Here is a 57,175-nt window from a genome sequence, read left to right as displayed (position 1 = left end):
ACATATTTTAAGCTAAAAATTATTTATCAATCATACATAACAGACAAAATACGGAGACCGCTAGACTCCGTATTAATCTTTTCAATATTATCTTCTATTCCAAAACCGCTGCTCGGCAATTGCGGAGACAAATTCCTTTGTGAAGTTTGGATTATTTGCAGCAAAAACGACACCTTCTAAGTTATTTTTTTCTGATGTTTGAATATAAGACCGGCCACTTGTGGCAACACCAATTGGTTTATAATGTTGATATGCTACACGGACGTAATACATCATGTCCTGATTGAATTTATCTTGATTTTTAGAACGTCCACCAACGACATAAATCGAGTCTAACAAATATGGACTAGATGTAAGAAAGGTTTCATCCACTTTGATTTTCGTGCCATCTACCCCTGTAACAGTACCGAGCGTTTCGCTAATAATATAAATGAAAACCCCATATTCTCGCAACAACTGAAGTACACTTGTTATCTCTTGACCATTAAAACCATTCCCAATCAATACACCTACTCTTTGTGTGTACGCGTAATGAGGTGTATTCATTTGACTAAGCGAAGGGTATTTTGTAGATACTGATACTTGAGATCCTCTTGGACGATCTACACCGATATTGTCCGCAACAATCCATGCCATTTCCTTATCCACTTTGACTAGCATATCAACAACTTGTTGACGAACAGACCTTCTTTTTACACTCCCAACCTGATAGCTAAGTGCTTTTATAGTGTGTTGCTTTTCAATAGGTGTCAAGCTATTCCAAAATATCCTCGGTTGTGTAAAGAAGTCGTTAAATGACTTACTCCTGCCTCTTATGACATGCCCTTCGACTTTTTTAGGATAATGAACATAGCCGCCTTCTTCTGGAGGCGTTGTATATGGGGTGTTATCTGCTATTGAATTTTTATGATAATTAACCTGGTCAACATCGATTCGATACCGCATATACCCTTTTCGCTGATTATTATGGAACGGGCAAAGTGGTCGATTAATTGGTAAATCTTGAAAGTTAGCGCTGCCAAGTCGATGGTATTGTGCACTTTGATAAGTAATTAATCTTCCTTGTAGGACAGGATCATTAGAAAAATCAATTCCCGGTACGACATTTGCAGGGTTAAATGCGACTTGTTCTAATTCCGCAAATTCATTATCAACATTTTTATTTAAAGTCATCTTACCGATTATGTGAACAGGAACAAGTTCTTCTGGCCAAAACTTTGCCGGATCGAGAACATCAAAGTCGAATTTGAATTCATCCTCCATCGCAATCAACTGAACACCTAATTCATATTCAGGATAAGCCCCTCTATCAATCGCCTCTCTTAGATCTCTTCGATGATAATCAGGGTCTATTCCCCCTATTTTCTGTGCCTCATCTTGAAGCAGGGAGTGTACGCCGAGAACAGGCTTCCAAACAAATCTAACAAAAGTAGCTACACCTTCGTCATTAACAAATAAATACGTATTAATCGACCATGATTCCATCATTCGGTAATTTTTTACAATACCTCTATCGGACATAATCCACAACACCATATGAAGTGCTTCTTGATTATTTGCGACATAATCCCAGAAATTATCATGGGCTCCTGAAGCTGTCGGCATACCACTCCGCGGCTCTGGCTGATATGCATGCATTACATCGGGAAATTTCATTGGATCTTGATTAATTAAGACCGGCATTGAAATCGTTGTCAAATCGTAATTACCTTCTTCTGTATAAAACTTAACTCCCTTGCAACGTAAATCTCTCGCTGTATCTTTAGAACCTCTATCACCTTGAACGGTAGAAAATCGAACAAACACAGACGTCTTTTTGCCAGCTTCTTGCAAAAATCCAGCTTTTGTAAATTGTTTCATCGACTGATAACATTCAAATTCTCCATGTGCTCCATAACCTCGCGCATGAACCACTCGTGACGGTATTCTTTCACGTACAAAGTGTGTCATTTTTTCAAAATAATGCCAATCCTCATGTAATGACGGCCCGCGTTCACCAGCTTTTAATGTTTCTTGGTCATTTGATATTTTTCTCGATTGATTCGTTGTCATTGGCTTCCCTGTATTTCTTACACGAAACTCTTCCAACTGTTCATTTTTACTATTCATGGGTTTCTGATTTCTTGAAGCTGACTTATCATTATCCATATAAACACCCACCCATTAAAAATATTTCAATCCACTTAAATACTTATGCTTCGTTTGTATATAATAGAACACTACTCCATCTTTATTTTTTATTTTGGCTATACAAAAAAATGTAATATTAATTTGGATTTTCTATGTAAAAGAGAAGTCGCTTGGATGATAGAATTTGTGGTTTTTCCCTGAAGGAATCTTACGACGTATTCATCAGATATTATTCATTTTCTTTTTTTTTCAAAAAACCCTTGACTTTTATTACCATCGTCAATATAATAGTAAATGTTGACGCAATAAATGATTCCGTAGCTCAGCTGGGAGAGCGCTACCTTGACAGGGTAGAGGTCGTTGGTTCGAGCCCAATCGGAATCACTAATAAAGCGCTTGTTCCTGTAAAGGTTCAAGCGCTTTTGTTTTGCTAACTTATATAAAAATATCTAATATTAGTTTTATATTAATTATTTTCCTAGCTCGTCGAAATTCTATAATAGTCTCCGGAGTTCTTTAATCTGTATTTATAATCAATATTATAGAAGTGCGGTATGAAAGAATTTCATTATAAATACATTATTCACCAAATGCGTGATTTGTTTTATCAATAATTTTCCCATTTTTAGCGTTAATTTGATATAAAATTTTTGGAAAACTTTTATCACTATTTGGTTCACGTGAACTAATAATAACGACCCAAGAATCATAGAGCTTTATAGAACCACGATAACTCATTTTTGTTCTTTCTATGCTATAAATTTCAAAATTACTATTATTAGGTTTAAAAGAAGGAGCGTCATTTAAAGCAATTTCCTGGGCCCTCTCTTTATCTATTTGTTCATTTGCTGTGGTTCCATTTTCATTGTTAGTATGTTTCGAACAACTAACCGCCAATATTATGATGAAAACGAGTATAACAACAATAAAGTTTTTCCTTTGTACCAAATCTGCTCCCCCTATTAGTTAAGAACGTTTTCTAATATCTTCCTATTTATTTCATCTTTGGGGTTCCAGGAACTTTGGAAATTATATTATGGATATGACTGAATGTTCCACCTGACGCGGTGTGAGATCCTCTTAATTCGTTACCCCAATAAATATCCTTACTCTATAATGTCTTGTCTTTTTATTGATTAGTTATATTAATATAACATAAATAAAATGAATATTTCGTCTTATTTGGTCGACATAATAAATATTTCTAAAAAATACGATAATAGAAACATAGAGGAACCTCAATTCCCCTGCTTCACTTAATATCGCCTTATGGACTGAGGAATGACTCACGACACGCCTTAATGCTGGACCCGACATTTTTTCATCACTCCGATTCAAAAAATTATTATTATCCAATATGCCCCGAAATTTATATAAAATAACTATCAAAGCTGTATAAAAACATTTCAGAGTGGTGTTAATTTATCAATAATTTACACATTTATGTTATTTGTATTATCCATATAGTAAGATAGGGTATGGGCAAAAGTGTTTTATCAAAGAAAAATCTGAACGAGGTGCATATTCACACTTCAGAAATATTCTTCGTTAAAAAAGTAGATTGTTCGTCTTTGGGTTAAACATATTATTTTTTGTCCAAACCTCGTTCGATATGGATATGATTCAAATAACTTCTTATTGGAGGATAAAAATATGTTCATAGTAAATGTTGAGGGCGCGATTGTTAAAAATGATCAATGGCTAATTATTGAACGAAGTAAAAAAGAGGAGCATGCGGCAGGTTTACTCTCTCTCGTAGGTGGTAAAGTGGAACAAGAAGGTAACACGACCGATATTTTAGAAAGAACTGTAAAGCGTGAGATTTTTGAAGAAGTCGGAATAAAAGTAAAAGATACCATTAAGTACATTCATAATACTTCTTTTGTAACAGATTCTGGTGAAGACGTTATTAATATTGTATTTCTTTGCGAATATAAATCTGGTCAAGCAAGCGCTAAAAGTAAAGATGAAGTCGAATCGGTCCATTGGATGACTTCTCAACAAATAGAAAATCATCCTTATGCCCCATCATACTTAAAAGAAAGCATCTTACTAGCTAATAAAATCATCACTACAATGAATAATTGTTAAGGAGTTCAGATGACTAAAAACATATATATTATTAGACATTGTGAAGCAACTGGACAATCTCCTGATTCACCATTAACGGAAAAAGGATTTATTCAAGCAAACGAACTGTCTGATTTTCTATCTGATCTAAAGACCGATAAAATTATTTCTAGTCCTTTCTTACGAGCGATTCAAACAATAGAGCCATTTGCAAAGAAGAAAGATATAGAGATTGAACAAGATAGCCGCCTATCCGAACGCGTCCTTAGTTCCGTCTTTTTTCCAGATTGGATGGATAAACTAGAAGCGACATTCCTAGATTGGGATTTGAAATATGAAGGTGGAGAATCCAGTAACGAAGCTATGAATCGGATTGTAGAGGTCGTAAATGATGTCGTGGCAAGTCATGCTGAAAATACGATGATCGTCGCACATGGCGGGATAATATCTATATTATTAAATCACTATGATAAGAATTATGGCTTTGAAGAATGGAAGCGTTTAAGCAACCCAGATGTGTATCTTTTGGAATTTCTTCAAAATAGTCGTCATATTAAACGTTTATGGCAAGATTAATCGGGCTGACCTTCGATAACTTACGAAGGTCTTTTTTTGTGTCATCAATTTATAATACCTTTTCCATGCCATCCTTATTTAACCAATCATACCTTTCCGTAATTTACAAACAATAATTATAGTGTATGAATAAGGAGTGACACTTTTTATGAAGTATTTTTTACCAATCTTTAGTTTTGTCATATTTCTTATAACTGGGTGTTCTCCAGAAAAAAGTGAATTCGGTGAAGAAACAGTTGAAAATATGGCCATGAGCGATAAAGTTCAAGTCTTGTTTTCAGAAGGGAGAAAACAAGTTGTCCTGCAATCCGAAGAAGCCAAACAACAAATCCTGCAAAATAACCTTATTGAACAAGAGTCCATTTTAAATGACCCTACTTTACGTGAGGAATACTTAAATATAATGATGTCAGCTAATGACATGATTGCCCAAGACGAGAAAGGCATGGAAAAATTAAAACAACAAATGATTACTGTTATGGATGATATCCAGCAAGATAAAAAACAAAATATTAAGTTAGTTGAAGGTTCCCTTGCTTCACGAAAAAGAGCAATTGAGGCAGGTGACAAATTAAAAACGAACATATTAAAACAAAATGTAGCTGAAGAGGAATTAAGATTGCATCATCCCGCTACAAATCAAAAAGTGAAGGAACTATCACTCACTCTCAATAAACTTCTTTTAGATGACCCCAAATTCAGCAAAAAAATGATGGAACAAAATGTGATTCTCTTACAACAAATTGCCCAAAGTCCGTCATCACGTTCGAAAATGGCCGACGCCATGCTTCTCATTATGAAAGACCCGAAAATTCAAGCTGAAATGAAATTAATGATTACACAGGCAGTTGCTCAAGCAGGTCAAAAACTAAAACGAGAAATGACCCAGGAAATGAAAAAACTAAAACAAGAAATGATGGCGCTGAAGCAACAACTCGAACGTACAGAGATAAATGATATCATTAAAGAAAAACCAAAACCTTAATCATATGTGAGAATGATTGAACAGATAGCATCATGTGCTGTTAGAAGTAAAAGGAGTGAATTAGAAGCAAATCCAAGTATAGTATTGATCCTCTCTCTACGAGTTGCCCAGCGTATTTGTATTCACTCCGCCTGTTCCAGCATCTAATTGAAACTAGCCCACCTCATTATCTGATGTGGGTGATTTTTTCTATTTTTTATAATTATTTCTATTTCCGAAGTATATATATGGAATATGTAATCAATATTCGATATAATATAATGAAAATTATTCTCATTTATAGTATATAGGTGGCGGTTATGGATGAAAAAAGTTTTATCATATTTAAAACCATATAAAATTTCAATGATTGTTGCATTTAGCTTGACGATTTTTGAACTGATTGTTGAACTTCTACTCCCCTTCTTTCTAGGTAAAATGATTAATTCAGGAGTTATGAATAAAGACATGGAGGCTATTGTTATGTGGGGATCAATTATGCTCGGCTTAACACTCCTTTCATTTATAGCAGGAATTGTGAACTCGTTTTACGCCTCTCATGCCAGTCTTGGCTTTGCATATGATATTCGAAAAGTACTATATGACAAAATACAAGCCTTTTCCTTTACAAACTTACAGCGTTTTCCAACCTCGGGACTAGTAACTCGTTTCACGAATGATGTTCGCCAGATTCAGAATACTATTTTCATGGGCTTAAGAATTATGTCACGAGCACCACTAATGGTCATTGGCGGTATCATAATGTCATTTGTCGTTAATGCTAAATTGGCTCTTATTTTTCTAATAACGGTGCCATTACTTGTTGGTTTCTTATTATGGGTTCTGAAAAAAGCATCACATTTATTTAAAAAATTACAACAAAATGTTGATATTTTAAATCGCGTGATGCAAGAAAACTTAGCTGGCATGCGTTTAATAAAGGCCTTCTTCCGCAGAAATTATGAAGAAAAACGTTTTCACAATGCGAATAAAGATTTAGCAGATGTGACACGATTTACGTTTCGCTTTGTCGAATCATCAATGCCTGTCCTATTATTTATTATGAATATGAGTCTTCTCTTTATATTATGGTTTGGTAATCAACAAGTCCTAGGAGGATCAACAAATGTCGGTGATGTCGTCGCCATTGTTAACTATGCGATGCGCGTATCCATGGCGATATCCATGTTCGCCTTTATTATCATGGCTTTCTCAAGAGCAAAGGCATCAATTGAACGAATCGGTGATGTCCTCGAAGAAGATGTTGATTTAGTCGATCATCCGCTTTCTGATTCAAAACACGAAATAACAGAAGGAAATATTGCTTTTCACGAAGTTTCCTTTCGTTATCCTAATTCGGACGATTTTGTTTTAAAAAGCATATCCTTTACGATACACCCTAAAGAAAAAATCGCTATCCTTGGTGCAACTGGTTCTGGAAAAACATCGCTCTTTCAATTAATACCAAGGCTCCATGATGCAACAGATGGAGAAATATTCATTGATAATCTGCCGATTACACATTATAAATTAAATCATTTGCGCAAAAGTATCGGTTACGCTCCGCAGAGTCCCCTATTGTTTAGTGGAACTCTAGCAGATAATATCGCTTGGGGTAAAGAAAATGCCACGAAGGAGGATATTATTCAAGCAGCTAAAGATGCGCAAATTCATGATACAATCATGAGTTTCCCTGACGGTTATGAAACAGTCGTTGGGCAACGTGGTGTTAATTTATCAGGTGGTCAAAAACAACGCATCTCTATTGCGCGCGCACTTATTCGCCAACCTAAAATCCTGTTGTTCGATGATAGTACGAGTGCCCTTGACTTATCAACTGAAGCTAGATTATTAGACAGAATCCAAGATTATCATTGTACAACACTTATCGTTACGCAAAAAATTTCAACCGCACGAAACATGGATCGAATTATTTTAATGGATTGCGGCAACATTTTAGATATTGGGACACATGATGAATTATTAGCACAATCACAGCTATATCGTGATATAACTGTGTCACAGCACGGGGAGGCGTCTATTCATGCTCATTAAAGAATTGAAACGCCCTTTTAAATATCAAAAAGTAGAATTAAATCAAGTTATGACAAAAAGGAAAAAAAGGGCAAAAGATACAAGTGGAACAATCAAGCGTATTTGGGCTTATATAGCAGCTGAAAAAGTCAAGCTCACATTCGTTATTTTAATGGTTTTATTGAGTACAGTTCTTGGCCTTTTAGGGCCCTATTTGATCGGCCAAGCGATTGATTTATATATTGTTACAGAGGCACATGATGGTTTAAGAGCTTTATTAGTTTGGTTAGTTTTTATTTTTCTCGGTCATTCATTAAGTATTTTCTTACAAAATTTCTGGATGGTAGGTATCGCCCAAAAAATTGTCTATCAATTAAGGAAAGAGATTTTTCATCAATTTCATCGTTTACCGATTGCGTATTTTGATAAACGCCAGCACGGGGAATTGATGAGCCGGGTCACAAACGATATTGATAATATTAATAACACATTAAACCAATCAGTCATTCAAATTTTTTCTAGTGTATTAACGCTTGTCGGAACCATTGTTGTTATGCTTTCTTTAAGTCCAATCTTAACGGTTGTGACGATGACCATTATTCCACTAATGATAATAGCGATGCGCTGGATTACAAAACGCACAGGTCCATTATATAAATTGCAGCAAGAAGATTTAGGTCAGTTAAATGGGTTTGTTGAAGAGTCTGTTTCTGGTCAACATGTTATCAAAACGTATTCACAAGAGGAACGTGTTATTCAAGAATTCAAAGAAAATAATGCGCGTCTTCAGATGTCTGGCTTTTGGGCATTAACAATCGCCGGTTTTATTCCAAAGGTTATGAATATGCTTAACTACTTAAGCTTTAGCTTAATCGCTCTCGTTGGTGGAATTCTTTATATTTATGATTTTGGTGTTACAGTAGGTGTCATCGTTATTTTCACTGAATATGCACGTCAATTTACTCGACCACTTAATGAACTATCGAACCAGTTTAATATATTACTATCGGCTGTTGCTGGTGCAGAGCGTGTCTTCTCTGTCTTAGATGAGACAGGAGAAGAGAGTGATGAACAAGAAGCTAAGGTACTAAAAACTGTAAACGGGCATGTCGCATTTGAACACGTTAATTTTGGTTATGAAGATGAACGTATTTTAAAGGACATATCGTTTGAAGCACAACCTGGTGAATCAGTTGCTTTTGTCGGTCATACTGGTGCAGGAAAGACAACAATTATAAACTTAATTGCGCGTTTCTACAACTATAACGAAGGTAAAATTACAATAGACGGTCATGAATTAAATAAAGTAACGAGAGAGAGTTTACGCTCACATATGGGCTTTGTTCTTCAGGATTCCTTCCTATTTCACAATACGATCCGGGAAAATATCCGTTACGGTCGATTATCAGCGTCTGATGATGAAGTCATACAAGCAGCGAAAGAAGCTAATGCCCATGATTTTATCACGCAACTTCCAAATGGGTATGATACACTGATTGATCAAGCTGGTAGTAGGATTAGTCAAGGTCAGAAACAATTGTTGGCGATTGCAAGGGCGTTTATTGCTAAACCACGAATCCTTATTCTTGATGAAGCAACGAGTAATATAGATACAATGACAGAATTAAAGATTCAGCAAGCTTTGGAACGTCTTATGAAGGGACGAACAAGTTTTATTATTGCTCACCGATTAAATACCATTCAAAAAGCTGATCGGATTATTCTTCTAGAACAAGGAGAAATTAAAGAACAAGGGAACCATAAGGAGCTTTTAGAATTAAAGGGTAAATATTATGCTTTATATCAAGAACAATTACATGACTAATTCTCTTGTTACCCTGTCTTTTAATATAAATGGATAGCCCATTCATTCAGTTCGTGTTACCATTTAGTTATAGAAGGAATAATATCAGCCCACTTGGGGTAAATATTTACAGAGGTGTCATTCATTGAGTAGAAAAAGAAAAGGTAAAATGCTAGAACAGACGATTGAAAGTGACTTTTTAAAGGAAAAGATGAATGTTTTAATCTATTTGCCGGAAGCATTTTCACCCATGAACACGTTTCATGTTTGCATCATGCAAGATGGAGATGATTACTTTCAACTCGGACGTGTCGCTACTGTTAGTGACAAACTTCATGATGAAGCAGATATTGAGGATACAGTTTTTGTCGGTATTCACTATAGAGATAAGTATGACCGTCGTAAAAAATATCATCCGAATGGAGAACAGCAGGAAAATTATTTTCGCTTTTTAACCGAAGAAGTTGTTCCTAAATTAGATCCTTTACTGCCCCACCAATTAACACAATCACGGGCACTTATGGGGGACTCACTTGCCGGGACGTTAGCCTTAATGACCGCTATGAGACGTTCAGATTTATTTTCTAAAGTCATCATCCAATCACCATATGTGAATGATTTAGTCATGCATACAGTCAAACAAGCAAATACCATTCATACGTTAGAGATATATCACACTATCGGAACAGCTGAAACAAATGTACAAACGCTCGTTGAGTCGGACGTTGACTTTTTAACACCGAATCGCGAACTTTATTCCCTTTTAAAAGATAAAGGACCTGTATATCATTATAAGGAAATTGAGGCTGGCAAGCATACTTGGAAATATTGGCAAGAAGACATGCCCCACGCATTACAGACAATGTTTGAATAACAAGAGGACACCCTCTTGTTTATTCAGTTAAATGTTAATTATTTATGTAAAAATGAAAAAACTTGCTATATATATTAAATAATTTGTTATAATGGGAAATAAACTATTTCTTAATAGTTATTTTTAGAATAATCCAAAAGGAGGTTTTACACATATGAATTACGGAATCGCCTTATTTCCTAATAAAGCCATTCAAGATGAAGCAAACTCATATCGTAAACGGTATGATACGCATTATGCTTTAATTCCACCGCATATTACAGTTAAAGCACCATTTAAAATGGAAGACTCGGAAAGAGATGAATTGATATTAGAACTTAAAAAAATTGCAAATGAAACAAAGCCGTTCCCTATATCAATTCAAAAAGTCAGCTCGTTCCAACCTTTATCTAACACCATCTACTTAAAAGTTGATCCAATCGATGAATTAATTACACTACATGAAAAATTGCACACAGGAAAATTCCCAAAAAATCATGAACACCCTTTCGTCCCTCACATTACAATTGGACAAAACATGAATGATGTGGAATTTTCCGACGTCTTTGGTACTTGCAGAATGAAAAAATTTGATCTTAAAGATACAATTGATCGCTTCCAACTCCTTTACCAATTAGAAAACGGTTCTTGGACTGTCTATGAAACATTCGTTTTCGGTGAAGAAAAAATATGAATATTAAAGTAGCTGAAACTGACATTGAAATAAAAGATGCACTTAACATTCGAAAAACTGTTTTTGTAAATGAACAACAGGTTCCATTATCAATCGAAATGGATGACCATGACGAAGAAGCCATCCATTTCATCGGCTATTTGAATGAGGTACCTATACTTGCGAGCCGTTTAAGATTTGTCGATGATTATGGTAAATTAGAACGCATTTGCGTGTTAAAAGAGCATCGTGGTAAATCATTTGGTCAGCATGTTATTCATACAATGGAATCAACTATCAAAGATCACGGCTACACTAGAGCCTTATTAAATGCCCAAGAACACGCCATTGGCTTTTATGAAAAATTGGGGTATCGTGTTAAATCTAAACCATTTATCGATGCAGGCATATCTCATGTCACAATGGAAAAATCTATATCCTCGAGGCAATCATTTAAAAAGCAACAAAGCTACAATCAATAGCTTTGTTGCTTTTTTGTTGAATATTTACCGCTGTAATGGAAAAGGTAAAATTACCTTCTCCATAAGGAATGATAATAATGAAATACATGTTCATGTTTATCGATACTATTTTTAGTTTCATCGCTTTATTTATTTTAACGAAATTACTCGGAAAGACCCAAATGTCACAATTAACCCCGTTTGATTTTATCGCGGCAGTTGTTCTTGGTGAACTTGTCGGTAATGCTCTATTTGATAAGAATGCTGGTATTACTGAAATTGGATTTTTAATTATCCTCTGGGGACTTCTTCTCTATTCTGTTGAAATGCTGACTCAAAAATATCGAAAATCACGTTTTCTTTTAGAAGGAAAACCTTCACTTGTCATTCATAAAGGGCAGATTATGTTTGAAGAAATGAAGAAAAATAAAATAGATATTGATGAACTCAAACAATTACTTCGATCAAAGGATGTTTTTTCCGTGCGTGAAGTAGAATACGCCATCATGGAATCGAATGGAGATTTGTCGGTTCTAAAGAAAGCAGTTTTTCAAAATCCTGTTAAAAAGGATTTTAGTCTTTATGGGGATGCAACATACCTCCCCTTTACAATTATTAGTGATGGAGAAATCATTGAAGACAATTTTAGAGAAGCGAATTTAACGAAAGAATGGCTCGTACAAGAATTAACCAAACAAAAAGTTGATCGTATAGAAGACGTGTTATACGCCGAATACACAGAAAACGAACCACTTTTTATTCAGACTTATACCGAAAGAAGCAACGAGAATAACAATAATTAATTACACACAACGATCTAAAAACAATCCCTTACCAGTCATCGCTGCATCTTTCTTTCTCCTCTGATGGTCTGGAATATACAGTTTTCTTTTCTTGTTAGCAGCTTTTCCTTTTGGAGGGAAAGCTTTTTTTAATTGCTCTTCCTGAGGACGTAAAATGACTTTATAAGGATGGTCAATATATATGTGATTTTGCTTAGTATGAATAACACGTTTCTGATAATCATTTGCTACATAATCAACAATCGGTAATCGATACCCCATGATTCTCCCTCCTCTCACTTTTATTATATCACAATTGCACCACACATCAGAATTATTGCCCATTTTAATAAATTAGCTTCTTACAAACATTTGCCCACACAATCCCTTGGCAGGTTCATATCCTAATAGGGAATAATCAATAGAAGGGAGCATTTATTTATGGGTTGTGGATGCGTTAAAAAGGATAGAAGAAATTGTGTATGTGATATTGTTAAGGAGATTATCGATGCCCAAAACGATATTACGGAGAACTGCTGTATAACGAGCTGTGAACAGTCAATTAATGATCTTTTAGGTGAGGAGGCGCCAGGAACCGGATTAGATACGGTACCAATTATTTTATATTGTGAAGGAACTTGTAAACCATTCCAAGGATTTGGTGCTTTACCGAAAAATGACATTGACAGTGTCGGTAAATTAAAAGGAAGCTTTATCTTCCGGCCGAAAAAAATCCTCGATGACTGTTGTGCTGTACTTGAATTAGTTCGTTCAAGAGATGAAGCACCAGATAAATGTGAATTCAAGAGCCCATGTGAGCAAAAAACAAGAAATTTACAAGCAACTGGAATTTGTATCACTGTTGACTTAAAGTGTTTTTGCCACATCACATGCTTACCAGCCGTTTCATTGTTTAACAATTAATAACAAGATGCCATTGAAAAGTGGGAATCCCCCGCTTTTCAATGGTTTTTTTATAGTCTCCCCAACCCTAACATTTCGACATGCATAATATCTGCAACAGATAAACTGACTCGCCTTCTCTGAACAATCATAACGACCGTATCATCTTCAAATGATTGAATGATCCCACGATACTTCTTCTCATTAGCTATAATTTCACAACGAAGTTTAGGTGTATATTTTGGGTTACGGGATAGATAAGTTAACCTTTCGTTTATTGTCATATCCTGAAATGATTTGGATTCTTCTGTATTAATAGGTGACATTTCAATGTCATTGTCCGTCATTTCTGGTCTAGTTAACCTTCTTCGATAAGGTATTGCTTTTCTTGTTTGTCTTTTTTTCATTGTAGAAGACTCCCTTCTCGTAATTGAATGATTTTGCATATGTGCTTCTGGAGTTTTCATATTAGGCTGATGGACATAAAGGATTGGATTATGTGATGTTTGGCGTTTGGACATTTGATTTGACTCCTTTCTGAACGTTTAATCATTTTATTATATGAGCCTAATCTAAAAATGTGTGCAAAAGAAAAAGAGCACCAAATGTGCTCCTACTCAAGAAGTAAATTCATAAAGGCGGTCGCAATCCCAAAATAAATGACGATGGAGATGATGTCATTTATTGTTGTGATAAATGGTCCTGATGCAACAGCGGGGTCAATTTTTAAGCGTTCCATTATTAACGGGACTAAAGAACCGGCTAAAGTCGCTACTGTCAATGTAATCATGAGTGTTACACCGACGAGTATTCCTAAGTAAAACTGACCCTTCCATAATGCAATAATACCAAAGATAACTGTTCCACAAACAATCCCGATAATTAGACCAGTACCCGCTTCTTTAAGAATCAATTTAAATTTGTCACCTTTTCCATATTCTCCTGTTGCTAGCCCGCGCACAGCTACAGCTAATGCTTGTGTCCCAGTATTTCCAGCTGTACCAGCAATAACTGGTATAAAAGCCGCGAGTAAAGCAACCTGAGCGATTGTATCTTCAAACATACCAATTAGACTTGCTGTCAGCATTCCTAAGAAGAGTAAAATAATCAACCAAGGTAGACGCTTTCTAGCCGCAGCGAATGGATTGTCATCCGGACGGTCAACATCAACTGCTGCTAACTTTGAATAATCATCACTTGCTTCTTCATCCATAACATCCAGTATGTCATCTACAGTAATAATTCCTAAAAGATGTTTTCTAAAATCTACGACAGGTAAAGCTAAAAAGTCATAATCTCGTATCATTTGCGCAACTTCTTCTTGGTCTTTACCTACTGAAACATAGACAACATTTTCTCCCATTATATCTTCAATTTTTGTATCCTCGTCAGAGATAATTAAATCACGTAAGGATAAAACGCCGACTAAATGTTTATCTTCATCAATAACATAAAGGTAATAAATCGTTTCCGCCTCAGGTGCATCTCGTTTTAGTTGTTGTAATGTATCTTTAACAGTCTGTGACTTATTGATGGCAACATATTCTGTTGTCATTATACTTCCAGCTGTTTTTTCCTCATAATGGAGAAGCTTCTTTATTTCATTAGCAGCTTCCTCGTCCATAATTGTTAAAAAGCTCGCGACCTTGTCTTTCTCCATTTCATTTAAAACGTCGACTGCATCATCTGTCGCCATTTCCGCTAAAACGACAGAAGAAAAGCGGGGATCCATTTCAGAGATAAATTCCTCTGTATCATATAAGTCAATATGTTCCATTAAGTTAGCAACTTCGAATGGTGATAAGTAACTATATATTTTCATTCGTTCTTCTTTAGCTAATTCCATATAAAACACGGCTTGATCATATGGATGCAACTCTAAAAAATAGGTGCGAAATTGTTCAATCGCTTCTTGCTCTAATGCTATCTTTATTTTATGAAAATGTTCTATATCCTGTTTTCCCATGCGAATGACCCCATTTCTTGAACAAGGAAATATATATTAGGTAATAGATTATAATAATGGTAACACGCTTTTTCAAGTATTATTTAGTATCTACTCTATGGTATACGATGGTAAACTTTTCTTCAAGAATCCAATAAAACGAATAAAAAATGTAGGTGTTTAGTATGAAAATTGATGTTATTGGTGATATTCACGGTTGCTACGAAGAACTCCAACAATTATTGGTAAAGTTAGGTTATGCATTAACCAGTGATGGATGGACTCATCCTGATCAGAGACAGTTAGTCTTCCTCGGAGATCTCACAGATAGAGGGCCAGATTCATTATCAGTTATTCGTCTTGTTTATCAATTAGTCATAGAAAAAGGTCTTGCTAAATACACACCTGGCAATCATTGCAATAAATTATATCGTTATTTTTTAGGTAATCCAGTTAAAATACAACATGGACTGGAAACGACGGTTAGAGAGTATGTAACATTAAACGATCGAGAACGTCAAAAAATAAAACAACAGTTCATCACCCTTTATGAAACGGCTGATTTATATTTAGAATTACCTCAAGTGAATGCAATTATTGCCCATGCTGGCATAAAACAATCACTCATTGGCAAAAAAACAAAGGAAACTAAATCTTTTGTACTCTATGGTGATACTACTGGAGAAGTTGATGAAAATGGTAGGCCTATTCGTAAAGACTGGGCTCAACATTATAAAGGAAATAGGTGGATTGTTTATGGACATACACCTGTTTTAGCACCAAGAATTGTCAATCAAACGATTAACATCGATACTGGCTGTGTATTTGGTAATACCTTAACCGCGTTTAGACTACCTGAAGAAGAAACCGTTTCTGTCCCCTCTAAACAACCATATGAAGCTGACCGCTTTCGTTCTTTTGATTAAAGATTTCCCAGTTGTTCAATCATTCCTCAATAGTATAAAATGATGCGACCTCATGCTAACGTGAGTCATCAGATTTGGTCGCATTATTCCCCATCTTAATTAATCGGAGCATATCAGTTGGAATAGGTGATTGGAACACTAAATACTTGTTCGTAATGGGATGCAGAAAAGATAGCTCTGAACAATGTAAAGCATGGCGTTCACGAAAACGCCCACCATATAAATCATCACCTAATAAAGGATACCCTAAATATGACATATGTACTCTAATTTGATGGGTTCTCCCCGTCTCAATCTCAATATTTATGATTGAATATCCTTCTCTTTCCCTAACCACTTCATAATGTGTTACCGCATGTTGCCCATCGCTTCGTACCATCCTTTCAATAATCGATCCTTCTTTGCGCCCAATCGGTTGATTAATCGTTCCTTTCTTCTCATTTAAAGTCCCTTCAACAATGGCAGTATATCGACGTACAATATGACCTGTTTGCTGCATTTTTGCTAACAATGAATGAATATATCGATGTTTAGCAATTAATAATAGGCCAGATGTATCAACATCAAGCCTTGTCACAACATGGACCGTATAGGGTAAGCCCTTTTCTTTGTAATACGCTAAGACACCATTAACAATGGATGATTTCGGATGATTCATGGATGGAATGGATGCCACTCCCGCTTGCTTATTAATGACGATTATCGCTTCATCTTCATAGACAATATCAAGTGGCATTCGTGTCGGTTGTAGCGTATCACTTTTTTCAATTGGTAATGAGATGCTGAGTCTGTCTCCCTCTTTTATGATAGCTCTTACTGTCTGCTCTTCATCATTTAATCGTATCTTTCCACCATCAAACTTGACAGCTTTTAAAATCCGCCGTGAAAATTGTTTCTCCGCTTTCAAGTACATACCAATCGTCATTCCATGACATGCAGGTTCAATTACCCACTCCAATTTAATCATTTGAACCTCTAAATGTCTTATTACCATCAGCAATGAAAGAATCGCGGACACGATTCCAGAATGGTACCGGGCGATATCTTGCAAAGCGAATCTTTTCATCAGCTACACGACAGCGAATTGATTTAATATGGCTATATTGTTTTGTTAAATGGTCAACTGTAATTAAAAAGCTCCGATTAGCGGTCGGTTTCAAGATGCACGGATGATGTTTCGGTAAAATAAGCGGTGATCCAATTGTTCTAAAGACCCGATTATTTATCGATGCCATTTCTGTTAATTGAATGGCTTCTATTGAGGGATGGATAATGCCGCCGCCTAAAGCTTTATTATATGCAGTACTCCCAGATGGTGTCGAAATGCACAGACCGTCTCCACGGAATGTTTCAAAATGTTCCCCTTTTATTTCGACATCTAATACGACAGACCCATCAGCTGTTTTAATCGTCGCTTCGTTTAAGGCTAAAAAGCTCGTATCCTCTTTTCCTGAATGAGAGTGAATGTCAACTTGAAGGAGAGGGTATTCGACTACTTTATATGGTGTCTTAGCAATTTCGATAATTAATTTTTCAACTTCTTTCGGTAACCAATCAGCATAAAAACCGAGATGTCCCGTATGTACCCCAATGAAAGCCGTCTTATCTAAACGATGAACATAACGGTGAAAAGCTTCAAGAAATGTTCCATCTCCACCAACTGATATGACTAAATCTGGCTCTTCTACATCATATACAAGATCAAATTCTGTTAGATAACGCTTCATCGTCTGTTGAATATCGTTAGAACGCATATCCCCTTTAGAAACAATCATAAACTTCATGAGATTACCTCCCCAAAATTATTTTTGACGAAATAGTCGTTGTGCTTCTTGAACTTCATCACGTATTTTTGACATTTCTTCATCAAGCATAAATGCTGCTTCTGCTGCTATTTTAAGTCTCGCTTTAATCTTCTCTGGGATACTTCCTTTATATTTATAATTTAATGTGTGTTCATTGGTCGCCCAAAAATTCATCGCTAATGTACGAATTTGAATCTCCGCTAATACTTCTTTCATCCCATGAATTGTTTCAACAGGGTATTCAACAATAATATGATAGGATCGATAACCACTCTCTTTGTTCTTTTCAATATAGTCTTTTTCGGCAACAATTTTTAAATCTTTCCGTTCACGGATCATATTAACAACCATATAAATATCCTCAACAAATGGACAAACTACTCGGACACCTGCTATATCTTGAATTTCTTCAATCTTATTTAATGGTATTTGTTTTCTTTCTGCTTTCTCTAAAATACTTTGTACAGGTTTAACACGTCCTGTAATAAATTCAATTGGAGAATGTCTAGATTCATATTCAAACTGCGTACGCATTCCCTTTAGCTTTATTTTTAACTCCTCAACAACTTGTGCATAAGGGGCTAAAATGGCTCCCCAATTCATATCATTCACCACCTATTTCTTGTCCATTCTTTTCTTATTTTAACATAAGTTGACATAGTGGATAACTTTTGCGTATTAAGTTGATTTTAGCGATAATTGAATAAGAGTTAAAAGTGAATGGAGACGAGAAATGAAACAAGAAATTGAGATTGAATTTAAGAACTTATTAACAACCGAAGAATATAACTTTTTGCTAAATGCACTCCCCTTTCCAAAAGAAGGAAAGGAACAAATTAACCATTACTTTGAAACCGAATCATTTGATTTAAAGTCATGTCACAGTGCCTTACGTATTCGCGAAAAAGAAGGGAAATTTTACTTAACATTAAAAGAACCATATGAGTCAGGACTATTAGAAACGCATGACTCTTTAACTAAGAATGAAGTTTCACAATGGATAGCTGGAGCAATTATTCCAAAACCGAATACATTAAACCGTTTGAAACATTTAAATATTAATCCTACTGAACTTCAATATTTCGGTAGTTTAACAACGATACGCCGACAGTATGAAAGAAACGGATTTATTTTTGTATTAGACAAAAGCATGTACAATGGATGTACGGATTATGAGCTCGAGATTGAAGCTCCGTCATATTCAACAGGTAAAACACTTTTTTTAAATTTATTAGAGCAATATAAGATTAAGCAAAAGACAACACCTAACAAAATCGAACGATTCTTTAACAGTAAATGACAAACATAATATTAGATAATTTGCTGAAATGAGTAGACGTTGTTACAATGATATATACAAAATATTTGAAAGACTATTTTTATGATTTTGTAATATTTATCATAGAAACCATACTAAAGTGAGGGATAAAACCAATGCTACAAGATACACTAAACAGACCAGGCACAATTTATGAAGCAATTGGTGGTGATTCAACGATTAAAGCGCTTGTTAAAGCATTTTATAAACGTGTAGGGAACCATCCTTTACTAACACCTATTTTTCCTGAGGATTTAACAGAAACTGAAATCAAACAATATTGGTTTCTGAGTCAGTTTTTTGGTGGCCCTAAATTATTTAACGAAAATAGAGGACAGCCGATGATGAAAAGAAGGCATCTACCTTTTGAAATTACACCTTCTAGAAGAGATGCATGGTTGGATTGTATGGCTAAGGCTTTGGACGAGGTACAAATTGAGGAGCCATATCGTACGGTGATGTTTGAACGCTTAACACTAACTGCTCATCATATGGTCAATACATCTGTATAAAAGAAAGGAGAATCGGTGTGATTTGGAGTCAATCTTGGTTAGTTAACTCTAAAGAAACAAACACATCGGCTGCCTATCCCTCTTTTAATTTAGCTCATAAGCCAATTGAAATATACGTCTTTCTTGATCCACAATGTCCTGAATGTTGGACTATTGAACCGTATTTGCGGAAACTATCTCTTGAATATGGGCGTTTCTTTACTATTCGCCCCGTATTAAGCAATCGTAATGGGGTATTGAGTCTCTATCAACTACATGTATCTAGAAAAATTAGGGAAATTTACCGATTGTCTGCTAAAAATTTTCATCTCAACAGCTGTACAGATGTTGAATCACATAATCTCATTCATACACCAGATATGATACCTTTGGCCATTAAAGCGGCTGAATTACAAGGTAAACGAGCTGGTAAACTTTTTTTAAGAAAGGTTCAGGAAAAACTATTTCTAAAGCAACAAGATATTTCGCACAAGACGACACTGCTTAAATGCGCAAATGAAGTGGGGATCGATTTAGAAGAATTTAAAAAAGATCTTTATTCCTATGCAGCTAAAAAGGCGTTACATTCTGATATTAAACTAACTTATGAAATGGATATCGACCATTTGCCATCAATCGTCTATATGAATCATAAAACAGATGAACAAGGCATAAAAATATCAGGAATTTATCCATATGATATCTATGTTCGCGTATTAGCAGAAGTGATGAATGGTCACCCTATTCCATCTGAGAAACCACCTTTAATCCAATTCATTCGATTTTATAAAATAATTAGTTCTAATGAAATAGCAATTATATATGATTGGCCACTAGAAAAAGCCGAACGCGAACTTAAAAAGCTACAACTTAAACAATTAGTCAAACAAATATCGGGTAAAGATGAATCATTTTGGGGATATATTGATCAAAAATCATATCAAAAAACATAAAAGAGGATATACGGGGCAGCGTATATCCTCTTCTATTTCTCACGGTCTTTGTATATTATAACAAAGGGGGATGGGAGAAAGATTCATGATCAAACAAAGGGGTTTTGTTTGTGATTCATCTCACAATTATATATTAACAAGGTAATCCATAGATTTCAATCCCTTTGTGTAACCTTTCACAAATTGTTCACTTCTATTTTAAATTTTAGTCACATATGGTATAACAACCATTTTTTCGGAGGGATTTTATGCGTGAGTTTATGCCATTTAGCTTTTTAATCATAACGATCGTCTCATTCTTCCTTAATATTTTAGCCCTTATGCAACTCATACCACTCTATTTTACATTACCACTCCTGTTTTTTTCAATTTATTTTACAATCTTTTCATTTACACATCGGCGTGTTTATCGGGGAAAAATGCGATGAAGGAAAGTATATATATGACTATAAAAGGGGCCTATCATTCAGCCCCTTTTTAATTACTTTTGTAGTAACTGTTCCATTTTCTTCAGGTTTTCTTCAAACACATCTAATGCATCTAAAATCGGTTGTTTTGAGGTCATATCAACGCCAGCTCGTTTTAGTACCTCGATTGGATAGTCACTGCTACCTGCTTTTAAGAAATCAAGATAGCGCCCAACCGCACCTTCTTCTTTCGATAGGATTTTATGTGCGAGAGCTGTTGCAGCAGAATAACCTGTCGCATATTGATAGACGTAGTAATTGTAATAGAAATGAGGAATTCTTGCCCACTCTAATCCAATTTCATCGTCAGAAATAACGTTCGTACCAAAATACTTTTTATTTAGATTATGATAAATCTCCGTTAATTTATCAGCCGTTAAAGCCTCACCTTTTTGCATTCTTTGGTGTATATCATGTTCAAATTCCGCAAACATTGTCTGACGGAAGACTGTTCCACGAAAACCTTCTAGGAAATGATTTAATAAATAGAGCTTTTGTTTTTCATCATCTAAATGATTGAGCATATAATCATTTAATAATGCTTCATTACAAGTTGATGCAACCTCCGCTACAAAAATAGAGTAATTTCCATAACGATATGGTTGTGTTTTTCTTGTGTAATAACTGTGTACAGAATGCCCCAGTTCATGTGTCAATGTAAATAAATCATTGACTGAATCTTGCCAGTTAAGTAAAATATATGGGTTTGTCCCATATGCTCCTGAAGAATAAGCACCGCTTCGTTTTCCAACGTTTTCTTCAACATCAATCCAACGGTCTTCAAAACCTTGTTTTACAATGTTGACATAGTCCTCACCTAATGGTTGTAAACTGTCAAGTACGTATTGTTGTGCTTCTTCATACGGAACCTTCATATCGACATCTGTTACAAGCGGTGTATAAATGTCGTACATATGCAGCTCATCCAGTTCAAGTACTTCTTTACGCAATTTTAAATAACGATGTAATAAGGGTAATTTCTCGTTGACTGCTTCAACTAGGTTTTCATACACTTGTTCTGGTATATTATTTCCATATAAAGCAGCTTCACGCGCAGATTGATAACGACGTACCTTTGCGTTGAAATTATTAGCTTTAAGATTTCCAGTTAGTGTTGATGCAAATGTATTTTTATATTTTCCGTATGTATCATACATCGCTTTGAATGCTGCTTTACGCACATCTCTATCCTTCGATTCCATAAAGGTGATAAAACGACCATGAGTTAATTCAACCTCTTCACCATTTTCATCCTTAATCATTGGAAATTTTAAATCAGCATTGTTTAACATGCCGAATGTTTGTGAAGAGCTTGATAGCGCATCTGATGCTTCTGCTAGTATTTCTTCTTCACGTTCACTTAGAACATGTTCCTTTTGACGTAAAATACGCTCAATCGTATGGTCATAAAGTTTCAATTCTTCTTTTTCATCTAAGAATGACTTCAGGCGTTCCACATCCATACTTAATAATTCAGGCACGATAAAACTCATCGTACTGTAGGCTTGTGTTAATACATGGTCTGCTTTTGCATTTAATGCTTGATAAAATGAGTTCGTTGTATCTTGATCATAACGCATATGAGCATATGTGTAGAGCTTACCAAGTCGTTCTGATAGTTCATCTTGTAATTTAAACACTTGATACACTTGCTCAGCAGATTCATGGAGTGTACCTTGTAATTCTTTCATTTTAGGCAAATCAGTTTGAAGCTTTTCTAACTCTTCTTCCCATAATTCATCTGTTGCAAAAATATCTTCTAAATGCCATGTTCTTTCTTTTGGAACATCGCTTCTTTTCTGTAATGTTTTTGCTTGTGACACATTTCATTCCTCCTTTAATATGATTATTAATCATTTTACTGCATTCAAAACTTTCTTTCAAAATATTTCACTTCGGTTTGCGAAGTTTTTTCTCAAGTATGTCTATCAATTTTTCGTCCTCTTGAAGCGATTCCTCAATATGACGAGTAGGTTGCATCTCTTTCATTTTACGATAAACATTGGAATTTATACGCTCTAATATATCTAATTTAACGAGTAGATCCAAATATTGTTGAATTGGTTCTGGTGGCGCTACTAATAGGGGATAATCTGACTGACAGATGCGCATTGTTTGAAGTTGATGTATACATGTGTTTAATGAAAAAGTTTGACCAACTTGGAGTGGACGTAACGTCTTAACATATAAATAACTTTGCCATATCTCAAGAGGTGTTTTCATTAAATAGGAAGAATAGACAGGGAGATAAATGATAGATGGTAAATGTTCCACATGTAAATGATGATGATATAACCATTCTTGCCACTTACGTTCTCTTCCAGCTAATCGATAACGTGGCCTAAGCCTAAATCGCCTTTTTTCTTCGCTCCATAAAAGAATTAACTCTTCTTTATCAAATTGGTCATTTCGAAATAAATCTGTGAAAGTTACTCGGTGTAGAGGGATATGTCTTATTTTAGCTAATGCGCGGGTTTGCTGGGTTAGATGGATATCTGATACAACTGTGAATAATGAGGCTGTTGGATTAAAGTAGTATAAAGTCGGTGGGAATCGTGGATTTAATTGATGAATAAAGTGGCGGGTAAAGGTGTCCATTCGGATATGTGATGGACCTAATCGCTTCAATAATTTGGTTCCTAAAATCCAAATCGATGTGAGTCCTGCTTTCTGATAACCTCTTTGTCTACCGATAACTGATGCAACTGGGAGGCGGACACATTGATATTCAATCGGGATTTGCCTTTTCTTCCATTCTAAAAAAAGATCAGCTCGTTGTTTAATTGACTCAAAGTAAACCTCCAGTTGAACTTGGTTTCCTTGTTGTTTTAACCAGTTATAAAGTTTCATTTTACCTGTCTCATGATATGTTCCTTCGCCCCCCTGATTTGAAGGACAAGCTGATTCTGCTTGATGTGAAAAATGGGGTATGTTTATTTTACCAGCCTTGATGATTAGCTTTTCATTGCAATCGGGACAGAAAAAATCATCTTGTTTTAATCGCTTAATTTCTTCACGTGTCAAGGTAGCTAACGTAATCACCTGACCCGCATGATTGATAGCTGATAACATAATCAATCTCACCTCGTATAATTATATTCGACACGTTGACATGGATTTCCTGCTCTATTTATCAAATGACCATTTTAAAAAATATGTCGAAATAAGTCGAATGAGTTTTCTGTATTTTGGTTGAATTATGTATGTTATAGTAGTATGATTGTAATTGTAAAATATAAAGGCAAATAAATGGATATGACTGCGGACCAGCAGCTGTCCAACAAAATTTAAGCTTTCATAAAAATTCATCCAAAGGTTTACCATCGCAAAAAACAATTGCTAAGTTGGCTGGAACAACGAAAGCAGGCTCCTCATCGTACGGACTTAGAAACGCACTCAATAAATATGCGTCAACTTATAAATTTAAGTCTAAATATGTTGTTGGTAATGTTACACTTTCTCAACAAGGAACTTGGGAATCTAGAATTAAAAACAATTTAATAACTAAACGAAAAGCACCTATATTATTGTATGAAACACGGTATTTAAAGCGATATAAAGGTAGAAATATAGGACATTATAACTCAATACAAGCATGGTCATATAATTATAAAACTGGACTAAAGCGTGTTAAAAGTGTCGATCCTCATTATAGTAAATCCTACTTTGGAAAACATTGGGATAATGTAGGTTCGAGTAAGAAAAACGGAGCTTTCCGCTCAACAGGAAAAGCTTATCGTAAAGGTGGCAATCCAAATATGGTTTATTAGTATAATTATGAATACTCATTTAAGCTATGTCAAAAACTGAAAGGTGAAAAAATGGACCGTAATATATGGAAGTTTATCACTCTATTTTTTATATTTTTATTAGTATCCTGTAACACAACGCAAGATAACATGGTGCTAAATCTTTCAGGGTATAATAGCCCATCAAATATTGCTATGCATGATCATTATTTGTTTATTCCAACTGCAACAAAGGATGAAGATTTTGCAAACAAAATAATTGAAATAAATCTAGATGACAAAACTGAAACCATATTTTATGAATCAAAGGCACCCTATCTCGCTATTAATGATCTAATGGTTAATGATCATTATATGACATGGGTAGAGTCTGAAATATCGGGTTTAATGGCTAGAATTATTCTTCTAGATCGAGAAACAAATGAAACAAAAATATTATATGAAGCAGAGCCAGATGATTTAGAATTAGTCGCCCCTTTTTTAAAAAGCAATATCGTCGCTTGGATTCAAAGAGATCATGACAATGATGATGCCCGTGTTGTCATCTATGATATTGACAAAGATAACTATGAAACGATTGGTAAAGTATATGAGCATTCCTTTTATAATAATTGGGTTTATATTGATGGTGATTCTATTTACTGGTCCGATATCATAAATGATGAAAATTATTTTGTCTCTTATAATATGAAGACAAGTGAAACCCAAAGTTATCAATCTAAACAAGGGACACCTGGGTATATAGAAGTTAGTGGAGATTATTATTACGCTCTTGAGTTCAAAGATCACCGAGATTGGGTGACAAATCAATTAACCGTTACAAATGTGAAGAAGGGAGAACATACAGTTATTAGCGAAACTTGGATTACGAAGTATCTTTCATTTGGAGAAGAAGTTGTATACTTAGACAACGAACAAGAGAATCTCTTTAAATATAATGTTCGAACAAATGAAATCACAAAAATTGACACGAACCTAGAACGATTAGATTTTATGACACCTTCCTACGATAGAAAGCATGTCATTCTTAGTTATGATGATCCAGATACCAAGGAAATTCACATCGAAATTATTCGTATACAATAAGATATAAATAAAGAAGCAAGCGCTACTCCGCTTGCTTCACTCTTCTTATTTCATATCTCATGCTGAAAAATAATATCGTACATTTTCAAATACGTTATTTGCAAAAATCTCCGCTCCATATTCTTCAAGGACATGAACGGTGACATCCGCCTCAGTTGCAAATTCAAGCATTCGACTGATTAAATCCTCTTTACGCTCATCATCTACCCATTCATCTAAAAACTCAATATACATGTAGTATTGCCCTTTATAAGCATATAGTCTATTAATGATTGGATCTGTCACATCACTTACATAGTGACTAAGCTGAATAACATCCTCAAAATCTTTGAATCTAGCAACCATTGAGAAATAATCTTCCCCTAATTCAACATCATCATCTTCTGTTTCTGTTTCTGCTTCTGCTTCATTAAATTTTTCCTCTAAAAGCTTTTCGACCTGATTATGCTCAAGAGCATCCATATTCTTAAGGCCTTCAATTGAAACAAGATTTTCATTATTTTTTGCCATATTCGCTTTTGTCACAATGACTTCTAAGCCTTTATCCATGGCTTGCACTTGAATCCATAATGGTCCTTCTATGTCAAATTTTTCATGGTCATTGACTTCCTCCATCATTTGCCAAAAGAGTTGTTCACTGCGTTCGCGATTATACCATATCTCTTCACGTTTAAAGCCACGATCTTCTATATCTTGATATGTGACAAAGAATTTAATTGTGTGATCATTAATCCTCTCTATATCCATGTTACCCTCTCCCTTCTAAACAAATCTTTTAAGGGGAACACCGTTTTTTCACTTGCGGTGACCGCTTGGACATGAAATATCCCATATATTAAAATCTGTTTTTTGTTAGCTTATATCTATTGTATGAAACATCATCCATTTTGAAAATTCAAATGCCTATATAAGATGCTTAAATTAATATTTTACCGTGTTCTTTAATAAATGTCACTCTTATAGCTTTTCATTGACTAATGAATCGAAAATGAATATAGTATAATAAAAGCGAAGACCAAATCGTATGTGATCTCCGCTCATATTGAGTCTTTCTCATTTAGTTAACCATGCGTTGTGCTTCACGTAACTGGAAGGTGCGAACCGTTCTTGGCAAGAAGCGGCGAATTTCATCTTCGTTATAGCCTACTTGGAGACGTTTTTCATCTAAAATAATCGGTCTTCTGAGTAATCCTGGGTTTTCCTGAATCAGTGTAAATAATTCATTTAGTGGAAGTGTCTCGATGTCCACATCTAACTGCTGAAAGACCTTTGAACGAGTGGAAATAATTTCGTCTGTCCCATCCTCAGTCATGCGTAAAATCCCTTTTATTTCTTCAAGCGTTAACGGCTCTGAAAAAATATTTCGTTCTTTAAATGGAATGTCGTGCTCCTCTAGCCATGCTTTTGCTTTTCTGCAAGATGTACAGCTCGGTGAGGTATAAAGTGTTACCATATGATACGTCACTCCTCATATTGTATCTATATTTATCATCTACATGAACAAATAGCTTATTAAATAATAATAAGTTTAAATAACCTCATGTATAAGTATACTATAAATGTCAAGTAAAAGGTAGGGGGTTTTAAAAGAAATATACAATTTTACTTATTTTTTAGTATAACTTCACATATTTGTAACATTCCCAAATACAAACAGATTTAAACCCCTATTTTAAAAAAGAAGGTAGCTAATAAAAGCCACCTCCTCCGTTATTTCACTAAATAATTAACATTTTTCGTATACGTATTGGCTGCATTCCATAATAAAAATTCATTAATCCCGTTTTCCTTTAATGCTTTAATTTGTGCCTCAACCTCTTCTTTCCCATAATAAAATGGTTTTGAACCATTATACAACCATGTTGCACTAAAGTCTTGGATCCACGGTCTAGATATTGGTGGATTTTTTAGTTTTGCTAAAACATTATTTTCAACCTTAGCATATTCTGAAACGAGGCGGTATGGTTCTTTATCAGGAACTGGAATGCCAAAGAAATTGTTCCCCCAATGACTTGGATAAATCATTGATGAAATAACATCTACATTTTCTGATATTTTAGAGAAGTTCTGTCCGATTCCTGGTGTCTCAGGAATTGTCGCTGCATAACCAAAAATATCGACAGACACATCCACATCATAATAGGCCAGTTCTTTTTTGGCGTGTTGGACGAAATCTGTTACAGCATCAACCCGACGCTGTACGGAGTCTTTTTCAGAATTCTTATAATCTCCGAGACTGTATTTTAGCAATTCGTCACGTGTTTCAAATCCTTCTGGGAACCTTACATAATCAAATTGAATCTCTTTAAAGCCCATCTCAGCTGCGAGCTTAGCAATTTCGATATTGTATTCCCATACTTCTTTTTCATATGGATTAACGAATGCTTCCTCTCTCCGATTAACCCATACTTTCTCACCGTCCAAAAAAGATAGATCTGGACGTTTTTTAGCTAAATACGTATCTTTAAAAACAACGATGCGTGCAATCGGGTATATTTCTTTCTCTTCAAGTGTCTTCATTAATTGTTCAGGGTCTTTAATATAATTTGATCCTATGTTTTTAAATGGTGAGTCTTTTTCAGGTGTAAATGTCAAATAGCCAAAATCATCTTTAATGTCAATGACCATCGCATTTAAGTCAGTGTTATCAACTAAGTTTAATAAACTTTGAAATTGCTCACCACCAACTGAAGGGCCTGTCACATAGATTCCCCGAACGGCGTCAGGATACGAAAAATCATACCCCGATGAAAATGTATATCGTTTAAAACGCTGATCCGGATCCAGCAATTTTATTTCTGTTTGTTTCGTCTCATGAAATGACACATGTAGAGGTTCTTCCGCATATGTAATTAAAGGAAACAATAAAACAACACTCATGATAAAACTCATCACTATATTTAATATGTTTTTCCTCATGATTTCCCCTGCCCCCAATCAATCTATTTATCTATTATATCGAAAGAACACTGAACTGTGAATCCTATTTAAATGATTATGTCTGTTTATTTACTTGCCTTTTTACTTTAATCTAGGATATAATGTAACAAATTGTATATAAGTGGCTATGAAGAAGATGTAGTACAGTTGTCCTCTGGTTTTTAGAGAACTTGTGGGTGGTGTAAACAAGTACCATGGCAATTTGGAAGTGGGCTTTGGAGCTGTATTTTAATGAAGTGGTCTTACAATGTAAGATAAATTAGGGTGGCACCGCGGGTTCATTCGTCCCTTTTTAGTGAGGGAAGAATGGGCTTTTTTTGTTGTCTCAACATATTATTAAAATGGAGTGATGTAAATGAAAACCATTTTTTCAGGTATTCAACCGAGCGGTACATTAACATTAGGAAATTATTTGGGTGCACTAAGACAATTTGCTGACCTTCAAGATGATCATGAATGTTATTTCTGTATTGTCGATGAACACGCAATCACTGTGCCGCAAGATCGTTTAGAACTTCGTAAAAATATCCGTTCTCTTGCTGCGCTTTATTTAGCAGCGGGCATTGACCCCCAAAAATCAACCTTGTTTATTCAATCCGAAGTTCCTGCACACGCACAATTGGGGTGGATGATGCAATCAATTAGTTATATCGGAGAATTAGAGCGAATGACTCAATTCAAAGATAAATCTGAGGGGAAATCTGCTGTTTCTGCCGCCTTATTTACGTATCCAGCTTTAATGGCAGCTGATATATTGCTTTATAACACCGATATCGTTCCTGTCGGTGATGACCAGAAACAACATCTGGAATTAACACGCGATTTAGCACAGCGGTTTAACAATCGCTATAATGACATTTTCACTATTCCAGAAGTACGTATTCCTAAAGTAGGTGCTCGGATTATGTCCCTACAAGACCCGTTAAAGAAAATGAGTAAATCAGATGAAAATACTAAAGGTTTTATTTCGATGTTGGATGAACCAAAACAAATTATTAAGAAAGTAAAGAGTGCTGTCACTGATTCTGAAGGAATCGTTAAATACGATAAAGAGAACAAACCTGGGATATCAAATTTATTAACAATTTACTCAGTTTGTACAGGAGAATCGATTGAAACCCTGGAACAGAAATATGAAGGAAAAGGCTACGGTGAGTTTAAACAAGATGTAGCAGAAGCTGTTGTCAACCTGTTAGAACCGATCCAAAAAAGATACAATGAACTGATTGAATCCGAAGAACTTGATGCTATCCTTGATGAGGGTGCAGAAAAGGCATCATTTAAGGCGAACAAGGTGTTACGTAAAGCTAAAAAAGCAATGGGACTTGGTCGCGTTAAAATAAAATAAGAGAGTAGCTTAAGCTACTCTCTTATTTTTTGATTTCTTCTTGACGTTTGTTGGACATCTTCTACTTCCCATAATTTTTCTAAAAATGGATGCCCTTTAATTAATTTTTGACATAAATCTTCATGTGCTTTACTCCAACCTAATTGGACACCTTGATACAATTGATTCCAAACCTCCGCTTCATTCATAAAGCGAATCTTAGAATACTGTTTAGGATCCCATTCTGTCAACCAGTACCGTAATTCATCTAGATGAGCTGTTGTTCGAAGTTGATCTAAAGCCATCATTAATAATTGTTTAAGTTGGCGCTCTCTTCTTGTTAATCCAATAACAAGATCGGGTGACATCGACAGTAGATGATATTCCTTTTTATGCTGTACAATAGGGAATCGTTTCACCTTTAAACTTTTAATCATATCATAAATATTTCTTTCTTGTCTCGGGATTAATCGACTCTTCCGAATTGGAATTTGATAACCAATTGTATCAAACGCTATGATATCATTACCATCTGTTACAACACATGCATAATCAATAACTTTTCTTTCCATCCCTCGTCTCATATAAGATTGACGATATATATTATCTAATAGGGACTTCGGAATATCTTGCATATCATTTTCAATATAATGATAGAGCGATTCTTCTATGTATAGGAGAGGAATTTGATCCAATAATTCGATTTTATCTTGGCGACGCCATTCATGAAAATACGGTACATTATATCCGTTCTCCTCACCTTCAAACCAGTTCACCCATACATCATGTAATAATTGCATATCACTACCCTCACTTTTGAATACTTTGCTCTGTTAGTTCTAGGTAAAGCCTGCCTGTCTTACCATTAAGTATGACCCAACAGAAAGGATTTTATTCGATGTTGTGCGGAATACATTTTAGTGATATGGCCATCAATATAATGCCTAAGGGTAAGAAATAACATTCAATTCGCCGGCTAATAAACTCTAGATATTCAATCCAGGATACACCGGCTGGTAGAAAATTAAAATAAGCAATAATCGATACCCCACCGATAATGGCTAGTCCAAAACCAATTAAAAAAGAAAAAATATATCCAATCATCACAATCCCCCATACTTGTCCACTTAACTTATCTTATGATTAAGTCCCTCTCTCTTATGCCGATAGAAAAAAGGTTGACCGTGATGAGGATCAACCTTTTATGTTCGTTTATTCATATTTTTTAAAGATAAGAGAAACATTATGCCCACCAAATCCAAGTGAATTACTCATGACAACATTTACTTTTTCTTCTTTAGCTTGATTCGGTACATAATCTAAATCACATTCAGGATCTGGCGTTTCATAATTAATTGTTGGGGGAATGATTTGATCCATAATTGATTTTACAGAAATAACCGCTTCTACCCCACCTGCTGCTCCAAGTAAGTGCCCAGTCATTGATTTCGTTGATGAAATCTTGAGATTGTATGCATGTTCACCAAAAACGGTCTTAATGGCTTCCGTTTCATATTTATCATTTAAATCAGTACTTGTTCCATGTGCATTAATATAATCAACTTCTTCTGGTTTCAATCCAGCAACATCTAACGCTTGTTTCATAGCGCGTGCTGCACCTTCTCCATTTTCAGCTGGAGCAGTAATATGGTAAGCATCACCTGTAGCTCCATATCCAACAATTTCGGCATAAATAGGTGCTTGGCGCTCTAAAGCAGATTCTAATGTTTCTAATACTAAGATTCCAGCACCTTCTCCCATGATAAAACCATCGCGATTTTTATCAAATGGACGACTGGCTCGTTTAGGATCTTCATTAAAAGATAGGGCACGCATTGATGAGAAACCAGCAAAGGCCATATTTGTAATTGGAGCTTCTGTTCCACCGGTAATCATATAGTCAACATCGCCACGTTGGATTGCCCGAAAGGCATCTCCAATTGAGTTTGCCCCTGATGCACAGGCTGTTACTGTACAAGAATTAATTCCTTTTGCACCGAGCTGAATCGACACTTGCCCTGCAGCCATATCTGGAATCATCATTGGTACGAAAAACGGGCTAACACGGCGATAGCCTTTTTCGTTAAACCTCATGAATTGCTCCTCATATGTTTGCATACCACCGATTCCCGAACCAATCCATACACCAACGCGTGCTGCATTTGAATCATCAATCGTTAGCTTGGCATTTTCAACTGCCATTTTACTAGCGGCAACAGCATATTGTGTAAAAGCATCCATCCGTCTAGCTTCTCTTTTGTCGATATAGTCATTTGGATCAAAGTCTTTAACCTCTGCGGCTACTTTAGCAGGAAAGTCATCTTTATTAACACGCGTGACAAAGTCGATACCTGACTTTCCTTGAATCAAATTTTCCCACATCGTTTGTACATTATTTCCAACAGGTGTAACAGCTCCTAGTCCCGTTACGACTACTCTTCTTTCCTTCATGTTCATCCTCCTATAATCAATTGCTTTTTAGAATAATAGGCTATTTTCCCCAGCGTAATGCGACTGCTCCCCATGTGAGACCCCCACCAAAACCTACAAGAACTACGAGATCATCTTCCTTAATTTTACCCGATTGAACACTTTCAGATAAAGCGATCGGAATAGAAGCCGAGGAATTATTTCCATATTTTTGAATCACTTTAGCCATTTTTTCTTCTGGGATTCCTAAACGCTCACGAGCTGCATTCATAATGCGAATGTTAGCTTGATGAGGAATTAAATAATCGACATCTTCTTTTTTCAATCCAATTTGCTCGATAACATTAACAGATGACTGTGGCATTTGACGGACAGCAAACTTAAATACTTCTCTTCCATTCATAGAAATATAGCGATTTTCATTTTGATATAAATGCTTCGTACCTGTCCCGTCAGCACCTAATTCAAATGAGAGGATTCCTTTTCCTTCTGATACCTCACCTAAAACGACTGCACCTGCTCCATCACCGAATAAAACGCATGTATTTCGATCTGTCCAATCCGTTATTTTGGATAGTTTTTCAACACCTACAACTAAAACACTTTTATAAGTATGGGTTTCAATAAACTGTTTACCAGTAATCATACCATACATAAATCCAGCACAAGCTGCACTTAAATCCATCGCGGCTGCTTTCTTTGCACCGAGGCGTTCTTGTAGCATACATGCAACTGATGGAAATGGTGTATCCGGTGTGACCGTTGCAACTAATATTAAATCAATCTCTTCAGCCTTCACCTGTGCATCTTTTAATGCTCTTTCAGCCGCTAGATATGCCATATCCGATGTATCCATATCATCTTCTGCAATTCTTCTTTCCTCAATCCCGGTTCGTGTCCGAATCCACTCATCGGTTGTGTCGACCATTTGTTCCAATTGTTTGTTCGTTAACACTTTATCCGGAACAAAATGCCCAACTCCTAATACACCTACACCCATTTAGACATCTCCTCTATTAGTAAAAGTTAATATCAATCATTATGACTTGGTACTAATTTTAAGCGATAGGTAGTAATTATTCAAGAATTAACTACCTATCCAGTTTCAAATCAGCATTTAATATGGGAGTAACCCTGTTTCGTGATAGTCCTCTAAAATTCGATTAATTTTATTCTTGATGTATTCAGGAACTAAAGGGCTATATTTACCTAAAGATACAATATCTTGTTCATGTTTAAACGTATATACAGTACCTTTTAATGTACCTTTTGCCTTTTTATCCGCTGCATAAAGATAGAGACGGTCAATATTCAATAATGTACTTGATAAAACATATTCTTGTCCGACATCAGACTGATCCATCATATAACCAACTGTATAAAACCTGTCTTGACTGGCTTCCTTGATTATTTGAGGACTAAATATGTCATTTGCCGGATAAATCACATCGACATTTTCTTGTTTAAGTGAAAGGTAACGATCACGTATGCTATCCTTATTAGTCATTTCCTGAATAAATTCAACACGGACATCACATCTTGGGTTAGCATGCTTAACCCCTTCATAAAAACCTTCTATTTCTGGTTGCCACTCATATGCTGCAAGTATTGCTACCTCATTCGTTTCTGTCATTTCTCCGGCAAGAAGCCCTGCAAAGAATCCGAGGGCATGGACATTTACATTTAAACTTGTCACATTATCACTCGTATAACCACCATTAAAATACACGAAATGAATATCGGGATAATAACTTGCTATATCAACGAAGTATTTCCCGTAGTTACTACTATGACCAAATAGTAAATTGACACCCTTTTTAGCAAAATCATCAACTGCTTGTAGGACATCTTCTTCTGTTTCAATATTTTCTTCATAATATATTTCTACATCCGTATATTTATCCTCAATATGCTGAATACCCTTATATCCAAGGGCATCCCACCCATACTCGCCAACCTCTCCTTCCGTAATTAACCCTACCTTATAGAGTTCTCCACGTTCTGAACTACTACAGCTAGACAATAAAATCAAGATTATAATTATGACGAATATACCTAACCCCTTTTTCACCTTATGCACTCCTTCATTTGTCAAGCTGCTCCACTTTACGATATATGGTAAAAGCGGTTATAGCGCTGGTAATGTTTTTTTAAGCGTTTTACAAAAATATGCCTAGGTCTATTGTCACGAATAAACAAGTAATTTTCAAGGTTTTTAGTTCTGTTAGTCGCCATTTTATTAGATATTACATTTACTACGGGTGGTAAATCATGCTTTTTTAATAATAATGAAATAAAGACAGGTAAGAAATCGTCAATATCAATAGCTTCTTTGTTAAATTGATCTGAAGTATAACTTATATGGTGTTTTCCCGTGTGAATCCCTGAATCATCAAGGTTCATCCACTCACCTACTAAGAAGTGTACAATTAATTGAGTAGTCTGATGGATTGTTTTCGTATTTTTCTTTATTTCAATAAGATGTGTTAATGGTTGTGACGTTTTTGTAACAATTATTTTCGTTCGATTCCATTCATTATCATCAACAGCTTCGATACGAGTAAACGAGGCGTTTCGTCCTAAGAAATCAAGAAGAAATTGTTCTTTTTCTCCATTAATCTTACTAAACCCTTTCACTTCAAATCCTTCTTCTAATAACCGATTCACTATATGGAAGCCAATCCAATGAAAACAGTTTGATACTAAAATATGTCACACATCCTTTCTATAACACTATATTATCTGTTTTTGAACAAATGCTTTCATTTTATGATTTGTTTTGTTAAAATGTATAAAGAAAACAGTTCATATCCAGATGACTAAGCTTTCATTTGGATGTTACCTATTACTTGAACGAGGTGTTAACATGCGTTATATAATGACAATCATATGGGCTCTATTAATCGGGAGCGTCCTTTCTTATGTATTAACAAGTATGGCTGGAGATCCGTTTAATTTAAATCAAGCCCTCATTCTTTCATCCATTATTGCAGTTCTTATCTTCATCATGAGCGGTGTTATTAAAGACTCCAGTCAAGAACAATAAGAATGAACATGTATCTTGCATGGGAAACCCTTGCCTAGGCAAGGGTTTCCTTTATGTTTTTTAATACCAAGGTAATAATGCTAGTGCCGTAAGAGCCGCAAGAGGTATAACGAGTCTTCTAAAACGTCCACCAGGATAGCCATAACCTGGGTAACCGTAAAATTGATCACCAAAGCCTCCATATGGACTCACATAAGGCGGATAAAAGTTTCTCGTTTGATCCCTTTCATAAGCCTCAATAGGTATGGCAAAATAGGCATGTTCATCATCCAACCCTGTCATAATTCCATCAAATGTCATGCCGTCTGTTGTCTCAACTAAGACATATGCATGTAGATGCTCTTTACATAAATCATACATTGACTGATTGTTCTTATTCATTTTCCTCCTCCTCAACATAGCCTATTCAAGAGCCTAAATACAGGTGACAGGAGAAAATGAAAAAACTTTATTAGGGGGAAGCACAATGGAAATAACAGAATCCATTCTAACGCTTATTAAATACTTTATTCTCGGACTTATTCAAGGCTTTACAGAGCCAATTCCAGTATCGTCAAGTGGTCATCTCGTTATTTTTCGGGATTTATTCGATGTATATGTAGAAGGTCTTTCTTTTGAAATATTGGTCAACTTCGGCTCATTAATTGCTGTTTTAATGGTTTATTGGAAAGATATTATCCGCCTCATTAAAAATGGTTCCCGCTTTATCTTTACTCGTGAACAAGATGCTAAGGAAGATTTTTACTTTATTGTTTATTTAGTCATCGCAACATTACCAGCGGGTATTATTGGTGTCTTATTCAAAGATAAAATTGGTGACATTAGTACAGCATCGACAGTTGGTATCACGTTAATTATTACCGGAATTGCCTTGTGGATTATCCGTAATCTACGTGGGAGAAAAAATGACGGTGATTTAACATGGAAAGATGCTGTTATCGTAGGTTTTGCACAATCAATTGCTCTCATCCCTGGAATTAGTCGATCGGGTGCTACCATTGTTGCTGCCATGTTACTCGGTATGAAACAAGAAACAGCATTGCGCTTTTCATTTTTATTATATATTCCTGTAAGTCTCGGAGTAACCATTTTATCTGTTGATGATGTAATTAGTGACCCAACATTTGAATGGGCTCCAAATATCATTGCGTTTATCGCATCACTCGTGGCCACGTACTTTGCACTTAAATGGTTTATGAACGTCATGGCTCGTGGTAATCTTAAATATTTCGCTTATTATTGTTTTGTCGTTGGGGCATTGGTTATATTCTTTATGTAAACAAAAACGTGTCTGTTGTTATGACAGACACGTTTTTTAACCTCCACTGACAGGTGGGATAAAGGCCACGGTATCACCTGCTTCAATCCGTTCATCCTCAAGTACATATTCTTCATTAATAGCTACCATAATTTGAGCACTTGTTTGAATCTTATAGATTGAAAATAATTTCTGCTTTAACTCCTTTACTGTCATGCCTTCCGCTTGGATTGAAATTTTTTCTTTTCCCGTATCTTCTCGTAATTGAGCGAACAATAAGACATCAATCATTTTTACTCCCCTTTCTTTAAAGTGAATTTTCCCATTATTCATTACAAATAAGTAGGTTAATCCTTTTATAAAAGAATTAACCTATATATTCATTAATCTGGGATACCAAGTGCTATTTTCGCATATCGTGACATCCGATCTTTTGACCATGGTGGATCCCAAACAATATCAACTTGAATATCCTTTATTTCCGGAAAGTCTGCTAATGCACGGCGTACATCCGCTTCGATATGACCAGCTAATGGACAGCCCATTGATGTTAGGGTCATCGTCACTTTGCATAAACCATTATTATCCATATCGACATCATATATTAAGCCAAGGTTGACAATATCTATGCCTAACTCTGGATCTATGACATTTTCAAGCGCACCAAGAAAATTCTCTTTCAATGCTTCATCCATGATATTACCCCCTCTATATATCTTATCTTTATTTAAACATATTTACATCTTTTTTCAAGCGATAATCATTAGGTTCTCTTTAACCCAAATGTTTTTTAAACCATTTTACAGTCTCTAAAATAGCAAATCGACTTACTTTATGATCGCGCCCAACCTCTTTGATAAAGTGAAGTTGTTTCTTATTTTTATACATGTCACGTGCCGATTGATAGAACGTGTAGGAATGATCAAAAGGAACAACCGGGTCTTTATCACCATGCCAAAATAACAATGGACGCTCTGCTAAGTGGTCCATATGCTTCGCTAAATCAATTGTATCTAAATTAGAAAATAATGTTTTAACTTTTTCTTCTGGAAGCGCCGGGTTATCTGTCTTTTCATATTCCTCAATCATCATCCTGGCAAAGTCTGATAATTTTGGGCTCCCCATCAACACAGCAGCAGTATGAATCCAAGGATATTTAACGAGAGATGCAGATGTCGTAATGCCTCCCATACTCGTTCCAGCTACACCAAATAAATCATCCGAAATAAGACGTTCATCTTGAACATATTCATGGATTGTTTGTAAGTCGGCGACATTTTGTATCACGATATCCCAAAACGCTAATTGCTTTTTTAAGAAGGTCGTTTTCCCTTCCCTTTCCCCATGCAAAATACTATCTGGTAAAATGACACGATAACCTTCTTCCGCTAAAAGGAAAGCAATCGGTAAATCATGTTCTTTTGCACTTGTGAAACCATGGAAATATGTAATAACTGGTAATGGTTTATTCGCTGTTTCGCTATCCACAACGACTAAACATGGGATGTCATTTATTTTTACTTTTTCTACTTGAATCACTCTAGCGAACCTCCTCGATTATTTGTATTTCCCTCTTTATCATATAGTGTTTAACAACATCTGAAAAGGAAAAACCTTTACTAATCTAATATTTATTTATACACTTATAGCGAGGTGAAATGTTATGAAAAATGGGAAACATTTAATTGCTCTCGACCTTGACGGAACTTTATTAACAGGAGAAAAGACGATAAGTTCATATACAAAGGAAATTATTTTTACAGCGAAGGAAAGAGGTCACATTGTCGTCATTGCAACAGGGCGTCCGCATCGCTCAAGCATTCATTATTATAATGAACTTTATCTTAACACACCTATGGTCAACTTCAATGGTGCGCTCGTTCACCATCCAAAAAACAAAGCTTGGGAAAGTTCACATAATCCCCTAGATCATAGGACAGCTCTAAGAATCGTTGATGCGTGTTATGACTTTGCCCGGAATATGATGGCTGAAGTCCAAGATAATGTCTTTTTAGATCAACATGATCAAAAGTTTATTGATACATTTTTACAACATACCGATCAATTACCATTTACAGTCGGACGCTTACACAAACAATTACGTGAAGACCCAACATCTTTACTCATCTATCCTCACGAAGAATATATTGATGAATTAAGGGAACATTTAGACGAGGTACATGCAGATTGGATTGAACATCGTAAATGGGGCTCACCATGGCATATGATTGAAATTGTAAAAAAAGGAATGAATAAGGCTGTCGGACTAGATAAGATAGCACAATATTATCATATCCCGAAAGAACGAATTATTGCATTTGGGGATGAAGATAATGATTTAGAAATGATTGAATATGCTGGAGTTGGTGTAGCTATGGATAACGGAATCGATGAATTAAAATCAGTTGCTAACTATGTCACTGACACAAATGATGCAGATGGTATTGGAAAATTTATCGAAGATTATTTAAACATCGGAGTTAAGCCTTAGACTATGTCTCTTAATGATTGTAAATATTACCTTTATAATTTAAGCGTTATTTTCTCATACTAGTAGCGAACGCCATCATCATTCATATCTTCCGAGGGGGTCCGACATGACGTCAAAACAAAAACAAGCTCATATTTCTCAATCGACTTCAAAAGAAGAAAAACAACGCGCCAAACGAACTCTGTTCACCGACCAGAACCGAAAACAAAAAGAAGCTTCCAAACACACAGTAGGAGGATTTTGATATGGAAAAAAGTTTATTCCAGCAAGCTAGAGATTTGGTCACAAATCTGACGAATATGGGTGGGAATGCTACTGAACAAGATAAACAAGCCGCCCAAAATGCCATTCAAGCGGCTTATCAAGACTGTACACCTGAAGAAAGAACTCATCTCCAACAACTTGAACAACAATTAGAACAAAATAACCAATTAAAATAAAAGATGTTCATGATGGTAATTACGGAATCATTTAAAAAAATGACAATGGGTTACTTTAAGTGAACGAAAGCTTGAAGGGTGCTATGTAATGGCACCCTTCTTTTGCTATGCATAGATGTTTTTCTTTTGTCTTTGTCTGTTTTTTTGCTAAAATAGATACAAGTATGTCTAGGAGGGATACAATTATGGGTGTACGTGCAGAGGAAACGCCGAATCCAAATGCAATTAAATTTACAACGGAAAAAATAATTTTCGCAGGCACAGACAGTATTTCTGTAATGCCTGGTGAAACAAGTGAACATGATATCTTGAATGATTTAATGAAATTAAATGGTGTCGATAATGTCTTTGGATATCAAAATTTCATTACTGTAAATAAAGCATTTGATGCCGAATGGGATCAATTAATCGAACAAGTAAAAGATGTTTTTCATAAACATGGTTACTAAGTACATAGAGATAAAGACAAGCCACCTTTTAGGAATTTACCTTCTAGGTGGCTTGTCTTTAGCTTACTCATCTCGCCGAAAGAACCCAAGAACACTAGTTGTCTGTACGATATTCGTAAAGGCTCTAGGATCAACTTGTCTAATGATTGTTTCTAAATCATACAGTTCATAACGCGTAATCACTAAATAAAGCATATGCTTTTCTTCATTAGAGTACGCTCCTTTAGCTGGTAAAATTGTAATACCACGAATTAATTTATCATGAATTGCTTGCTGTAATTCATCTTTTTCCTTTGTTATAATCATTGCTGTTAATTTTTGATAACGTGTATGAATCGCATCAATGACACGCGTATTAATATACAAGGATAAAAGTGTATATAACGCATTTTCTGGTTCATAAAGGATGCCAGCAGCCCCAATGATTAAGGCATTAAGTGCGAGAAAATAAATACCAATCGGACGATCTTTAATACGTGATAAAACTAATGCAATGATATCCATCCCACCAGTCGATCCCCCAATACGAAGCGTTATGCCTACACTAGCACCACCAATTAACCCACCAAAAACCGCATTCAAAATAATATCTTCTGATACTTGAAGCACAGGGAGAACCTCTAAGAACAAGGTTGTAAAAGCAACAGAAACTAAGCTATAAACCGTAAATGCTCTCCCTACTTTCAACCAACCTAAAATAATAACAGGTATATTAAACAGGAAAAGTAAGATACCCGTACCGACATTCATATTCAGAAAGTCATTAAATATACTTGATACAAGCTGGGCTGCCCCAGAAAAACCACTCGCATAAACATTCGCACCAATAAGAAAGAAATTTAATGCGATGGCATTTAATAAGGCACCTATAATTACAATAAACGTCCGTTTTACTTCTTTTAAGACCATAAAATCGACTCCTTTTAGTCGGACAAATAAATCACCGATAAATAACCAATATATTTTGACTAAAAAACTTTCTACATATAGACTTATTAATAATACAATAATTCGAATGAAGGTGAAACAATGAATGTAAAAATCCTTGTCGATTCAGCTTGTGATTTAACTGAAGAACAGTATAATGCCTACGGGATTGAGATGATTCCGTTAACGGTTCATCATGATGATACAGAGTATAAAGATGGGATTGACATTGCACCTAAGACAATTTATGATGCCATGCGTGAAGGTAAAAGTCCAACGACCTCACAAGTCCCGTTACAAACGTTCAAAACCATTTTTACAGCATACGCTGAAAAAAAGCAACCACTATTATATTTAGCGTTTTCTTCTGAACTCTCGGGTACATACCAAACAGCTAAAATGATGGAACAACAAGTTCGCGATGAACACCCAGATGCGGACATACATGTGCTCGATACAAAGTGTGCATCGATTGGCTATGGCCTTGTTGCCATAAGAGTAGCCCAACTAGCAAATGAAGGCGCCTCTATGGAGGAATTGATTAAAATGGCCTCTTACCATGCCACACATATGGAACATATCTTTACTGTAGATGATTTAACTTATTTATACCGTGGAGGACGTGTAAGTCGAACGGCTGCATTTGTTGGAACGTTACTAAAAATTAAGCCAATCTTACATGTCGATTCGGGAAAACTCATTCCAATCGAAAAAATACGTGGTTCAAAACGGTTACTCGACCGTATATTAGAACTGATGGATGAGCGTGGTGTTGATTTTGAAAATCAGGTCATTGGTATTAGCCATGGCGATGATTTGGAGCGTGCAAAACAGCTCGCAGCTAGGATAAAAGAAAAATATCCTGTAAAAGACGTTATCATTGAGATGGTTGGCGCAGTCATTGGAGCCCACTCTGGTCCAGGAACACTTGCTTTATTCTTTTTAAATAGTTCTTATAAATAAATCATATCGGCAGAGATTGCTATTTAAATAGTAGTCTCTGCTTTTTTTCGACCTTTTATTGACAATTTACCAAAAGGGCTTGTCTCTCATTAAATACTCCTTCATGATAAAGTAGACTCGGTTCATGTGGAGCAAATAATTCACATGAATCTTAGTCGCACTTATTTCGAAGCTTGGTAAATAAATGTTCATTTATTTGCATAAGTGCAGGCACACTACCTGACTTCGATACCAGCTCGTCAGTCAGTGTGTTAGCTTTAGCTGCACTTAACTCCAACGTACAGTCGACGTGACACAGGACGTGCAAATTAAAGGCTTTTCGGTGATGCGAATAACCGTAGTCCCAGGCGTTGCGACAGGACGTCGCGTACTTAGCCTGCCTTTACCTGCCTGCGGGAGTCTTAGTAACGCCGCGGAAACAAACATACATCATAAGTTTTAGGAGTGGAAGTTATGCCTACCTATTTAAGACATACGGTATTTTCCTTTTTTATTATTGTCGCATTAACAGGAATCTGGATGCGTTTGATTCCATTACATTCGATTGATTTAATCCCTTACACACATTTACTCCATGGGCATTCACATTTAGCGTTTTTGGGGTGGGTGTTCCTTGGTTTAATACTCATATTCCTCAAACTATTTTGGCCTTCTATTAGGGCTAAGAAACAAATCATTCCAATGACAATTACTTTGATTATCGTAACGATTCTTATGTTTATTGCTTTCTTATATCAAGGATATGCACTCTTCTCTATTATCTTATCAACCTTACATATTTTCATACAGTATTGGGTAGCAATCTTTATTTACCGAGAAATGAAACAGCTATCAATGCCAAGTTCCGCTTCATTATTTATGAAAGGCGGCTTAGTGACTTTAGTCATTTCATCTTTTAGCCCATTTTCATTAGGGTTTATTGCTGCTAAAGGGTTACAAGACTCCCCTTTCTTTGATATGGCTATTTATTTTTATTTACATTTTCAATACAATGGGTGGTTTTTCCTTTTTTTAATCGGATTATTTATAGCAATCATCCATCGAAAGAACATCCATTTTAATCAAACTTTATTAACATACGCTTTTTGGCTATATTTTATCGCCCTATTTCCTAGTTATTTACATTCCATTTTATGGGCTGAATTAGGCCGTGGAATGACGATTCTCTCAGCAGTTGGTAGTATTGGGCAATGGATTGCTGTTTTATTAATCTTGATTAGTTTTAAAGAAATTTATCAAGCGATATCATCATACTTCGGAAAGCTGTTCACCATTACGGTAAAGTTAGTCTTTATACTCTTATTTGTTAAGCATACCCTTGAGCTTGGACTGATGATTCCGGAACTGGGGACTTTAGTCTATGAATCACGCTCTGTTATCATAGGTTATCTTCATTTAACTTTGCTTGGTTTTGTTAGTCTATTTTTATTTATACAGTTCTATATGATTGGTTTATTTAGAAAAAGCTCGATAACCGTTTTTGGCTTCTCCGTATTTATCATTAGTTTTTTACTTAATGAAGGTTTATTGTTTATGCAGGGCTTGACAGAGTGGACGACTTTACCGGTTTTCCCATACATATTAGAGGGCTTGCTATTAGCAAGTATTCTTTTGGCTATCTCAGGCTTTTGCTTATGGTATTCTAGTAGAAATAACTCAATAGAAAATATATATTAAACAGATGAATAAAAGGATGTCCCTTTGGTCTTGGGACATCCTCTATTCACACATATATTTAAGCCTGTTGTTTTTGTTTTCTACTTAAATGGATGACGGATCCAACAAACAGCAAAAACACAAGTGCAATTGGAACGATAAACAACCAATTTATACCTGAATTTTCCTCAACAATATATACTTCTTGCGATTCGCGTGAAATACCAATTTTGAACTCGCCATCTTGATTAGCTCGTACTAAATCATCGCCCAACAAACCTCTTAATTGATTTTTTGTATCAATTTCGGTTAATGTCGCCTGGCGTGATTCATTATCATTATTAATAACGATATATAGTGTTTCATCCTGATATGAACGTTTAAATACACTCATACCTTTATCTATAGAAACCATGTCAAAATCACCATGCTGTAAGGCAGGAAATTGTTGGCGTAACGATGCGATTTGCGTAAAATATTCCTTTACCTCAGGTTCTCCACTATTAAATTGCATTAAATACATCATTTCTGGATAACTTTTTCCGTACATTGGTATTTCAGATCCTTGATAAATATAAGGCACACCTGGTGTTGTATACATATAAGTTAATGCTAATTTCCAAGCTGTTACTATATTTCGCCCTGCTTCAGAGAATTTATGAGTAAACCGCTCACTAAATTTATCATCAATTTGAATTAATGTATGCTGATTTCCCACATCTTTCCATACATCATATACACGTGAAATCGGTTCATTGACTGTTGAAAGAACATCACTTAGAGTTTTTTGTACATTTTTATTTTCAATGAGATCAAATGTCATATCAGTAAAAGCATCGATATTTACTTCAGAAGAAACATTAGCTAACAATATTAATTCTGGATGATTAGATTTTAGTTTGGTTGTATAAGTTTTTAAAAAATCCTGATTCGCTTTGTCTGCGGCATGGATTTTCAGACCGTCAACGTTTGTCTCTGTAATCCAAAACTCTGCCACATCAATTAAATAATCAACAACTTCTGGATGTGATTGATTTAGAGCAACGGCTTCTTTCAACCATGGTTCCTCGTCATCATTAATTTCTTTATCTTGATCAATCCAGTCTTGTTGTTCTGTTTTTTTTGAAATTGGATGTGTTTTAGCTATATAATTAGGCACCATTTCAAGAATAACTTTTATCTCTCTTTTATGTGCCTCTTCTACCAACTGTTTGAGGTCTTCCATTGTCCCAAACTGTTCATCGACTTCATAGAAATCTTCTATCCAATAACCATGAAAGCCGTCTTTTGCATTCGCCATGACAGGCGATAGTGTAATTGTTGTAAAACCTAAATTTTTAATATCATCTAGCTTCATGATAATTCCCTGGAAATCGCCACCATGGTAAGCATAAGGGTCATCTGTTCTTACTTGTTCGCTTTTTTGTTGGTTACCATTATTAAAGCGATCAATAACGATATCATAAATAATCTCCTCATTAAGAGATGTCTTACTTTTTTCTTCTGCAGTAACAATCCACGGGAAGCTTAGGAGCAATCCACTAATCAAAACATATAAAGTCAATCTCTTCATACTATTTCCTCCACGTCAAAATAAGACTATCTCGCCCACTACGAGATAGTCTTATTCGTTTATATTACCCGAATAAATGAACGCCATATGGTAGGCGACCAAATCCTAAAACCAAGGTCAATAAGAAAGCAATTACAAACTGAATCCATGCACCTTTTGCTGAACGGCCTTTAGCCATTCGAACTGCAATCATTTCCATAGCCATAATGACCCAGAGTCCAAGAATCGTTTTACCAATCACTTCGCCAAGCATTGCCCCTGTTGCAAACTTAAAATACTCGGATACTAACAAACCGCCTGATATTAAAATAATAATATAGAATAAGCGTAAAATCATATGGGATATTTTTGCACCTTTTTGATTGCCTGCACGGTGTAACATAACAACAACAATCAATAGGATTATTGCTACAACCCATGACGTAATATGTAAATGTGTGTTCATTTAAATGAATTCCTCCTCATTAGAATTTAATTCTACTTTAATACTAATCATAACATGTTTATGTGAATTAATCACGAAGAAATATGACGACTATTTTAATTATCATGTGTAAACTGTATAATAGAATATGTAAACGCTTTATTTTTATAACAATCATGAATTGGAGGGCTACATATGACAAAAACAAACCAAATTATTGAACAAACTGAAACATACGGCGCCAAGAATTATCTTCCATTACCTGTTGTCGTTTCCAAAGCAGAAGGTATTTGGGTAGAAGATCCTGAAGGCAATCGTTATATGGATATGCTAAGTGCATATTCTGCAGTGAATCAAGGTCATCGTCATCCGAAAATAATTAAAGCTTTGAAAGACCAAGCCGATAAAGTGACTTTAACATCACGCGCATTTCATAATGACCAACTCGGTCCTTGGTATGAAAAGGTATGCCAATTAGCAGGCAAAGATATGGCACTACCGATGAACACAGGGGCCGAAGCAGTTGAAACAGCGATTAAGGCGGCGCGCAGATGGGCCTATGATGTTAAAGGCGTTCCGGAGAATAAAGCAGAAATCATTGTTTGTGAAGGTAATTTTCACGGAAGAACAATGGCGGCGATTTCATTATCTTCAGAAGCTGAATATAAACGGGGATTTGGTCCCATGTTACCAGGGATAAAAATTATTCCATATGGTGATATCGAAGCGCTAAAATCAGCCATTACTGAAAATACAGCGGCATTTCTATTTGAACCGATTCAAGGAGAAGCGGGGATTATTATTCCTCCCGAAGGTTTTCTTAAAGAGGCTTATGATGTTTGCCAAGCAAAACATGTTCTTTATATGGCTGATGAAATTCAAGCAGGGTTAGCACGTAGCGGAAAAATGTTCGCCTGTGATTGGGAAGATGTGACCCCTGATGTTCTCATCTTAGGAAAAGCCCTTGGCGGTGGCGTAATGCCAATATCTTGTGTTGTCAGCAACGAAGAAATTCTCGGTGTGTTCAATCCTGGTTCACACGGCTCTACTTTTGGGGGCAATCCACTCGCTTGTGCGGTTTCAATCGCTGCGTTAGATGTCATTGTTGAAGAAGATTTAGCCGCTCGTTCTTTAAAGTTAGGTAACTATATGATGGATGAATTAAAGAAGATTAATAACCCGATTATTAAAGAGGTTCGTGGTAAAGGTTTATTTATCGGTGTGGAATTAACAGAATCAGCACGTCCTTATTGTGAAGCATTAAAAGACCGCGGTCTCTTATGTAAAGAAACGCATGAAAATGTTATTCGCTTTGCTCCACCTTTAATTATTGAGAAGGAAGATTTAGACTGGGCACTAAAACAAATTCATGACGTTTTAAAAGCTTAGAAAAAAAGCAGGAGCATATGCCCCTGCTTTTTCTTTAGCTACTTATTGCCTAGGCACATTGATAAGCAGTTCCTTAGCAAAAAAGTAAAGATAAACGGCTTTAACAGGTTGTTGCCAAATTTTTTCGATTGCTTGACGATACAAATTCATCTGTACCTGATAACGTTTGATTAACTGACTCTTAATGTCTTCTGTCGCGTCATGTTTTATGCGATCTGTTTTATAATCTAAAATAATCCAACCTTCATCTGTAGGAATAAGGCAGTCGATTACCCCTTGAATTAATACTTCTTCCTGCTTGGAATGATCCCAATGACGGTAAACATCTTTAGCGGGTAATGTTAAACTAAACGGGACTTCACGATATACTTTTTCAACTGTCATCATGTATTTAGCTATTTCAGTTGCGAAGAATTTTTCTATCGCTTTAATATCAACAATTTCCGCCATATCGGCACGAAGCATTTCTCGATCGACAAGACTTTGAATAAATTCATTGATTTCTTCGTGATTTAATGCCTTTGCAAAAGGTAGATGTTGCATCACTGTATGCATAGCTGTTCCTTTTTCGGCTGCAGATATTGTTTTTTCCTTTTGCATAAAGATGGGGCGTTTCGTAATCGGCGCCTGGTATGGTAAGACGAGCTGGTCATCACTATACTCATCAGGCTGTTCTTGTTGACGTTTGATTTCTGTCACACTTTGCTTTGCTCGTGAAACTTGTGCCAAGCCGTGTGCATATTTGAATTTAAGCCGTGTATCGATTTCTGCAAACTTTGCCTTATCAGTTGTCTCAACAGGCTTCCATTCTACTACATGATCCTTAATCTGTTGTTCCGATATACTTACATCCGTTTCATGAGCCATGAGTTCGCTCCCGTGAACTACTTGGATGTTCCAATCAGATATATCCTGCTTAATTTCTTGAAGTACCTTTTCCCCAATTTCCTCCTCTCTTAATACACCATTCTTTTCATGGCGAATAAGAGCAGGCGCAACCCAATCAAGATATGTTTTTGATTGACTTCGGTAGTAGGCAGGAAGTACCCAAGTTGGATGGTTTAACATCTGTTCCCAAGCTTCACGTTTTTTCGCAAATGAATTAACATTCCCTACCATGACTAGCTTTTCTTTTGCACGTGTTAACGCAACATACAATACGCGCATCTCTTCAGCTAATTGTTCTCGCAACTTTTCTTGTTTCACGGCCTGTTTATACAAGGTTGAGTAAGTGATACGTTTAATCGGATTAATATAATTGCTCGCAAAACCAAGGTCCTTGTGTAATAAATAACGTTGCCTTAGATCTTGAAGGTTAAACTCATTCCCCATCGCTCCAACAATAACGGCAGGAAATTCTAATCCTTTACTTTTATGAATTGTCATCATACGAACAACATCTTCTTGTTCACTTAATGCTCTTGCAGCCCCTAAATCATCACCTTGTTCCTCCATCCGTTCAATAAAACGTAAAAAGCGGAATAGCCCACGAAAAGAAGTCGCTTCATAAGCCCGCGCTCGGTCATATAAGGCACGTAAATTCGCTTGCCGTTGTCTTCCTCCCGGCATACCGCCAACAAAATCGTAATATCCCGTCTCACGAAATATATTCCAAATCAGCTCTGACAAAGCCCCTTGTCTTGATTGCAACCGATAGCGTTCAAGTTGTTTGAGGAATCGCTTTATTGTTTCTGCTGTGTCATCATCATTTTGTCTAACATACGTTTTAAGAGCATGGTAATAATCTGCTTTCTTATCTACAAGACGAATACGTGTCATTTCATCCTCATTTAACTGCACAATAGGCGAACGTAAAACAGAGGCCAAAGCGATGTCTTGGCGAGGGTTGTCAATCGCTTTTAAAAAGCTAATCATAACCTTTACTTCAATCGCTTCAAAATATCCCGTTGACAATTCAGCATAAACAGGAATTCCCTGCTTCTTCAACTCATCAACGATAACAGGTGCCCATGTCAATGAACGCAATAAAATGACAATATCACGATATTGAATATCTCTTTGTGCTTGTCGCTCTTTATCAAATACTTGTAATGGCTTTTTGATCCATTGTTTAATTTTCTTCGCATAGACACGCGCCTCAAGCTGTGCTTTTTCTAAATCTAAGTAGCTCTCTTCTGCTATTTCAGGCTGTTCATCAGGTTTTTCACGATCAATAATGATGAGTTCAGGTTTTGCCTCAGGTAAAGGAAAATCATCGTAAAGGGTATTTCCATAAACCAATTCGGCGTCTTTCGTATAGTTCATTTCACCGAGTGTTTCATCAATAATTTGTTTAAAAATATAATTCGTCGCGAATAAGACGTCTTTACGGCTCCGGAAATTTTTTGCTAAATCAATGCGTTCAGCAGGATGATTTTCTTCTTTAAATGCATTATATTTTTCAATAAATAGTGTCGGTTCAGCATGTCTAAATCGGTAAATACTCTGTTTGACATCGCCAACCATAAAGCGATTCCCCGGTCCTTCCTGTTCGCTGACAAGACGTAAAATCGTTTCCTGAACATGATTCGTATCTTGGTATTCATCGACTAATACTTCACTGAATTGCTCTTGTAATTTCTTTGCAACATTGGACGGAACAATGTTTGACGGTTGAGACGATTCATCCACAAGAAGAGCGAGACAATAATGCTCTAAATCTGAGAAATCCACGACACCCTTCTCATTTTTCAACTGAGTAAAGCGCTGTTTAAAATCAATCACAAGTTCGGTTAATTGTTTCACAACTGGGGCTAAGTCACGCATATCTTGAACATGACTTGACAAATCACGTACAAAATAATCTTCAATCATGTCAGTCCAGCGGTCTTTATAACGGTTACGAATCGCCTTGACAGATTCTTTTTTGTCTTCGTTACATTCCATCCGTTTTCTAGAAAGCTGCTTAAATTTTCTAGATTGCATATATGATTGTAATGTTTCCCAAGATGTTAGAAGATTTTTCGCTTCTTCTAACATCAATTGGTCTTGCTCTAAAGTTTCTATATACGTATATGGACCATCACTCTCTTGAGCAACTTCAAGAGCTAGCTTAACCTCTTGTTCAATGGCTTGGAATTGTTCATTAACTGCTTCTTTTATAATTGTTAACCATGGCAGATCATGTTCTGTCCACGTTTCAGGAATATCATATACATCACTTAACTGATTAAGCCACGCTTCTGGCCATGGGTTTTGCATAGCAAATTGATAAAGTTTTAAGATTAAATCCTCGACATCTTTATCACTACGGTCATTTGAAAAGCGATCGACAACAGCGAAAAAACGCTCTTGTTCCTCGCCTTCCTTCCCATACCAGTCTTCAAACAATGTCTCTAATACTTCTTGTTGCATTAAATCGCCTTCAACGTCATCAACAATCCGGAAACTTGGATCAAGATCTAGTAAATAGGCATGTTTCTTAACAATATCTAAGCAAAATGAATGCAATGTCGAAATCGATGCTCGTTGTAATAAAGATAGCTGCCGTTTTAAATGATTGGACGATGGATTCTTTGATAATGCTTCTTCTAAAGCATGCCCTACTCGATTACGCATCTCCTGTGCCGCTGCATTTGTAAACGTAACAACAAGTAGTGAGTCAATATCAATTGGTTCATCCTGCTGCAATATTTTCTGAATAATACGTTCGACAAGGACAGCCGTTTTTCCTGAACCAGCTGCAGCAGCGACAAGAATATCTTTCCCTGATGTATAAATGGCTTGTTCTTGTTCTGTTGTCCATGTTACCATTTACTCTTCTCGCTCCTTTCTTAGTTTTGCTAAGACCTCATCATCTTTCATATCTGATAGTTTATGGAATGCATTCGTTTCTGTTAATGGATCGAATTGACACACAGACTTGAATGGACAATACGTACACGCGTCTCTATTTTTATATTTGAATGGATTCAGCTCAATATTGCCACCTGTCATATCTAATCCAGCACTTCTCATGAGTTGGTGAATATGTTCTTGTAAGATAGAAAAAGTTTCTTGATCTGCTACTTTCGAATGACTATAAAATCCACCATTTTTTTTCAAACCTGCTGGAATAATTTGACTCGTCCCTGATTCTAATGATGTATCCATCAATTGGACAACACCTTCATCAGCAATCAGGAGTCCTTTCATTTTGTATTGCTTAAAGATCTCTTTTTCTAATGCTTGTTCATTCAAATGCGGTTTACCCGAAATCATCGGGTTATGCACGTGGAAATAAAGCACCCCTGCTGGCGATGCCTTAATTCCGAGCCATTGTTCCGAGTGGGCTAATACGACATCTAAATATGCAAGCATCTGTAATGCTAGACCGTAATAAACTTCAAGTAAATTCAAGCTATGATCACTTGATTTATAATCAATGATTCGTAAATATAGTTGTTCATCTTTCTGAGCACGATCAACACGATCAATTTGCCCCCGTAAAATAAGCTCATAACCGTTTGGTAATGTTAAAGAAATTGGCGGAAGATCGGATTTCTCACTGAGACCAAACCCTAACTCTAGCCCAATGGGTGAGAAGTCACTTTTTCTCGCTTGTTCACTCAAAATAAATGTCGCTCGCGCAATAACCTGCTGTAACTTTTTTTGAATATATTGATAGCGATTTGAACTATATAATATTTGATGTTGTAAAACGGGTGCTAATCGACGAACAGCTCGTTTTGCATAGCCATTCGCATCATCTTTTGTTAATAGAGCATAATCCGTCCCCTCTTCTTGAACCCACTCTGTAATGATTTTCAAAGCTTCATGGAATAATTGTCCAATATCGGGCGCATCTAACTTATATGTGCGCCTTTCTTGTAGACCGAGACTATATCTTGCAAAGTGTTGAAAGGAACAACGATAATATGTTTCTAAACGCGACACACTTGCTTTAATTTTCTTCGGATATAATTTTTTTACGGTCGTTTGCGATAGGTTAGTCGGCTTATTTTCATAGAACAAACTTTGTAAGACATTATAAGATGTACCATTCTTTGGATGATTGATTATATACCAATTTAACACATGCCACCAAATTTCTTTCATTGGATAACCTCTTACATAGCGCGATAATTGTGCTGTTAATGCGGCACGTGTTTTTTCTGGTGTTGTTATAAACCGTTCTGCCTCAATTAATTCATCAGGATCCTGTAATAGCAAATGGGTCATTCCCTCAGGAAATAATTGCTCTAACTTACGAATCAGTTGTGAAGGCATTTTTGCCTTTCCTTCTTCATCACTAATCGGATAACTTACCCATAAAAATTCACTGGCAGAAGTAAAGACGAGATACATATAGAACCAATCATCTAATAATTGACGTTTTGTCGTATCTGCTAATTTCATACCGTGATGAGCCAATAGTTCGCGTTCCTCTTCGTTGATCACACTGTCAGCCGGTGGTTTCAGTGGCCATAACCCTTCATTAACACCTAATAAAAACGTACATTTCTTGCCACTGATTCGGGAGCGATCAACAGAACCAACGATAACATGATCCATACTTGGCGGGACATGGGCAAATTTCAATGAAGCAAGTCCTGCCTCAATCATTTCACGAAAGATAGTAAACGGCATATTCTCATCCCCCGCCATTTCTACAATTTCATCGAACAGTTGGATGAGTGCATGCCACACTTGTTCTTGTTCACGTCCTTTTTCTATTTGACCTGCTTCATCATAATGACTACGTAATTGTTCTAACCTTCTAGGGACTTGTAATTTTTCAAGCAATAAATAAATGAGTTCGCAACGCTCTTGAATCGTCTCCGCCTGTCTCATCGCTTCATCAAAAGAACGTAATGGTTCTACGACCTGTGCGCGATACCGATTTATCTTTTGTTGCATGTCACGTTCATCATCTGTTTGGGTCTTTCGCTCAAAGCCACGGAATCGTTGAAACACCCATTCGTCGTCTGAGAACCAGCTTGAACGAGAACGAATACCATACTCTAAACAATAGTTTTCTAATTCATCAATCGCATCAGCAGTTAAAGGATAGCGTTCATCCTGAATTGGAATAAATCCTGTCTTCAGCATCCGAAACACAGCATCATAACGCCAATTTCCATGAATAACATCTAAAATAGAGCGAATAAATTCAATTAAGGAATGATTTAACATCGAACGTTTATCATCAATAAAGACTGGAATATCATAATCTGTAAATATCGTATCGATTAAATCATGATAGGTTTCCGGTTCACGAATAAAAATAGCAATATCGCGAAATCGATAATCATTGTCTCGAACGAGTGTGAGTATTTCTTGGGCAACTCCTTCTATTTCAGCTCGTGGATGTACCGCCTCACCAAGTTTAACCGGGACTTCTCCTACATATTCAGGAACAGGACGTGTATCAAAATGTTTCTCTAAATGAGCAAAGTAAGGATGAACCTGAAAACGATCTTTTTCAGCTTCCAAACGAATATGTGGTTCGATGCTAATTTGATTTTCGGCGGCCAATTGTTTTAATTGATGGTATGTTTCCGTCGTTTGATAAAATAAATCAAGTTCAGACACATTTTCTTTTTCCGGGTTATCAACTGTCAAAGCGATCGTTACTTTGCGACATGTTTTTAAAAGTGCTTCGATAACGCGCAATTCAATCGGAGTGAAACGGTGGAATCCATCTAAATAAACCTCCGCTTCTTGCATTAATGTTGCTTGAGGAATCTTCTCAGCAAGAAGCCTTAACTCATCCTCACCATCTATATAAGTATCTTTTAAAGTGGTAATTAACCGGTCATAAATATATGTTAAGTCATCCAATTTATTGACTAGTGCTTTTTCTGCTGGGTATCGATGAACAAATTGATTAATCACAGCTTGCTGATTAAGTAACATATTTGGTGTGATTTCATATCGTTTAAATTCTGTCATGATCGCTTCTAACTGATCGAGAAATCCTTGCTTCTCAGTAGCCTTTTGAAAAACAAGCCATTCCCCTTGCTTCTCTTTAAGAATCTTACGGAGCAACATTTGGATTCCGACAGAACTAATGTATTGCCGTGTAGCACCACCTGTTTCCTGAAAAATCCGCCAAGCTAAACGGGAAAAACTAACTACTTGTGTCCGTATACTACCTGTAAATTCAGGATCACGAAACAAAGTATATTCTTGATCAAATGTCATTTGATCAGGCACAATATAAAAAATCGGCGGCCCTTGTGGTTCTTGAAGTGACTTCTTCTTTATTTCTTCAAACATGAAACCACTTTTATCTGTTCCTGATCTTCCTACAATAAAACGGAGCGTCATTTTTCTCCCCCTTTAACTCAAAATAAAAAGTTTCTATCTTCTTATTCTAACAAAGATAGAAACTTTCCCATAGCAACAACTTATTGATATCGATCTCCAATCGTTGTTCCTGTTCGATTAAAGTGTTTTTTTTGCTGTAATCTTTTTTCAATATATTTTCCTATCGCCCAAAACAGACCGATAAAAACAACTACTAAAATTGTTTTTAGTGGATTTTTAGCGAACGACGCAATGCTTGAACCGACATATGCCATTGAAAAAATCATAACCGCTTTACCTAGGATAATTGCTAAGACATACTGGTAAACCCTGATTTTCGATAAACCAGATACAACATTAATAACCGATGAGGGTGAAAACGGGAAGCTGAGTAAGATAAATAATGGACCGAAACCATGTTGCTCAACCCAACCTGTTACTTTATGAACTTGCTTGTTATTTCGAATACGCTTTAAAAACTTTTTCTTGCCAAGTTTACGTATAATCATAAAGACAGTAATATCTCCAAGAATTGAACCCAACCATGAATACAAAAAACCTTTCAATAATCCGTAGGCTGCAGCATTCGCAAAAACAAATACAAATAACGGTAAAAAGGGAAAGAAAGATTCAATAAACGGCAGAAAAATCCCTGGTAAAGGGCCTAAACTTTCATATTGGTCTAATAATTCAACAATATACTGATCAAGATTACCTTCATCATAATATTGTTTCCAATCTGATAGGATGTGTTGGACGTACATGAGCAAAATCTCCTTAAAGTGTCTGTTCTAGCGAAAAGTCATTATGTATACCTATTATTTTAAAGTATGCACTGTCGTATGTATAGTGCTTATTAAGAAAAAGCGCCCCTTTCTTATCATTTCATAATTATATTATTTTATTTTTGTTGCATTTTTTTCTTATCTCAGCATATAATAGAACAGACGTTCTTATGAGGAGGCTGTCATGATGCGTTATTTGAGCAAACAAGAATTACAAATTGCTTCTCGCTTCCTTTTCCTTTCTATGGCAATCATCGTCATTCGGCAAGATGTTAACCATATTCGAAATGGCCAATTCAAGATTAAAGAACCATACATCACATTGCTAGAACACATGCTTTCTGTCGCTTTAAATGAACGCAAAACGTTGCGTAAACAGATGAGAAATTTACAGTTGCAAGTACTCTTAACAGGTAAAAATGATTCATTTTCATCTTATCTTTTCATTTGCCAAGGGCGAGAAGAACAGCGTAATTACTTCAACCCAGTGATTCGTAAAAAAGTAGAATATATCATTCAAGAACTTATGTTTAAGGCTCAGGATCTAAAATAGGATTAGGGTCTAGTGGTGGTAGGTTTTTAAGTTGTTTCAAACGACTATCAAGTAAGTAGCGAAATTGTGCAGTACGTTGAACTTGGTTAATTATCGAGCCAAACGATACATTGAGAAGAAGTTTTCTACCGTTTGTAAATACAATTTCCGAATGTTGTTTTGGTGCTTTATTGACCCGCTTGATGTGTGTGTGTGAAATCCACGAACATTGCGCGTTGGCTGGTGAAATAGTTGGAAAAAAATACATTCCACTCATTGGATTAATAGAGATAGGAGCTTTATGAGTAATACCACAAATATCTCGTGTCCCTTCTTGCCGCCCTTTTAAATTTGCTCCAAAGTAACGACAAGCATAATCAATCATTTTAGTTGGCGTTAATCCACTGATATAATGCTCTTCATCTTCATCCAAAATCCATGAGCCAATATGACCATATTGATCTCGATCTGCAACAACTGCTAATGTTAGAGGAGTAATTTCATATGATGGAGTGTAAAATTTTTCCATTCAAACACTTCCCTTCAATGAAAAGAAAGAGGCTTGTATATTAATTTACCAAATAAATTGAAAAAAGTATATAGAAAAGTAGCAAAAATTGAAAAAGAATCATTCCTTTTCATGAATTTTGTTATTTTCTATGTTTTTACAGGAAAATATATTCATTTTTTGTAAAAAAACCACAAAATAGTGGCTTGTACAAAAGTATTTTATCAAAGAAAAATCCAAACCAAGAGCATATATACCGCTTCGGAAAGATACTTCGATTTTAGCCGGTGGCTGGTGAGCATCGGACGCACAGGACGTGCTAGTGTCGATGACGTCACAGGACGTGACGATTATTGTCATCGACCTCGTGCTAACGCATGCAACACGACCTCTCACGGCTGAAAAGCATGACGAGACAACGCATTGAAGCTTCAATACAGCCTCTCGCGAATGAAAAGCAGTACGAGGCAACCCATTGTGACCTCAATACAGCCTCTCGCGAATGAAAAGCAGTACGAGGCAACGCATTGATGCCTCAATACGGCCTCTCGCCGATGAAAATCAGAACGAGACAACGCATTGTGGCTTCAATACAGCCTCTCGCGAATGAAAAGCAGAACGAGACAATGCATTGAAGCTTCAATACAGCCTCTCACCGAAGAAAATCAGAACGAGACAACGCATTGATGCCTCAATACAGCCTCTCGCCGAAGAAAATCAGAACGAGACAACGCATTGAAGCTTCAATACAGCCTCTCGCGGTTGAAAAGCATGACGAGGCAACCCATTGTGACCTCAATACAGCCTCTCGCCGATG

General features: G+C 36.0%; 58 protein-coding genes, 1 tRNA gene and 1 other annotated feature. Of the genes, 29 read left to right on the top strand and 30 right to left on the bottom strand.

Annotation, left to right across the window (positions count from 1 at the left end):
- Positions 1–87 precede the first annotated feature (87 nt).
- Positions 88–2,148, bottom strand: coding sequence for a catalase (locus VIG73_RS11835; RefSeq protein ID WP_331642230.1), 2,061 nt, complete (start codon positions 2,146–2,148; stop codon positions 88–90).
- Between the two features lie 293 nt (positions 2,149–2,441).
- Between VIG73_RS11835 and VIG73_RS11830 the strand changes: the two genes are divergently transcribed.
- Positions 2,442–2,514: transfer RNA gene (locus VIG73_RS11830), tRNA-Val, on the top strand.
- 195 nt (positions 2,515–2,709) lie between these two features.
- On the opposite strand, the gene VIG73_RS11825 is transcribed toward VIG73_RS11830, so the two are convergent.
- The gene (locus VIG73_RS11825; protein WP_331642228.1) at positions 2,710–3,078 is read right to left on the bottom strand and encodes a hypothetical protein; all 369 of its coding nucleotides are present in this window, start codon (positions 3,076–3,078) and stop codon (positions 2,710–2,712) included.
- A 705-nt stretch (positions 3,079–3,783) separates the two neighbouring features.
- On the opposite strand from VIG73_RS11825, the gene VIG73_RS11820 reads away from it, so the two are divergent.
- From VIG73_RS11820 to VIG73_RS11780, 9 genes are all read left to right on the top strand, one after another.
- Positions 3,784–4,221 (top strand): NUDIX hydrolase, encoded by a 438-nt coding sequence (locus VIG73_RS11820; protein ID WP_331642226.1) that lies wholly within the window; start codon positions 3,784–3,786, stop codon positions 4,219–4,221.
- 9 nt (positions 4,222–4,230) lie between these two features.
- Complete coding sequence (locus VIG73_RS11815) at positions 4,231–4,776, top strand: histidine phosphatase family protein (RefSeq protein WP_331642224.1); 546 nt, start codon at positions 4,231–4,233, stop codon at positions 4,774–4,776.
- Positions 4,777–4,924: 148 nt separating this feature from the next.
- Positions 4,925–5,761 carry a hypothetical protein gene (locus VIG73_RS11810; protein ID WP_331642222.1) on the top strand — a complete coding sequence of 279 codons (837 nt, stop codon included), beginning with the start codon at positions 4,925–4,927 and terminating at the stop codon, positions 5,759–5,761.
- 303 nt (positions 5,762–6,064) lie between these two features.
- Complete coding sequence (locus tag VIG73_RS11805; protein WP_331642220.1) at positions 6,065–7,795, top strand: ABC transporter ATP-binding protein; 1,731 nt, start codon at positions 6,065–6,067, stop codon at positions 7,793–7,795.
- On the top strand, positions 7,785–9,599 hold the full coding sequence (locus tag VIG73_RS11800) for an ABC transporter ATP-binding protein (RefSeq protein WP_331642218.1): 1,815 nt from the start codon (positions 7,785–7,787) through the stop codon (positions 9,597–9,599). Before VIG73_RS11805 ends, VIG73_RS11800 begins: the two co-directional genes overlap by 11 nt.
- 124 nt (positions 9,600–9,723) lie before the next feature.
- Positions 9,724–10,452: an alpha/beta hydrolase gene (locus VIG73_RS11795; RefSeq protein ID WP_331642216.1), complete on the top strand. Its 729-nt coding sequence runs from the start codon at positions 9,724–9,726 to the stop codon at positions 10,450–10,452.
- Between the two features lie 154 nt (positions 10,453–10,606).
- Positions 10,607–11,125 (top strand): YjcG family protein, encoded by a 519-nt coding sequence (locus tag VIG73_RS11790; RefSeq protein WP_331642214.1) that lies wholly within the window; start codon positions 10,607–10,609, stop codon positions 11,123–11,125.
- Positions 11,122–11,586 (top strand): GNAT family N-acetyltransferase, encoded by a 465-nt coding sequence (locus VIG73_RS11785; protein ID WP_331642212.1) that lies wholly within the window; start codon positions 11,122–11,124, stop codon positions 11,584–11,586. The genes VIG73_RS11790 and VIG73_RS11785 overlap by 4 nt, the downstream gene beginning before the upstream one ends.
- Before the next feature lie 77 nt (positions 11,587–11,663).
- Positions 11,664–12,368, top strand: coding sequence for a DUF421 domain-containing protein (locus VIG73_RS11780; RefSeq protein WP_331642210.1), 705 nt, complete (start codon positions 11,664–11,666; stop codon positions 12,366–12,368).
- Here VIG73_RS11780 and VIG73_RS11775 read toward each other — a convergent pair whose 3' ends face one another.
- Positions 12,369–12,629, bottom strand: coding sequence for a hypothetical protein (locus tag VIG73_RS11775; protein ID WP_331642208.1), 261 nt, complete (start codon positions 12,627–12,629; stop codon positions 12,369–12,371).
- Between the two features lie 159 nt (positions 12,630–12,788).
- On the opposite strand from VIG73_RS11775, the gene VIG73_RS11770 reads away from it, so the two are divergent.
- Positions 12,789–13,271, top strand: coding sequence for a CotY/CotZ family spore coat protein (locus tag VIG73_RS11770; RefSeq protein ID WP_331642206.1), 483 nt, complete (start codon positions 12,789–12,791; stop codon positions 13,269–13,271).
- 50 nt (positions 13,272–13,321) lie between these two features.
- Here VIG73_RS11770 and VIG73_RS11765 read toward each other — a convergent pair whose 3' ends face one another.
- On the bottom strand, positions 13,322–13,771 hold the full coding sequence (locus VIG73_RS11765; RefSeq protein ID WP_331642204.1) for a CotO family spore coat protein: 450 nt from the start codon (positions 13,769–13,771) through the stop codon (positions 13,322–13,324).
- Positions 13,772–13,863: 92 nt separating this feature from the next.
- The gene (gene mgtE / locus VIG73_RS11760; protein ID WP_331642202.1) at positions 13,864–15,216 is read right to left on the bottom strand and encodes a magnesium transporter; all 1,353 of its coding nucleotides are present in this window, start codon (positions 15,214–15,216) and stop codon (positions 13,864–13,866) included.
- Positions 15,217–15,380: 164 nt separating this feature from the next.
- Between mgtE and prpE the strand changes: the two genes are divergently transcribed.
- The gene (gene prpE / locus VIG73_RS11755; protein ID WP_331642200.1) at positions 15,381–16,121 is read left to right on the top strand and encodes a bis(5'-nucleosyl)-tetraphosphatase PrpE; all 741 of its coding nucleotides are present in this window, start codon (positions 15,381–15,383) and stop codon (positions 16,119–16,121) included.
- 55 nt (positions 16,122–16,176) lie between these two features.
- Here prpE and VIG73_RS11750 read toward each other — a convergent pair whose 3' ends face one another.
- The 3 genes from VIG73_RS11750 to VIG73_RS11740 are packed head-to-tail and all read right to left on the bottom strand — an operon-like array spanning position 16,177 to position 18,529.
- On the bottom strand, positions 16,177–17,088 hold the full coding sequence (locus VIG73_RS11750) for an RluA family pseudouridine synthase (protein WP_331642198.1): 912 nt from the start codon (positions 17,086–17,088) through the stop codon (positions 16,177–16,179).
- The gene (locus tag VIG73_RS11745) at positions 17,081–17,905 is read right to left on the bottom strand and encodes an NAD kinase (RefSeq protein WP_331642196.1); all 825 of its coding nucleotides are present in this window, start codon (positions 17,903–17,905) and stop codon (positions 17,081–17,083) included. Before VIG73_RS11745 ends, VIG73_RS11750 begins: the two co-directional genes overlap by 8 nt.
- 18 nt (positions 17,906–17,923) lie before the next feature.
- Positions 17,924–18,529 carry a GTP pyrophosphokinase family protein gene (locus tag VIG73_RS11740; RefSeq protein WP_331642194.1) on the bottom strand — a complete coding sequence of 202 codons (606 nt, stop codon included), beginning with the start codon at positions 18,527–18,529 and terminating at the stop codon, positions 17,924–17,926.
- A gap of 130 nt (positions 18,530–18,659) precedes the next feature.
- Here VIG73_RS11740 and VIG73_RS11735 point away from each other — a divergent pair, with 130 nt between their 5' ends.
- From VIG73_RS11735 to VIG73_RS11720, 4 genes are all read left to right on the top strand, one after another.
- Positions 18,660–19,226 carry a CYTH domain-containing protein gene (locus VIG73_RS11735; RefSeq protein WP_331642192.1) on the top strand — a complete coding sequence of 189 codons (567 nt, stop codon included), beginning with the start codon at positions 18,660–18,662 and terminating at the stop codon, positions 19,224–19,226.
- Between the two features lie 134 nt (positions 19,227–19,360).
- A complete protein-coding gene (locus tag VIG73_RS11730; protein ID WP_331642190.1) occupies positions 19,361–19,756 on the top strand; it encodes a globin in 396 nt (131 codons plus the stop codon).
- A gap of 17 nt (positions 19,757–19,773) precedes the next feature.
- Entirely contained in the window at positions 19,774–20,688 is a 915-nt protein-coding gene (locus VIG73_RS11725) for a DsbA family protein (RefSeq protein WP_331642188.1), read from the top strand.
- A 248-nt stretch (positions 20,689–20,936) separates the two neighbouring features.
- Positions 20,937–21,116 (top strand): hypothetical protein, encoded by a 180-nt coding sequence (locus VIG73_RS11720; RefSeq protein ID WP_331642186.1) that lies wholly within the window; start codon positions 20,937–20,939, stop codon positions 21,114–21,116.
- A gap of 53 nt (positions 21,117–21,169) precedes the next feature.
- On the opposite strand, the gene pepF is transcribed toward VIG73_RS11720, so the two are convergent.
- Both pepF and VIG73_RS11710 read right to left on the bottom strand, forming a co-directional pair.
- Positions 21,170–22,978 carry an oligoendopeptidase F gene (gene pepF, locus VIG73_RS11715; RefSeq protein WP_331642185.1) on the bottom strand — a complete coding sequence of 603 codons (1,809 nt, stop codon included), beginning with the start codon at positions 22,976–22,978 and terminating at the stop codon, positions 21,170–21,172.
- 67 nt (positions 22,979–23,045) lie between these two features.
- Positions 23,046–24,227 carry a competence protein CoiA gene (locus VIG73_RS11710; protein ID WP_331642183.1) on the bottom strand — a complete coding sequence of 394 codons (1,182 nt, stop codon included), beginning with the start codon at positions 24,225–24,227 and terminating at the stop codon, positions 23,046–23,048.
- Between the two features lie 272 nt (positions 24,228–24,499).
- Here VIG73_RS11710 and VIG73_RS11705 point away from each other — a divergent pair, with 272 nt between their 5' ends.
- Positions 24,500–24,925 carry a hypothetical protein gene (locus VIG73_RS11705; RefSeq protein ID WP_331642181.1) on the top strand — a complete coding sequence of 142 codons (426 nt, stop codon included), beginning with the start codon at positions 24,500–24,502 and terminating at the stop codon, positions 24,923–24,925.
- Between the two features lie 51 nt (positions 24,926–24,976).
- Positions 24,977–25,990, top strand: coding sequence for a hypothetical protein (locus VIG73_RS11700; protein ID WP_331642179.1), 1,014 nt, complete (start codon positions 24,977–24,979; stop codon positions 25,988–25,990).
- A gap of 57 nt (positions 25,991–26,047) precedes the next feature.
- Here the strand turns inward: VIG73_RS11700 and mecA are convergent, their stop codons facing one another.
- The 3 genes from mecA to VIG73_RS11685 all read right to left on the bottom strand — a co-directional run bounded on the left by mecA (position 26,048) and on the right by VIG73_RS11685 (position 28,909).
- The gene (mecA, locus tag VIG73_RS11695; RefSeq protein WP_331642177.1) at positions 26,048–26,737 is read right to left on the bottom strand and encodes an adaptor protein MecA; all 690 of its coding nucleotides are present in this window, start codon (positions 26,735–26,737) and stop codon (positions 26,048–26,050) included.
- 310 nt (positions 26,738–27,047) lie between these two features.
- Positions 27,048–27,443 carry a transcriptional regulator SpxA gene (gene spxA / locus VIG73_RS11690; protein ID WP_331642175.1) on the bottom strand — a complete coding sequence of 132 codons (396 nt, stop codon included), beginning with the start codon at positions 27,441–27,443 and terminating at the stop codon, positions 27,048–27,050.
- Between the two features lie 257 nt (positions 27,444–27,700).
- On the bottom strand, positions 27,701–28,909 hold the full coding sequence (locus VIG73_RS11685; protein ID WP_331642173.1) for a putative glycoside hydrolase: 1,209 nt from the start codon (positions 28,907–28,909) through the stop codon (positions 27,701–27,703).
- A 139-nt stretch (positions 28,910–29,048) separates the two neighbouring features.
- Positions 29,049–29,223, top strand: a binding site (T-box leader).
- Positions 29,224–29,285: 62 nt separating this feature from the next.
- On the opposite strand from VIG73_RS11685, the gene trpS reads away from it, so the two are divergent.
- On the top strand, positions 29,286–30,278 hold the full coding sequence (gene trpS / locus VIG73_RS11680; RefSeq protein WP_331642171.1) for a tryptophan--tRNA ligase: 993 nt from the start codon (positions 29,286–29,288) through the stop codon (positions 30,276–30,278).
- Between the two features lie 14 nt (positions 30,279–30,292).
- Here trpS and VIG73_RS11675 read toward each other — a convergent pair whose 3' ends face one another.
- The 6 genes from VIG73_RS11675 to VIG73_RS11650 all read right to left on the bottom strand — a co-directional run bounded on the left by VIG73_RS11675 (position 30,293) and on the right by VIG73_RS11650 (position 35,354).
- Positions 30,293–31,057 carry a DUF3603 family protein gene (locus tag VIG73_RS11675; RefSeq protein WP_331642169.1) on the bottom strand — a complete coding sequence of 255 codons (765 nt, stop codon included), beginning with the start codon at positions 31,055–31,057 and terminating at the stop codon, positions 30,293–30,295.
- A 91-nt stretch (positions 31,058–31,148) separates the two neighbouring features.
- Entirely contained in the window at positions 31,149–31,361 is a 213-nt protein-coding gene (locus tag VIG73_RS11670) for a hypothetical protein (protein WP_414648408.1), read from the bottom strand.
- Positions 31,362–31,469: 108 nt separating this feature from the next.
- Positions 31,470–32,708 carry a beta-ketoacyl-ACP synthase II gene (gene fabF / locus VIG73_RS11665; RefSeq protein ID WP_331642167.1) on the bottom strand — a complete coding sequence of 413 codons (1,239 nt, stop codon included), beginning with the start codon at positions 32,706–32,708 and terminating at the stop codon, positions 31,470–31,472.
- Positions 32,709–32,748: 40 nt separating this feature from the next.
- Positions 32,749–33,687 (bottom strand): beta-ketoacyl-ACP synthase III, encoded by a 939-nt coding sequence (locus tag VIG73_RS11660; RefSeq protein WP_331642165.1) that lies wholly within the window; start codon positions 33,685–33,687, stop codon positions 32,749–32,751.
- Positions 33,688–33,804: 117 nt separating this feature from the next.
- The gene (locus VIG73_RS11655; RefSeq protein ID WP_331642163.1) at positions 33,805–34,758 is read right to left on the bottom strand and encodes a BMP family ABC transporter substrate-binding protein; all 954 of its coding nucleotides are present in this window, start codon (positions 34,756–34,758) and stop codon (positions 33,805–33,807) included.
- Positions 34,759–34,793: 35 nt separating this feature from the next.
- Entirely contained in the window at positions 34,794–35,354 is a 561-nt protein-coding gene (locus VIG73_RS11650; RefSeq protein ID WP_331642161.1) for a hypothetical protein, read from the bottom strand.
- Positions 35,355–35,553: 199 nt separating this feature from the next.
- Here VIG73_RS11650 and VIG73_RS11645 point away from each other — a divergent pair, with 199 nt between their 5' ends.
- A complete protein-coding gene (locus tag VIG73_RS11645; RefSeq protein WP_331642159.1) occupies positions 35,554–35,733 on the top strand; it encodes a DUF2929 family protein in 180 nt (59 codons plus the stop codon).
- Between the two features lie 60 nt (positions 35,734–35,793).
- Here the strand turns inward: VIG73_RS11645 and VIG73_RS11640 are convergent, their stop codons facing one another.
- Entirely contained in the window at positions 35,794–36,114 is a 321-nt protein-coding gene (locus tag VIG73_RS11640; RefSeq protein WP_331642157.1) for a hypothetical protein, read from the bottom strand.
- Between the two features lie 85 nt (positions 36,115–36,199).
- Here VIG73_RS11640 and VIG73_RS11635 point away from each other — a divergent pair, with 85 nt between their 5' ends.
- Positions 36,200–37,012, top strand: coding sequence for an undecaprenyl-diphosphate phosphatase (locus tag VIG73_RS11635; protein ID WP_331642155.1), 813 nt, complete (start codon positions 36,200–36,202; stop codon positions 37,010–37,012).
- Between the two features lie 36 nt (positions 37,013–37,048).
- On the opposite strand, the gene moaD is transcribed toward VIG73_RS11635, so the two are convergent.
- The 3 genes from moaD to VIG73_RS11620 all read right to left on the bottom strand — a co-directional run bounded on the left by moaD (position 37,049) and on the right by VIG73_RS11620 (position 38,530).
- Positions 37,049–37,282 carry a molybdopterin converting factor subunit 1 gene (gene moaD / locus VIG73_RS11630; RefSeq protein ID WP_331642153.1) on the bottom strand — a complete coding sequence of 78 codons (234 nt, stop codon included), beginning with the start codon at positions 37,280–37,282 and terminating at the stop codon, positions 37,049–37,051.
- A gap of 92 nt (positions 37,283–37,374) precedes the next feature.
- The gene (locus VIG73_RS11625) at positions 37,375–37,686 is read right to left on the bottom strand and encodes a metal-sulfur cluster assembly factor (RefSeq protein ID WP_331642152.1); all 312 of its coding nucleotides are present in this window, start codon (positions 37,684–37,686) and stop codon (positions 37,375–37,377) included.
- A 79-nt stretch (positions 37,687–37,765) separates the two neighbouring features.
- Positions 37,766–38,530 carry a prolyl oligopeptidase family serine peptidase gene (locus VIG73_RS11620; RefSeq protein ID WP_331642151.1) on the bottom strand — a complete coding sequence of 255 codons (765 nt, stop codon included), beginning with the start codon at positions 38,528–38,530 and terminating at the stop codon, positions 37,766–37,768.
- A 124-nt stretch (positions 38,531–38,654) separates the two neighbouring features.
- Between VIG73_RS11620 and VIG73_RS11615 the strand changes: the two genes are divergently transcribed.
- The 4 genes from VIG73_RS11615 (at position 38,655) to VIG73_RS11600 (ending at position 40,371) form a co-directional block, all read left to right on the top strand.
- Positions 38,655–39,482 (top strand): Cof-type HAD-IIB family hydrolase, encoded by an 828-nt coding sequence (locus tag VIG73_RS11615; RefSeq protein WP_331642149.1) that lies wholly within the window; start codon positions 38,655–38,657, stop codon positions 39,480–39,482.
- A gap of 106 nt (positions 39,483–39,588) precedes the next feature.
- Positions 39,589–39,726: a hypothetical protein gene (locus tag VIG73_RS11610; RefSeq protein WP_331642147.1), complete on the top strand. Its 138-nt coding sequence runs from the start codon at positions 39,589–39,591 to the stop codon at positions 39,724–39,726.
- A 1-nt stretch (position 39,727) separates the two neighbouring features.
- Complete coding sequence (locus VIG73_RS11605; RefSeq protein WP_331642145.1) at positions 39,728–39,922, top strand: DUF3813 family protein; 195 nt, start codon at positions 39,728–39,730, stop codon at positions 39,920–39,922.
- 185 nt (positions 39,923–40,107) lie between these two features.
- Complete coding sequence (locus VIG73_RS11600; protein ID WP_331642144.1) at positions 40,108–40,371, top strand: NifU N-terminal domain-containing protein; 264 nt, start codon at positions 40,108–40,110, stop codon at positions 40,369–40,371.
- A 63-nt stretch (positions 40,372–40,434) separates the two neighbouring features.
- Here the strand turns inward: VIG73_RS11600 and VIG73_RS11595 are convergent, their stop codons facing one another.
- Complete coding sequence (locus VIG73_RS11595; protein WP_331642142.1) at positions 40,435–41,280, bottom strand: YitT family protein; 846 nt, start codon at positions 41,278–41,280, stop codon at positions 40,435–40,437.
- A 120-nt stretch (positions 41,281–41,400) separates the two neighbouring features.
- On the opposite strand from VIG73_RS11595, the gene VIG73_RS11590 reads away from it, so the two are divergent.
- The gene (locus VIG73_RS11590; protein ID WP_331642140.1) at positions 41,401–42,261 is read left to right on the top strand and encodes a DegV family protein; all 861 of its coding nucleotides are present in this window, start codon (positions 41,401–41,403) and stop codon (positions 42,259–42,261) included.
- 453 nt (positions 42,262–42,714) lie between these two features.
- Entirely contained in the window at positions 42,715–43,938 is a 1,224-nt protein-coding gene (locus VIG73_RS11585) for a hypothetical protein (RefSeq protein WP_331642138.1), read from the top strand.
- Between the two features lie 58 nt (positions 43,939–43,996).
- Here VIG73_RS11585 and VIG73_RS11580 read toward each other — a convergent pair whose 3' ends face one another.
- Together VIG73_RS11580 and VIG73_RS11575 are read right to left on the bottom strand one after the other, a co-directional pair.
- A complete protein-coding gene (locus VIG73_RS11580) occupies positions 43,997–45,490 on the bottom strand; it encodes an alpha-amylase family glycosyl hydrolase (RefSeq protein ID WP_331642136.1) in 1,494 nt (497 codons plus the stop codon).
- A gap of 64 nt (positions 45,491–45,554) precedes the next feature.
- Positions 45,555–45,935 carry a YisL family protein gene (locus VIG73_RS11575; RefSeq protein ID WP_331642134.1) on the bottom strand — a complete coding sequence of 127 codons (381 nt, stop codon included), beginning with the start codon at positions 45,933–45,935 and terminating at the stop codon, positions 45,555–45,557.
- A 174-nt stretch (positions 45,936–46,109) separates the two neighbouring features.
- On the opposite strand from VIG73_RS11575, the gene VIG73_RS11570 reads away from it, so the two are divergent.
- Complete coding sequence (locus tag VIG73_RS11570; RefSeq protein WP_331642132.1) at positions 46,110–47,303, top strand: ornithine--oxo-acid transaminase; 1,194 nt, start codon at positions 46,110–46,112, stop codon at positions 47,301–47,303.
- A gap of 42 nt (positions 47,304–47,345) precedes the next feature.
- On the opposite strand, the gene addA is transcribed toward VIG73_RS11570, so the two are convergent.
- The 3 genes from addA to VIG73_RS11555 form a co-directional block, all read right to left on the bottom strand.
- The gene (gene addA, locus VIG73_RS11565) at positions 47,346–51,056 is read right to left on the bottom strand and encodes a helicase-exonuclease AddAB subunit AddA (RefSeq protein WP_331642130.1); all 3,711 of its coding nucleotides are present in this window, start codon (positions 51,054–51,056) and stop codon (positions 47,346–47,348) included.
- On the bottom strand, positions 51,057–54,554 hold the full coding sequence (gene addB, locus VIG73_RS11560) for a helicase-exonuclease AddAB subunit AddB (protein WP_331642128.1): 3,498 nt from the start codon (positions 54,552–54,554) through the stop codon (positions 51,057–51,059).
- An 80-nt stretch (positions 54,555–54,634) separates the two neighbouring features.
- Positions 54,635–55,297 (bottom strand): TVP38/TMEM64 family protein, encoded by a 663-nt coding sequence (locus VIG73_RS11555; RefSeq protein ID WP_331642126.1) that lies wholly within the window; start codon positions 55,295–55,297, stop codon positions 54,635–54,637.
- A gap of 205 nt (positions 55,298–55,502) precedes the next feature.
- On the opposite strand from VIG73_RS11555, the gene VIG73_RS11550 reads away from it, so the two are divergent.
- Complete coding sequence (locus tag VIG73_RS11550; protein WP_331642124.1) at positions 55,503–55,871, top strand: hypothetical protein; 369 nt, start codon at positions 55,503–55,505, stop codon at positions 55,869–55,871.
- Here the strand turns inward: VIG73_RS11550 and VIG73_RS11545 are convergent.
- A complete protein-coding gene (locus VIG73_RS11545; RefSeq protein WP_331642122.1) occupies positions 55,849–56,379 on the bottom strand; it encodes a competence protein ComK in 531 nt (176 codons plus the stop codon). The two genes, VIG73_RS11550 and VIG73_RS11545, sit on opposite strands and share 23 nt — an antisense overlap.
- Positions 56,380–57,175 lie beyond the last annotated feature (796 nt).

It is taken from the genome of Cerasibacillus sp. (assembly GCF_036516575.1).
In the GTDB taxonomy this organism is placed as follows: Bacteria; Bacillota; Bacilli; order Bacillales; family Amphibacillaceae; genus Cerasibacillus.
Note: the sequence above shows the minus strand (reverse complement) of the source record. Positions and strands in the feature narration are given on the sequence as shown.

Excerpts from the sequence above, each read along its gene's own strand:
- VIG73_RS11835 (WP_331642230.1), bottom strand. The coding sequence starts at position 2,148 with ATGGATAATGATAAGTCAGCTTCAAGAAATCAGAAACCCATGAATAGT.
- VIG73_RS11820 (WP_331642226.1), top strand. The coding sequence starts at position 3,784 with ATGTTCATAGTAAATGTTGAGGGCGCGATTGTTAAAAATGATCAATGG.
- VIG73_RS11815 (WP_331642224.1), top strand. The coding sequence starts at position 4,231 with ATGACTAAAAACATATATATTATTAGACATTGTGAAGCAACTGGACAA.
- VIG73_RS11810 (WP_331642222.1), top strand. The coding sequence starts at position 4,925 with ATGAAGTATTTTTTACCAATCTTTAGTTTTGTCATATTTCTTATAACT.
- VIG73_RS11805 (WP_331642220.1), top strand. The coding sequence starts at position 6,065 with ATGAAAAAAGTTTTATCATATTTAAAACCATATAAAATTTCAATGATT.
- VIG73_RS11800 (WP_331642218.1), top strand. The coding sequence starts at position 7,785 with ATGCTCATTAAAGAATTGAAACGCCCTTTTAAATATCAAAAAGTAGAA.
- VIG73_RS11790 (WP_331642214.1), top strand. The coding sequence starts at position 10,607 with ATGAATTACGGAATCGCCTTATTTCCTAATAAAGCCATTCAAGATGAA.
- VIG73_RS11785 (WP_331642212.1), top strand. The coding sequence starts at position 11,122 with ATGAATATTAAAGTAGCTGAAACTGACATTGAAATAAAAGATGCACTT.
- VIG73_RS11780 (WP_331642210.1), top strand. The coding sequence starts at position 11,664 with ATGAAATACATGTTCATGTTTATCGATACTATTTTTAGTTTCATCGCT.
- VIG73_RS11775 (WP_331642208.1), bottom strand. The coding sequence starts at position 12,629 with ATGGGGTATCGATTACCGATTGTTGATTATGTAGCAAATGATTATCAG.
- VIG73_RS11770 (WP_331642206.1), top strand. The coding sequence starts at position 12,789 with ATGGGTTGTGGATGCGTTAAAAAGGATAGAAGAAATTGTGTATGTGAT.
- VIG73_RS11765 (WP_331642204.1), bottom strand. The coding sequence starts at position 13,771 with ATGTCCAAACGCCAAACATCACATAATCCAATCCTTTATGTCCATCAG.
- mgtE (WP_331642202.1), bottom strand. The coding sequence starts at position 15,216 with ATGGGAAAACAGGATATAGAACATTTTCATAAAATAAAGATAGCATTA.
- prpE (WP_331642200.1), top strand. The coding sequence starts at position 15,381 with ATGAAAATTGATGTTATTGGTGATATTCACGGTTGCTACGAAGAACTC.
- VIG73_RS11750 (WP_331642198.1), bottom strand. The coding sequence starts at position 17,088 with ATGATTAAATTGGAGTGGGTAATTGAACCTGCATGTCATGGAATGACG.
- VIG73_RS11745 (WP_331642196.1), bottom strand. The coding sequence starts at position 17,905 with ATGAAGTTTATGATTGTTTCTAAAGGGGATATGCGTTCTAACGATATT.
- VIG73_RS11740 (WP_331642194.1), bottom strand. The coding sequence starts at position 18,529 with ATGAATTGGGGAGCCATTTTAGCCCCTTATGCACAAGTTGTTGAGGAG.
- VIG73_RS11735 (WP_331642192.1), top strand. The coding sequence starts at position 18,660 with ATGAAACAAGAAATTGAGATTGAATTTAAGAACTTATTAACAACCGAA.
- VIG73_RS11730 (WP_331642190.1), top strand. The coding sequence starts at position 19,361 with ATGCTACAAGATACACTAAACAGACCAGGCACAATTTATGAAGCAATT.
- VIG73_RS11720 (WP_331642186.1), top strand. The coding sequence starts at position 20,937 with ATGCGTGAGTTTATGCCATTTAGCTTTTTAATCATAACGATCGTCTCA.
- VIG73_RS11710 (WP_331642183.1), bottom strand. The coding sequence starts at position 24,227 with ATGTTATCAGCTATCAATCATGCGGGTCAGGTGATTACGTTAGCTACC.
- VIG73_RS11700 (WP_331642179.1), top strand. The coding sequence starts at position 24,977 with ATGGACCGTAATATATGGAAGTTTATCACTCTATTTTTTATATTTTTA.
- mecA (WP_331642177.1), bottom strand. The coding sequence starts at position 26,737 with ATGGATATAGAGAGGATTAATGATCACACAATTAAATTCTTTGTCACA.
- spxA (WP_331642175.1), bottom strand. The coding sequence starts at position 27,443 with ATGGTAACACTTTATACCTCACCGAGCTGTACATCTTGCAGAAAAGCA.
- VIG73_RS11685 (WP_331642173.1), bottom strand. The coding sequence starts at position 28,909 with ATGAGGAAAAACATATTAAATATAGTGATGAGTTTTATCATGAGTGTT.
- trpS (WP_331642171.1), top strand. The coding sequence starts at position 29,286 with ATGAAAACCATTTTTTCAGGTATTCAACCGAGCGGTACATTAACATTA.
- VIG73_RS11675 (WP_331642169.1), bottom strand. The coding sequence starts at position 31,057 with ATGCAATTATTACATGATGTATGGGTGAACTGGTTTGAAGGTGAGGAG.
- VIG73_RS11670 (WP_414648408.1), bottom strand. The coding sequence starts at position 31,361 with ATGATTGGATATATTTTTTCTTTTTTAATTGGTTTTGGACTAGCCATT.
- fabF (WP_331642167.1), bottom strand. The coding sequence starts at position 32,708 with ATGAAGGAAAGAAGAGTAGTCGTAACGGGACTAGGAGCTGTTACACCT.
- VIG73_RS11660 (WP_331642165.1), bottom strand. The coding sequence starts at position 33,687 with ATGGGTGTAGGTGTATTAGGAGTTGGGCATTTTGTTCCGGATAAAGTG.
- VIG73_RS11645 (WP_331642159.1), top strand. The coding sequence starts at position 35,554 with ATGCGTTATATAATGACAATCATATGGGCTCTATTAATCGGGAGCGTC.
- VIG73_RS11640 (WP_331642157.1), bottom strand. The coding sequence starts at position 36,114 with ATGAATAAGAACAATCAGTCAATGTATGATTTATGTAAAGAGCATCTA.
- VIG73_RS11635 (WP_331642155.1), top strand. The coding sequence starts at position 36,200 with ATGGAAATAACAGAATCCATTCTAACGCTTATTAAATACTTTATTCTC.
- moaD (WP_331642153.1), bottom strand. The coding sequence starts at position 37,282 with ATGATTGATGTCTTATTGTTCGCTCAATTACGAGAAGATACGGGAAAA.
- VIG73_RS11625 (WP_331642152.1), bottom strand. The coding sequence starts at position 37,686 with ATGGATGAAGCATTGAAAGAGAATTTTCTTGGTGCGCTTGAAAATGTC.
- VIG73_RS11615 (WP_331642149.1), top strand. The coding sequence starts at position 38,655 with ATGAAAAATGGGAAACATTTAATTGCTCTCGACCTTGACGGAACTTTA.
- VIG73_RS11610 (WP_331642147.1), top strand. The coding sequence starts at position 39,589 with ATGACGTCAAAACAAAAACAAGCTCATATTTCTCAATCGACTTCAAAA.
- VIG73_RS11605 (WP_331642145.1), top strand. The coding sequence starts at position 39,728 with ATGGAAAAAAGTTTATTCCAGCAAGCTAGAGATTTGGTCACAAATCTG.
- VIG73_RS11600 (WP_331642144.1), top strand. The coding sequence starts at position 40,108 with ATGGGTGTACGTGCAGAGGAAACGCCGAATCCAAATGCAATTAAATTT.
- VIG73_RS11595 (WP_331642142.1), bottom strand. The coding sequence starts at position 41,280 with ATGGTCTTAAAAGAAGTAAAACGGACGTTTATTGTAATTATAGGTGCC.
- VIG73_RS11590 (WP_331642140.1), top strand. The coding sequence starts at position 41,401 with ATGAATGTAAAAATCCTTGTCGATTCAGCTTGTGATTTAACTGAAGAA.
- VIG73_RS11585 (WP_331642138.1), top strand. The coding sequence starts at position 42,715 with ATGCCTACCTATTTAAGACATACGGTATTTTCCTTTTTTATTATTGTC.
- VIG73_RS11580 (WP_331642136.1), bottom strand. The coding sequence starts at position 45,490 with ATGAAGAGATTGACTTTATATGTTTTGATTAGTGGATTGCTCCTAAGC.
- VIG73_RS11575 (WP_331642134.1), bottom strand. The coding sequence starts at position 45,935 with ATGAACACACATTTACATATTACGTCATGGGTTGTAGCAATAATCCTA.
- VIG73_RS11570 (WP_331642132.1), top strand. The coding sequence starts at position 46,110 with ATGACAAAAACAAACCAAATTATTGAACAAACTGAAACATACGGCGCC.
- addA (WP_331642130.1), bottom strand. The coding sequence starts at position 51,056 with ATGGTAACATGGACAACAGAACAAGAACAAGCCATTTATACATCAGGG.
- addB (WP_331642128.1), bottom strand. The coding sequence starts at position 54,554 with ATGACGCTCCGTTTTATTGTAGGAAGATCAGGAACAGATAAAAGTGGT.
- VIG73_RS11555 (WP_331642126.1), bottom strand. The coding sequence starts at position 55,297 with ATGTACGTCCAACACATCCTATCAGATTGGAAACAATATTATGATGAA.
- VIG73_RS11550 (WP_331642124.1), top strand. The coding sequence starts at position 55,503 with ATGATGCGTTATTTGAGCAAACAAGAATTACAAATTGCTTCTCGCTTC.
- VIG73_RS11545 (WP_331642122.1), bottom strand. The coding sequence starts at position 56,379 with ATGGAAAAATTTTACACTCCATCATATGAAATTACTCCTCTAACATTA.